The sequence below is a fragment of the Mycolicibacterium houstonense genome, from assembly GCF_900078665.2.
In the GTDB taxonomy this organism is placed as follows: domain Bacteria; phylum Actinomycetota; class Actinomycetes; order Mycobacteriales; family Mycobacteriaceae; genus Mycobacterium; species Mycobacterium houstonense.
Window position 1 is genome coordinate 520,082 of the sequence record NZ_LT546208.1, and the last position, 57,671, is coordinate 577,752.

48 protein-coding genes, 6 pseudogenes and 2 riboswitches (2 of these 56 running past the window's edge) are annotated in these 57,671 nt (G+C 66.9%); of the genes and pseudogenes, 26 read left to right on the forward strand and 28 right to left on the reverse strand.

Annotated elements, in window-relative coordinates:
• Positions 1-5,311 carry the 5' portion of an efflux RND transporter periplasmic adaptor subunit gene (locus BN4332_RS30600; RefSeq protein ID WP_160110965.1) on the reverse strand. Its footprint begins 371 nt before the window's first position, so 5,311 of the gene's 5,682 nt are visible here — the first part of the coding sequence; the start codon lies at positions 5,309-5,311; its stop codon lies off the left edge, out of view.
• Positions 5,312-6,267: 956 nt separating this feature from the next.
• Positions 6,268-8,229 carry a hypothetical protein gene (locus BN4332_RS30605; protein WP_066903735.1) on the reverse strand — a complete coding sequence of 654 codons (1,962 nt, stop codon included), beginning with the start codon at positions 8,227-8,229 and terminating at the stop codon, positions 6,268-6,270.
• Positions 8,230-10,129: 1,900 nt separating this feature from the next.
• Here BN4332_RS30605 and BN4332_RS30615 point away from each other — a divergent pair.
• Positions 10,130-10,399: pseudogene (locus tag BN4332_RS30615) on the forward strand (hypothetical protein); the annotation flags it as partial.
• Here BN4332_RS30615 and upp read toward each other — a convergent pair.
• Complete coding sequence (gene upp / locus BN4332_RS30620; protein WP_066903741.1) at positions 10,381-11,004, reverse strand: uracil phosphoribosyltransferase; 624 nt, start codon at positions 11,002-11,004, stop codon at positions 10,381-10,383. The pseudogene BN4332_RS30615 and the gene upp overlap by 19 nt on opposite strands.
• 172 nt (positions 11,005-11,176) lie before the next feature.
• Here upp and BN4332_RS30625 point away from each other — a divergent pair, with 172 nt between their 5' ends.
• The 7 genes and pseudogenes from BN4332_RS30625 (at position 11,177) to BN4332_RS30650 (ending at position 15,994) form a co-directional block, all read left to right on the forward strand.
• A complete protein-coding gene (locus BN4332_RS30625; protein ID WP_200820463.1) occupies positions 11,177-11,302 on the forward strand; it encodes an NAD-dependent epimerase/dehydratase family protein in 126 nt (41 codons plus the stop codon).
• A complete protein-coding gene (locus tag BN4332_RS30630; RefSeq protein WP_066903743.1) occupies positions 11,299-11,925 on the forward strand; it encodes a sigma-70 family RNA polymerase sigma factor in 627 nt (208 codons plus the stop codon). The genes BN4332_RS30625 and BN4332_RS30630 overlap by 4 nt, the downstream gene beginning before the upstream one ends.
• A 20-nt stretch (positions 11,926-11,945) precedes the next feature.
• Positions 11,946-12,635 (forward strand): annotated as a pseudogene (locus BN4332_RS30635) (SDR family NAD(P)-dependent oxidoreductase); the annotation flags it as partial.
• The gene (locus BN4332_RS30640; RefSeq protein WP_084459465.1) at positions 12,523-13,491 is read left to right on the forward strand and encodes a C40 family peptidase; all 969 of its coding nucleotides are present in this window, start codon (positions 12,523-12,525) and stop codon (positions 13,489-13,491) included. The pseudogene BN4332_RS30635 and the gene BN4332_RS30640, both read left to right, overlap by 113 nt.
• Positions 13,492-13,556: 65 nt before the next feature.
• The gene (gene satS, locus BN4332_RS30645; protein WP_066903749.1) at positions 13,557-14,831 is read left to right on the forward strand and encodes a protein export chaperone SatS; all 1,275 of its coding nucleotides are present in this window, start codon (positions 13,557-13,559) and stop codon (positions 14,829-14,831) included.
• Positions 14,832-14,976: 145 nt separating this feature from the next.
• Positions 14,977-15,378: pseudogene (locus BN4332_RS35240) on the forward strand (alpha/beta fold hydrolase); the annotation flags it as partial.
• On the forward strand, positions 15,326-15,994 hold the full coding sequence (locus BN4332_RS30650; protein WP_235654338.1) for an alpha/beta fold hydrolase: 669 nt from the start codon (positions 15,326-15,328) through the stop codon (positions 15,992-15,994). The pseudogene BN4332_RS35240 and the gene BN4332_RS30650, both read left to right, overlap by 53 nt.
• On the opposite strand, the gene BN4332_RS30655 is transcribed toward BN4332_RS30650, so the two are convergent.
• From BN4332_RS30655 to BN4332_RS30670, 4 genes are all read right to left on the reverse strand, one after another.
• A complete protein-coding gene (locus BN4332_RS30655; RefSeq protein ID WP_066903751.1) occupies positions 15,963-17,051 on the reverse strand; it encodes an adenosine deaminase in 1,089 nt (362 codons plus the stop codon). The two genes, BN4332_RS30650 and BN4332_RS30655, sit on opposite strands and share 32 nt — an antisense overlap.
• A gap of 90 nt (positions 17,052-17,141) precedes the next feature.
• Positions 17,142-17,963, reverse strand: coding sequence for a dienelactone hydrolase family protein (locus BN4332_RS30660; protein WP_066903753.1), 822 nt, complete (start codon positions 17,961-17,963; stop codon positions 17,142-17,144).
• Between the two features lie 55 nt (positions 17,964-18,018).
• Positions 18,019-19,347: a thymidine phosphorylase gene (locus tag BN4332_RS30665; RefSeq protein ID WP_074133247.1), complete on the reverse strand. Its 1,329-nt coding sequence runs from the start codon at positions 19,345-19,347 to the stop codon at positions 18,019-18,021.
• Positions 19,348-19,355: 8 nt separating this feature from the next.
• Positions 19,356-19,913 carry a TetR/AcrR family transcriptional regulator gene (locus BN4332_RS30670; RefSeq protein ID WP_066903757.1) on the reverse strand — a complete coding sequence of 186 codons (558 nt, stop codon included), beginning with the start codon at positions 19,911-19,913 and terminating at the stop codon, positions 19,356-19,358.
• Positions 19,914-20,006: 93 nt separating this feature from the next.
• Between BN4332_RS30670 and BN4332_RS30675 the strand changes: the two genes are divergently transcribed.
• Positions 20,007-21,434 (forward strand): MFS transporter, encoded by a 1,428-nt coding sequence (locus BN4332_RS30675; protein WP_066903759.1) that lies wholly within the window; start codon positions 20,007-20,009, stop codon positions 21,432-21,434.
• An 11-nt stretch (positions 21,435-21,445) separates the two neighbouring features.
• Here the strand turns inward: BN4332_RS30675 and BN4332_RS30680 are convergent, their stop codons facing one another.
• Entirely contained in the window at positions 21,446-21,844 is a 399-nt protein-coding gene (locus tag BN4332_RS30680; protein ID WP_066903762.1) for a cytidine deaminase, read from the reverse strand.
• 214 nt (positions 21,845-22,058) lie between these two features.
• On the opposite strand from BN4332_RS30680, the gene sdhC reads away from it, so the two are divergent.
• From sdhC to BN4332_RS30700, 4 genes are read left to right on the forward strand one after another with little or no spacing between them, the layout of a single operon-like run.
• Positions 22,059-22,475 (forward strand): succinate dehydrogenase, cytochrome b556 subunit, encoded by a 417-nt coding sequence (sdhC, locus tag BN4332_RS30685; protein ID WP_074133248.1) that lies wholly within the window; start codon positions 22,059-22,061, stop codon positions 22,473-22,475.
• Positions 22,476-22,522: 47 nt separating this feature from the next.
• Positions 22,523-22,945: a succinate dehydrogenase hydrophobic membrane anchor subunit gene (locus BN4332_RS30690; protein WP_003882378.1), complete on the forward strand. Its 423-nt coding sequence runs from the start codon at positions 22,523-22,525 to the stop codon at positions 22,943-22,945.
• Between the two features lie 3 nt (positions 22,946-22,948).
• Positions 22,949-24,703, forward strand: a complete 1,755-nt coding sequence (gene sdhA / locus BN4332_RS30695) for a succinate dehydrogenase flavoprotein subunit (RefSeq protein WP_066903765.1) — start codon at positions 22,949-22,951, stop codon at positions 24,701-24,703.
• A 3-nt stretch (positions 24,704-24,706) separates the two neighbouring features.
• Complete coding sequence (locus tag BN4332_RS30700; protein ID WP_066903767.1) at positions 24,707-25,492, forward strand: succinate dehydrogenase iron-sulfur subunit; 786 nt, start codon at positions 24,707-24,709, stop codon at positions 25,490-25,492.
• 57 nt (positions 25,493-25,549) lie between these two features.
• Here BN4332_RS30700 and BN4332_RS30705 read toward each other — a convergent pair whose 3' ends face one another.
• A complete protein-coding gene (locus tag BN4332_RS30705) occupies positions 25,550-26,401 on the reverse strand; it encodes an endonuclease domain-containing protein (protein ID WP_066903769.1) in 852 nt (283 codons plus the stop codon).
• Between the two features lie 164 nt (positions 26,402-26,565).
• Between BN4332_RS30705 and BN4332_RS30710 the strand changes: the two genes are divergently transcribed.
• Positions 26,566-27,540 (forward strand): AurF N-oxygenase family protein, encoded by a 975-nt coding sequence (locus BN4332_RS30710; RefSeq protein ID WP_066903935.1) that lies wholly within the window; start codon positions 26,566-26,568, stop codon positions 27,538-27,540.
• Positions 27,540-28,961, forward strand: coding sequence for an FAD-dependent oxidoreductase (locus tag BN4332_RS30715; RefSeq protein WP_066903771.1), 1,422 nt, complete (start codon positions 27,540-27,542; stop codon positions 28,959-28,961). Before BN4332_RS30710 ends, BN4332_RS30715 begins: the two co-directional genes overlap by 1 nt.
• Here BN4332_RS30715 and BN4332_RS30720 read toward each other — a convergent pair.
• On the reverse strand, positions 28,937-29,644 hold the full coding sequence (locus BN4332_RS30720; protein WP_066903937.1) for a TetR/AcrR family transcriptional regulator: 708 nt from the start codon (positions 29,642-29,644) through the stop codon (positions 28,937-28,939). The two genes, BN4332_RS30715 and BN4332_RS30720, sit on opposite strands and share 25 nt — an antisense overlap.
• Positions 29,645-29,725: 81 nt before the next feature.
• Between BN4332_RS30720 and BN4332_RS30725 the strand changes: the two genes are divergently transcribed.
• A complete protein-coding gene (locus tag BN4332_RS30725) occupies positions 29,726-30,298 on the forward strand; it encodes a carboxymuconolactone decarboxylase family protein (RefSeq protein ID WP_066903773.1) in 573 nt (190 codons plus the stop codon).
• Positions 30,299-30,396: 98 nt separating this feature from the next.
• Positions 30,397-31,188, forward strand: coding sequence for a phosphatidylethanolamine N-methyltransferase family domain-containing protein (locus BN4332_RS30730; protein WP_066903775.1), 792 nt, complete (start codon positions 30,397-30,399; stop codon positions 31,186-31,188).
• Positions 31,189-31,191: 3 nt separating this feature from the next.
• On the opposite strand, the gene BN4332_RS30735 is transcribed toward BN4332_RS30730, so the two are convergent.
• The 12 genes and pseudogenes from BN4332_RS30735 to BN4332_RS30790 form a co-directional block, all read right to left on the reverse strand.
• Positions 31,192-31,686, reverse strand: coding sequence for a PPOX class F420-dependent oxidoreductase (locus tag BN4332_RS30735; RefSeq protein ID WP_066903777.1), 495 nt, complete (start codon positions 31,684-31,686; stop codon positions 31,192-31,194).
• Positions 31,686-32,177, reverse strand: a pseudogene (locus BN4332_RS30740) (nuclear transport factor 2 family protein); the annotation flags it as partial. The gene BN4332_RS30735 and the pseudogene BN4332_RS30740, both read right to left, overlap by 1 nt.
• A pseudogene (gene sigJ / locus BN4332_RS30745) lies at positions 32,176-32,790 on the reverse strand (RNA polymerase sigma factor SigJ); the annotation flags it as partial. The pseudogenes BN4332_RS30740 and sigJ, both read right to left, overlap by 2 nt.
• Positions 32,791-32,816: 26 nt before the next feature.
• Positions 32,817-33,167, reverse strand: a complete 351-nt coding sequence (locus BN4332_RS30750) for a cupin domain-containing protein (protein ID WP_084459472.1) — start codon at positions 33,165-33,167, stop codon at positions 32,817-32,819.
• A 15-nt stretch (positions 33,168-33,182) separates the two neighbouring features.
• On the reverse strand, positions 33,183-34,601 hold the full coding sequence (locus tag BN4332_RS30755) for an NAD(P)/FAD-dependent oxidoreductase (RefSeq protein ID WP_066903781.1): 1,419 nt from the start codon (positions 34,599-34,601) through the stop codon (positions 33,183-33,185).
• A 72-nt stretch (positions 34,602-34,673) separates the two neighbouring features.
• Complete coding sequence (locus BN4332_RS30760) at positions 34,674-35,762, reverse strand: ABC transporter ATP-binding protein (protein ID WP_066903783.1); 1,089 nt, start codon at positions 35,760-35,762, stop codon at positions 34,674-34,676.
• Positions 35,752-36,552, reverse strand: coding sequence for an ABC transporter permease (locus tag BN4332_RS30765; protein ID WP_066903785.1), 801 nt, complete (start codon positions 36,550-36,552; stop codon positions 35,752-35,754). Before BN4332_RS30765 ends, BN4332_RS30760 begins: the two co-directional genes overlap by 11 nt.
• Complete coding sequence (locus BN4332_RS30770; RefSeq protein WP_066903787.1) at positions 36,549-37,433, reverse strand: ABC transporter permease; 885 nt, start codon at positions 37,431-37,433, stop codon at positions 36,549-36,551. Before BN4332_RS30770 ends, BN4332_RS30765 begins: the two co-directional genes overlap by 4 nt.
• Before the next feature lie 12 nt (positions 37,434-37,445).
• Positions 37,446-38,570, reverse strand: a complete 1,125-nt coding sequence (locus tag BN4332_RS30775; protein WP_066903789.1) for an ABC transporter substrate-binding protein — start codon at positions 38,568-38,570, stop codon at positions 37,446-37,448.
• Positions 38,571-38,641: 71 nt separating this feature from the next.
• Positions 38,642-39,223 (reverse strand): type II toxin-antitoxin system RelB family anti-toxin, encoded by a 582-nt coding sequence (locus BN4332_RS30780; RefSeq protein WP_066903791.1) that lies wholly within the window; start codon positions 39,221-39,223, stop codon positions 38,642-38,644.
• 248 nt (positions 39,224-39,471) lie between these two features.
• On the reverse strand, positions 39,472-40,629 hold the full coding sequence (locus BN4332_RS30785; protein ID WP_235654358.1) for an FAD-dependent oxidoreductase: 1,158 nt from the start codon (positions 40,627-40,629) through the stop codon (positions 39,472-39,474).
• Positions 40,630-40,660: 31 nt separating this feature from the next.
• Positions 40,661-42,148, reverse strand: coding sequence for a gamma-aminobutyraldehyde dehydrogenase (locus tag BN4332_RS30790; protein WP_066903795.1), 1,488 nt, complete (start codon positions 42,146-42,148; stop codon positions 40,661-40,663).
• A 123-nt stretch (positions 42,149-42,271) separates the two neighbouring features.
• Here BN4332_RS30790 and BN4332_RS30795 point away from each other — a divergent pair, with 123 nt between their 5' ends.
• From BN4332_RS30795 to BN4332_RS30810, 4 genes are all read left to right on the forward strand, one after another.
• Positions 42,272-42,787 (forward strand): Lrp/AsnC family transcriptional regulator, encoded by a 516-nt coding sequence (locus BN4332_RS30795; protein ID WP_066903797.1) that lies wholly within the window; start codon positions 42,272-42,274, stop codon positions 42,785-42,787.
• The gene (locus tag BN4332_RS30800) at positions 42,784-44,154 is read left to right on the forward strand and encodes an aspartate aminotransferase family protein (protein ID WP_066903799.1); all 1,371 of its coding nucleotides are present in this window, start codon (positions 42,784-42,786) and stop codon (positions 44,152-44,154) included. Before BN4332_RS30795 ends, BN4332_RS30800 begins: the two co-directional genes overlap by 4 nt.
• A gap of 88 nt (positions 44,155-44,242) precedes the next feature.
• Positions 44,243-45,232, forward strand: a complete 990-nt coding sequence (locus BN4332_RS30805; protein WP_235654339.1) for an SMP-30/gluconolactonase/LRE family protein — start codon at positions 44,243-44,245, stop codon at positions 45,230-45,232.
• Between the two features lie 348 nt (positions 45,233-45,580).
• A complete protein-coding gene (locus BN4332_RS30810) occupies positions 45,581-46,816 on the forward strand; it encodes a D-alanyl-D-alanine carboxypeptidase family protein (RefSeq protein WP_435405218.1) in 1,236 nt (411 codons plus the stop codon).
• Positions 46,817-47,099: 283 nt separating this feature from the next.
• Here the strand turns inward: BN4332_RS30810 and BN4332_RS34755 are convergent.
• A pseudogene (locus tag BN4332_RS34755) lies at positions 47,100-47,234 on the reverse strand (nitronate monooxygenase); the annotation flags it as partial.
• Positions 47,235-47,279: 45 nt separating this feature from the next.
• Positions 47,280-47,345: riboswitch (guanidine-III (ykkC-III) riboswitch) on the forward strand.
• Positions 47,346-47,357: 12 nt separating this feature from the next.
• Between BN4332_RS34755 and BN4332_RS30820 the strand changes: the two are divergent.
• Complete coding sequence (locus tag BN4332_RS30820) at positions 47,358-47,675, forward strand: DMT family transporter (RefSeq protein ID WP_066903808.1); 318 nt, start codon at positions 47,358-47,360, stop codon at positions 47,673-47,675.
• Between the two features lie 176 nt (positions 47,676-47,851).
• On the opposite strand, the gene yhjD is transcribed toward BN4332_RS30820, so the two are convergent.
• Genes yhjD through BN4332_RS30835 form a run of 3 tightly spaced genes read right to left on the reverse strand, consistent with a single transcriptional unit; the run spans position 47,852 to position 50,325 of the window.
• A complete protein-coding gene (gene yhjD / locus BN4332_RS30825; protein WP_066903810.1) occupies positions 47,852-48,868 on the reverse strand; it encodes an inner membrane protein YhjD in 1,017 nt (338 codons plus the stop codon).
• Positions 48,869-48,888: 20 nt separating this feature from the next.
• Positions 48,889-49,905, reverse strand: coding sequence for a tryptophan--tRNA ligase (gene trpS, locus BN4332_RS30830; protein ID WP_066903812.1), 1,017 nt, complete (start codon positions 49,903-49,905; stop codon positions 48,889-48,891).
• A 33-nt stretch (positions 49,906-49,938) separates the two neighbouring features.
• Positions 49,939-50,325 (reverse strand): MarR family winged helix-turn-helix transcriptional regulator, encoded by a 387-nt coding sequence (locus BN4332_RS30835; RefSeq protein ID WP_066903941.1) that lies wholly within the window; start codon positions 50,323-50,325, stop codon positions 49,939-49,941.
• A gap of 72 nt (positions 50,326-50,397) precedes the next feature.
• Between BN4332_RS30835 and BN4332_RS30840 the strand changes: the two genes are divergently transcribed.
• Entirely contained in the window at positions 50,398-51,021 is a 624-nt protein-coding gene (locus BN4332_RS30840) for a TIGR03086 family metal-binding protein (RefSeq protein ID WP_096867171.1), read from the forward strand.
• On the opposite strand, the gene BN4332_RS30845 is transcribed toward BN4332_RS30840, so the two are convergent.
• Complete coding sequence (locus BN4332_RS30845) at positions 51,012-51,803, reverse strand: exodeoxyribonuclease III (RefSeq protein ID WP_066903943.1); 792 nt, start codon at positions 51,801-51,803, stop codon at positions 51,012-51,014. The two genes, BN4332_RS30840 and BN4332_RS30845, sit on opposite strands and share 10 nt — an antisense overlap.
• A gap of 88 nt (positions 51,804-51,891) precedes the next feature.
• On the opposite strand from BN4332_RS30845, the gene BN4332_RS30850 reads away from it, so the two are divergent.
• Positions 51,892-52,620 (forward strand): epoxide hydrolase EphH, encoded by a 729-nt coding sequence (locus BN4332_RS30850; protein WP_066903814.1) that lies wholly within the window; start codon positions 51,892-51,894, stop codon positions 52,618-52,620.
• 93 nt (positions 52,621-52,713) lie between these two features.
• Here BN4332_RS30850 and BN4332_RS30855 read toward each other — a convergent pair whose 3' ends face one another.
• Positions 52,714-54,954, reverse strand: coding sequence for an NADP-dependent isocitrate dehydrogenase (locus BN4332_RS30855; protein WP_066903816.1), 2,241 nt, complete (start codon positions 54,952-54,954; stop codon positions 52,714-52,716).
• A 279-nt stretch (positions 54,955-55,233) separates the two neighbouring features.
• A riboswitch (SAM riboswitch) is annotated at positions 55,234-55,353 on the forward strand.
• Positions 55,354-55,521: 168 nt separating this feature from the next.
• On the opposite strand from BN4332_RS30855, the gene BN4332_RS30860 reads away from it, so the two are divergent.
• Both BN4332_RS30860 and metX read left to right on the forward strand, forming a co-directional pair.
• Entirely contained in the window at positions 55,522-56,856 is a 1,335-nt protein-coding gene (locus BN4332_RS30860; RefSeq protein WP_066903818.1) for a bifunctional o-acetylhomoserine/o-acetylserine sulfhydrylase, read from the forward strand.
• A gap of 20 nt (positions 56,857-56,876) precedes the next feature.
• On the forward strand, positions 56,877-57,671 hold the 5' portion of the coding sequence (gene metX / locus BN4332_RS30865; protein WP_066903822.1) for a homoserine O-acetyltransferase MetX. Its footprint extends 336 nt past the window's final position; 795 of the gene's 1,131 nt are visible here — the first part of the coding sequence; the start codon lies at positions 56,877-56,879; the stop codon falls past the right edge of the window.

The window sequence follows — 57,671 nt, forward strand, 5'->3', positions numbered from 1 at the left end:
CAGTGACATCGCGAGCTTCGCCGATCCGGGTGCTGAATGGACTCTTGCTGGCGGTACCAGCAGCTTCAGCCGTGGTCGACTCTGACTGGCTGGTGTCATGGGAGTCGGCAGTGCCAGCTTGAGCACCAGCATCTTCGGCGGACAAGCTGGTCGAGGAGCCGCTTGCCCGTTCACCCTCGAGGTTGTCCTGTCCGGTCGTGGCCGCGTGACTGCTGTCAGCCGTCGCTTGTACGTGCAGGCGGTCACCATCGACATCAGGGTTGGCCGACAGCAGACTGCTGATGCCAGCTGTGAGGTCGGGTAGTCCCGTCGCTCCGTGGCCGAACAGGGGTCCACCAGTCTTCTGCAGCTCGCCAATACGCACGATGAGGTCACGGGGACCGAACACCGGGCGGTGTGGCTGGGCTTGCCAAGTATGGGGTAAACCATGATGGAAGATCAGGTGGACGAGCCCAAGCACGGGATGACGGTGGCGCTGCTTGTAGGCATCCAGCGCTTGCCGTAAGGCCGCCTGGGCGGCCTTGGCGGCCTCGATCGCTGATTGGGCCGCACCGGCAGTTTGGTCAGCTTTGGCCGCGGCCGCGTCGTTGGCCTTTTGGGCATCCTGAATAGCCTTGCCCACATCTGCCAACGCTTGCTCGGCGGCGACCTTGGCGGCCTCGGCATCAGCGGCGGCCTTCTCGGCAGCCGACGCGTTCTCGCTTGCACTGGTGGCGTCTTGAGCTGCGGCCGTCGCGGTGTCTTGGGCATCTGCTAGCGCCTTGTCTGCGGTGTCCTTACTCGCCGCCGCATCCTGGGACGCCTGTTGTGCATCGGAAACAGATTGATCCGCACTGTCTTTCGCTGCATCAGCGTTCTGGGACGCCTGTTGTGCATCGGCCAACGCACTATCGGAAGCCACCTTCGCCAGTTCAGCGTCCGCGGCAGCAGCCTGCGCGGCGGCCGCACTCTGATCGGCGGCGTCCTTGAGCTCGGCGGCCGCTGCAGCGGCTGCGGTAGCTTCTGCGGCCTTGACATCTGCGGCATCCTTCGCCGCGGCCGCCTGCTCGGCGGCCGTGTTGGCGTCGGCGGCCTCCTCAGCCAGCGTCTGCTGTGCCGACAGTGCGTCCTTGGCTGCTTGATCGGCTGCCGCCAGGGCCTGGTCGGCCAAGTTCTTGGCCGCTTCGGCATCGGCAGCGGCCTGTTCCGCAGCGATCACCGTCGCGTTGATCTCCTCCGACGCGGTCGTCGCGTCGCCAGCAGCGCGTTGAGCCTCGGCCAACGCGCTGTCTGCAGCGGCTTTCGAGGCCGCGGCGGCATCGGCGACCGCCTTGGCCTCAACAGCCGCCTGATCCGCGGCAGTCTTGGCAGCCAGTGCATCCTGGGCAGCCTTATCGGCCTCAGCGGCTTTCTGGTCGGCCAGTTCTTTTGCAGCCGATGCGTCAGCCGCCGCCTGCGCAGCACCCTGGGCCTCCGCGGCTGCGGCATCGGAGGCCGAGGCCGCGTCGGTAGCGTGCTGTTGGGCATCGGCCAGCGCACTGTCGGCAGCGTCCTTGGCTGCGGCCGCGGCATCTGCAGCCATCTTTGCCTCGGCGGCGTTTTGGTCCGCAGCCGCCGAGACGGACGCTGCCTCAGAGGCAGCCTGGTTCGCTGCAGCCAATGCCTGCTCGGCATCGGCCTTGACTGCTGCGGCTTGCGCAGCAGCAGCGTCCGCCGCCGCGGCGGCGGCATCAGCCGCGTCCTTGGCGGCCGAAGCGTCGGCAGCCACCTTGGCTGTGTCGGTCACCGCCTGGTCGGCCTCGGCTTTGACCACGCTGGCCGCGTCCGCGGCAACCTGGGCTGCCTGTGCCTTATCGGCGGTATCCTGGGCTGTCGTGGCAGCCTCGGTGGCTTGCCGTTCGGCATCCACCAACGCACTGGCGGCAGCATCCTTGGCCGCGGCCGCGGCGTCAGCGGCGGCCTGGGCATCGATCACCTGTTGGCCGGCGGCGGTCTGGGCCGCAGCAGCATCCTGAGCAGCCTGCTGCGCGTCGGCCAACGCCTGCTCGGCTGCGGCAGTGTTGGTGGTGGCCACATCCAGTGCGGCGGCCGCCTCGGTGACCTTCTGGTCGGCTGCTGCCTTGACAGCGGCAGCGTCCTGGGCTGCCGCCTGGGCATCCACCACCGCCGCATCGGCGGCAGTTTTGACCTGCACGGCTGCATCAGCGGCCACCTGGGCATCAACGACGCTCTGGTCCGCAGCGGTCTTCGCCGCAGCAGCGTCAGCCACATTCTGCAGCGCGTCGGCCACTGCCTGATCGGCGGCCGCCTTCGTCTGCGCGGCCTGCTCGGCCGTGGCTGTCGCCTCGGCAGCGTTCTGGTCGGCAGCGACCGCGGCCGCGTCAGCATCCGCAGCCACCGTCGTCGCCTGTGTTAACGCCGCGTCGGTAACAGCTTTGGCTTCCGTAGCGGTCGTGACGGCGTTCTGGGCATCAATGGCCTTCTGATCCGCGTCGGCCTGGGCGGCCAGCGCCTGCGCAGCAGCCTGATCGGCGTCCACCGCTGCTTGGTCGGCGTCAGTTTTCGCCTGGGCGGCTTGCTCGGCCGCCGCAGTCGCGTCGGCGGCTTGCTGGTCGGCGGCGGCAGCTGCCGCATCGGCGGCTGCCGCGGCCGCAGCAGCGTCCTGCAACTGTTTGTCCGCCAACGCCTTGGCGGCATCCGCATCAGCGATCATCTGCGGCAGCATCGCCGCGCCTTGCGTTGCGGCCGCGAGGTTGGAATCGGCGACCGAAACTTGCAGCTGCGCCGACTTCACCGCCGCATTGGCCGCTGCCTCTTGGCTCACCGCGGTAGCCGCGGCCGCATCTGCAGCGGCCTGGGCAGTCACCGCATCATCAGCGGCCGTTTTCGCCTCAGCCGCTGCAGCCTGATCCACCACTAGCTGTGCCCGCGCCGCGTTGAGCCGGTCTAGGGCTGCTGCCTGCAGGGTGTACCCCGAGGCCCAGTCCTGGGCCTTGCCGATCGGGTCGTAGGCGTAATAGTTGACATCCGCCTGAGCCTGGTCGATCTGGGCCTGGGTGGCCGTTACGGTGGCTTGCGCCTGCTGGTAGTCGGCCTGGGTGCTCTGCACGTTGGCATCGGCGGCCGCCGCATCGGCTTTGGCCTTTTCGATGGCATCGACTGCGGCCTGCGCGTCGCTCAGCGCTTTGTCCGCGTCTGCTTTTGCAGTCTGTGCGTCTTGCAGGGCCGCTTGAACCGGTCCTTCGTAACTGTGTACCTGCGCTGCGGCAGCATCAGCCGCGTCGGCCTTGGCCTGCGCAGCCGCCAGCGAGGCGTCGGCGGCGGTCTTGGCGGCCAACGCATCCGCGGCGGCCGCATCGGCAGTCACCTTCGCCGCATCCTTAGCCGACTTATCGGCATCAGCGGCTTGGACTGCAGCGAGTGCATTGGCGGCGTCCTGGTCAGCGGCCGCCTTGGCCGCGTCCTTAGCCGCCTTGTCGGCGTCAGCGGCCGCCTTATCCGCGAGGGCGCCGGCCACTGTGACGTCGGCAGCTTGTGCTGCGGTCTGCGCGTCGGTCAGTGCGGCATCGGCGGTGTTTTTGGCGGCCAACGCATCGGCAGCGGCCGCATCGGCAGTCACCATCGCCGCCTGCTTCGCCGACATATCAGCCTCGGCAGCCTGTGCTGCGGCCTGCGCATCGGCCAGCGCCGCATCCGCGGCAGCCTTGGCCGCGTCCTTGGCCGTCTTATCAGCCGAGGCCGCATCCAATGCCGCCTTGGCGTCCTGATAGGAAGCATCTTCTGCGGCAGCGCTGTTTTGTGCAGCAGCAAACGCCTGCTGGGCAGCGGTCACCGCCGCCGCCGCATCATCAGCGGCCTGACCGGCGTCAGCGGCGGCCTGCGTGGCCGCATCCTTTGCCACCGCAGCATCAGCAGCCACCCGCTGGGCCTCAGCGAGCGCCGCATCGGCCGCCACTTTGTCGGCATCCTTGACCGACTTGTCGATATCGGCTGCGCTTTTGGCGGCATCCTTGGCGGCTTTGTCCGCAGCCGCGGCGTCTGCGGCCGTCTTGGCCTGCGCGGCCTGCTGATCAGCAACAGTCTTGGCGGCCAACGCATCCGCAGCAGTGCTGTCGGATGCGCTTTGGGTCGCGCTCGCCTGGGCAAACGTCTGGTCGGCGGCAGCAGCCACACCTTGCGCGTCGGTCAGTGCGGCATCGGCGGTGTTTTTGGCGGCCAACGCATCGGCAGCGGCCGCATCGGCAGTCACCATCGCCGCCTGCTTCGCCGACATATCAGCCTCGGCAGCCTGTGCTGCGGTCTGCGCGTCGGTCAGTGCGGCATCGGCGGTGTTTTTGGCGGCCAACGCATCGGCAGCGGCCGCATCGGCAGTCACCATCGCCGCCTGCTTCGCCGACATATCAGCCTCGGCAGCCTGTGCTGCGGCCTGCGCATCGGCCAGCGCCGCATCCGCGGCAGCCTTGGCCGCGTCCTTGGCCGTCTTATCAGCCGAGGCCGCATCCAATGCCGCCTTGGCGTCCTGATAGGAAGCATCTTCTGCGGCAGCGCTGTTTTGTGCAGCAGCAAACGCCTGCTGGGCAGCGGTCACCGCCGCCGCCGCATCATCAGCGGCCTGACCGGCGTCAGCGGCGGCCTGCGTGGCCGCATCCTTTGCCACCGCAGCATCAGCAGCCACCCGCTGGGCCTCAGCGAGCGCCGCATCGGCGGTGGTCTTCGCTGCCAGCGCCTGGGCAGCCAACTCGTCTGCTTGGGCCAAGGCGTTGTTGGCCTCGGCGAGGGCCTTGTCGTTGGCCGCAGCCTTCGCCTGCACGTCAGCAAGTGCGGCATCGGCGTCAACCTTGGCCGCATCGGCCGCCTGCTGCTGGGCAATCGCAGCATCCAAAGCGGCCTTGGCATCCAGGTAGGCCTGCTGCTCCGTGTCCGCATGACTCTGCGCGTCGGCCAGTGCCTGCGCGGCGGCCGCCTTGGCCGCCTCGGAGGCCTGCTGCTGGGCGGCTGCAGCCTCTGCCGCCGCCTTCGCATCCAGGTAGGCCTGGTTGGTGACGGCTGCAGCAGCCTGCGCCTCAGCCTGGGTGGCTGTCATCGCGTCGAGCGCGGCCTGGGCATCCTGCGCCGCCTGCGCCGCAGCATCGGCATCATGGCGGGCTTGCTCGGCAGCCGCCGCAGCAGCCTCAGCCTCCGCCTTCAACTCAGCTACCTCGGGGTGAGCTGAGGCCTGATGGGCTTTCCACTTGGCTAATGCTTCGCAGTGCTCAGCGTGTGAAGCCGCATCCCGAGCCGCTCGCCACATCAAGTCGACCAACGCGCCCGCGTTGACTGGTTTCAGTTCCATCGCAGCACCGGGAAGCGCGTGAGATGGCGAGGTCATCGACGTCAACCTGGTATCGCCGCGGTACACGGTTCTGTGTTTGCCACATACGATTGGTGAAGCTGCGCTACCACCGCCAGCGACCACAATTGCTGCCGCGAACGCTGCGAGTGCATGCTTTGATGAAAACTCCATTGTTTTCGTCCTTTCTGTTTAGACCAAACAGCACCTCCAAAACGGCGCTATGCGCAGAGCGTTAGAGCCGCCAAGGGTACTATTCCCTTTGGTCGATTGATGTTGCTGTAATGATAGAAGAGCGTTCTGAGAACAAGCTTAAAGACCAGTTGAAGATGCAAATAGTTGCAGGGTGCCGAATCTTCTAATTTTAGCTATAGAACACTATCAATTCAAATTAAGCTGCCAAACACCCTTCAACCATGCCGGTCCGATCAAACATGCGTGATCAGCCTCACGATTTATGGAGTCGGTATCTCCTATTTGCCTTTGCAACCAAATGTGAAATACGTCTTTTCGGCACTCGTTCTAGCTGTTCGATGCGCCACCGTGAATGTTAAATGCAAGTTTGCTAATTGATTCTGTTTTCCAGCTCTGGTTGCCCCGGGCAGTGCAGGGGGTGGATGACCTGTAAACCGGCTTGAGTGCAGTGCCCGACACCGCAGCCCGGCAAAGTGGTTGGGGCGGGCCTCCCCGGGCTCGTACGCTGATGGCGCAGATGAACCGTGCAGCCAGACCACGTCCCGAACATTCGCAACGCCATGTCGACCGGCGCCACTGGCGATGGTTTCCGATTGCCCGGGTTTAGCGAAGGAACGTGTGGCCAGCCAGGCTTACATGCAGGGGCTGGCCGCCGAGGCTCGACTGACGAGTGAGAGCCGCACACTGTTGCGCTGCGGCAATGAGCCGAACGGTGCCTGTGGGCCGCTTGGTAGGTGACCCACAGACACCGCGTTGGCTTCCAATCAGTCTGCCGAAGCACCACGTGGCGAGGAAGTCGATCCTGAACTCGTCGACGTGGAAGACGACGACCCGCCCCCAGCCGCGCCCGAGCTCGACTTCTTCCCTGCGGCAGGCTTTTTCATCGGCGCCGACGTGCCCACCTTCTTTTTCAGCTTCTCGGCAGCACCGTTCACCGCCCCGTTCACTGCCGCTTTGATCCCGTCGCGGGGTCCATCGTTTCCACGCACACGCTCCCGATCGGTTTTGACGCCGCCATGAGCAGCAGCCGGCCCCGCCGATCTGTCCAGCTTGCGCGCCGGCCGCGAGTCAGCCTTCGTCGTGGTGGCCTCGGGTGTGGTCGTGGTGTCTTTGGCAGCGACAACCTCGTGGGTAGGCATCTGCTGCGCGTTTGGAGCCGGCGCCACCCTTGTCGATGTGAGCTCAGATGACATCGGTGCCGCTGCCGGTCCAGAGTCACGCGCAACGGACGCCGTCTCGGTTTGCAGCGACTGGGTTGTGGCCGCATTGGTTCCGCCGAGACGGTCAGTCAACTCTTTGAAGCGTTGACTTGCCTGCAGAGTCGCGGATGCCAGGGCATCCACCATCGATCCATACTGCTGTGTCGACAAGTTCGACACCTGTTGCGCAGCAGGACTGATGACCGCGTCGTAGATCGGCGTGAGCCCTTGACCCACAGCTACCGCTGGATCCCTGACACCCAGGACCGCCGATGCCAACCCCGATACGGAGATCAATTGCGTTGGCATGATGTCACCGACCGGGATCAGGTCAGCCGGAATGAAACCCACCGACCCACTGCCGGTCGGGGCGGATCCGACCTGGACAGGCGAGATCAAGCTGACGCCGTACAGCGAGGGCGCGGTGTAGCCAACTCCGCTGGGCCCCAGGGTGAAACCGCCGAGTGAGTACACCACCGGCACCGGCACAGGGCCGGTCAACGGAGTCTGGATCACAAGCATGTTCTGCCCGTTATTCAGATTGATCCCGTCAGCCCCGACGTAGTTGCCCGTAGTCAGGTTCAGGTTGGTGGCCCCAAAACCCAACCCGGGCAACGCCATATTCGAGATGGTCGCCCCCACCGGCACATAGAGTCCATTAGCGCTGGGCAGCACCGCCGACACCCCAAAGACGCCAGCCTGTCCCAGCCCACCAGGCGCTTGCAGACCAACGGCCCCCATGGGCAACGACACCACAAGATCACTCGGACTGGACTGGTCGGAAACGGCCAACGTAGGTGCCGATGCCCACCAACCCGCGGCAGCATCAAGCGGCAACCTGTAGATCCCCTGAGCCACCGGCAGGTTTGCCGTAATCGACGGGGAACCCGGCGTGTGAACATAGGTGTTCGACACCGACGTCGCGCCCCCAATCCCGAGGACGGGCCACTCGAATCCCGAGTGATACGTCCGCTGGGTCGCCTCCAAGCCAGGAATGAGTTCGCTCAGCGGCGGGACGCTACCGACGATCCACTCCACGCCCGGGACGTTGAAGATCGCGTCCAAGCCATCAGCAACGCCGACCAGCATGTCCGCTCCGGGCAGCGACGTCGGCACCGGCAGCGTCGCGAAGCCTTGCCCCGGAATGTTGACCTGCGGAACGACCCCGGGCACCGCCGTGGGCATCGGCATCTGCGCGACCGCCCGCACCACCTCCGGGAACTTCGAGATGTCGGTCATGTCAACTTTCTGGCTGCTGGCACTAAACGAGGGCAGCAAGCCATGTGCATCCGCAGCCAACGGAGCCCAGAAGCTGTTGAACGCCTCTGTGGCCTGGGTAGCGCCAACCACCGCGTTGTCGATGGCATGTGAATACGCCGACACATCCTCGGCGTACTTCGGCGGCGCGGCAACCGCGGTGCCGGCCTGTCCCAACAATCCGACGGTGGCCGTGGCGAACACCCCGATGCCGGTCACCGACCGCCGCATTACGACTTTCCTGTTTTTCTTCTTTTTCCTACTGGCCATAGCCAGCTCCTTTCATGTTGAGGGTTCGCTCGTAACGAACCCGGTTCACAGGCAGGCGGATTCCAGGAAAACCTGAACCGCCGACACCAAAAACTCAGTGCAACAATCGATTTAGACACCATCGGGCGGCGAGCACCTTGCCGTCAGCAGCGAGTGCAGATACACGGCCCAACACCTCGCAAGCCAAACCGACGGCCACGACAGGCTGCGCTATGCCGCTGAGGTGTGGTCCCGGTCCGGTGACACGAGCGCTAACGGCCCCGTGTCGCAACGGCGGTGACCGACTGTCCACTCGACACGAAACTAACCGCCGGAGGCTTCACGGCGGACTCGTCTCGAGCCTGCAATCAGCTAGGTGATAATCGAATACATCTCGGCCGGAACTGATTCCGGATGACCGCCGGGGACCGACTTCACAGCCTCGCCTAACCACGTCACCCTCGGGCGACCGTGCGATGCCTCGACCGTGCCGTTCACCTGATCAACGTCGAGCGTGCGGGCCATCCTGGTCCCACGCACACTCTCGCGTGTCAGCCCGGCCACCCCCANGCCGGGGACCGACTTCACAGCCTCGCCTAACCACGTCACCCTCGGGCGACCGTGCGATGCCTCGACCGTGCCGTTCACCTGATCAACGTCGAGCGTGCGGGCCATCCTGGTCCCACGCACACTCTCGCGTGTCAGCCCGGCCACCCCCCCCCGGGGCAGCCACCGGCGTCCGGGCAGCGGCCTACGTGACGTTCTTCGTGCCCGCCATGACAGTTCCCTTTCGTCATTGAAAGCCCGCTCGTGACGAGCCCTCCCGAAATGCGCGAATACAACGTGAATCTCACGCAATTCGCTGAACAGGAAGATACGGCGCGAACCTACGCGGGGTCTTACGACAAACCACCAGGCGGAGCAACCAATCACAGAGGCAGCCTTTAAAGCTGACCGACACCACCTTCTCGCGCCTCCGTGAACCTTTCCCGGTTCACGCTGATAATAACAGAACGGACCGCCCAATTCCAATAGGAGACGCCATTTATGTAGATACTCTACTCAATCCATGGGGTGACTTCCCCAGCTCCGGCCGATAGGCCGAGAACCGGACGGGCCGTACAACACAGCCCGACCCGGCCGCACCGCCGACAGTGAACGTGAGCTCCGCTAAATGTGCAGCTAGAACCGCTCTTCTCAGTGGGTATCAGGCCGGAGAAGCCGTCATCCGACCGACGAAGAAAACCACCACAGCACCCCGCGCGACGGCGTACCCGGACCCCAAATGCCATCTACGAGCGCAGGCTCGGCAACCAAAGCGACAACCCGCCAGCGAGTGAAATCACGTGCGTTGCAACGCATCACAAACACCGACATAATCCATTCGACGATATCGACATAACTCAAATGCCGACCCATTACGTGAACCCATTGAATTACCGAAATAGGCTAATAAGCTAAACTAACACCAGTCCATTTACTATTCCACTTTCCGCCTGTAAATCGAAAATTTGCTACAACAGCCACCCAATCGTGACCACATCCCGGACGGAACCTCTGACGTCTCCCAAGTTGGAATCCCCGCAGGTGAAAACGAATCAATGAAGCGAAATCCACTGACACGCAACCAGTTACATAGGCCGAGCACTCAGCACACTTGCGCAATGCCGCGCAGCTCGCTTGGTATGAGTTTGAGTAGTCGTCCACCGACTCCTGCGCGGTGTCAGGAAGGGATTGTCAATGAACCCTCTCGAGGGACCTGAGTGTTGAAGCGCTCTGGTACTTCTGACACGTCCCAGAGGTGTTGTTGTGTTTGTGCGTTATGGCGGACCCGTGGCGCTCAGCGCCGCTGCTGCACATAACACGTTGCTGTATTGTCAGTAATCTGAACACCTTTCGAGTGCCACTGTGCTCCGCGGTAGGATTCGGCGGCGCACTGATCGGCTCCGGGCTGGCGGTGGCGCTGATCGCGATGTGGGGTTTCCGCCGTGGCGAGCGCTGGGTGTGGTGGACGTTGTTGACCGGGTTCGTCGCCGGCACGCTTCCGGCCCTGGCCGTGCACTACGCGATCGGCTACACCACCTTCATCCACCTGCTGCCGGTGTATGTGCTGATGATGGCCACCGTGGCCGCGCTGGTACTGTCCCGGCCCTACCTGACGGCTGCCCCGCCTCAGCGCGGGCCGAACTGACGATCGCCCGCGTCACCGAGACCCGGGACGATGTAGGCGATCTCGTTGAGTCCTTCGTCGATGGTCGCGGTGATCAACCGCATCTCGGGAGCGACCTCCTCCAACGCCGCGATCCCCTGCGGCGCACACACCACGCAGACCGCGGTGATGTCGAGGGCCTTGCGATCCTTCAGCAGGCCGATGGTGTGCGCCATCGATCCGCCCGTCGCCAGCATGGGGTCGAGCACGAACACCGACCGCGTGCTCAGGTCGTCGGGCAGCGACGCCAGATACGGCGTCGGCTGAAACGTCGCCTCGTCGCGGGCCATTCCGACGAAACCGACCTGCGCCTCGGGGATCAGGGCGTGCGCCTGGTCCACCATGCCGAGCCCCGCCCGTAGCACCGGGACCAGCAGCGGCGGGTTCGCCAGCCGCGACCCGATGGTGTCGGTCACCGGTGTGCGCACCGCGATCTTCTCGCACGCCGCGTCCCGGGTGGCCTCGTACACCAGCATCATCGTCAGATCGCGCAGCGCCGCACGGAACCCCGCGTTGTCGGTGCGCTCGTCGCGCAGCGTGGTCAGCCGCGCGGCGGCCAGAGGGTGGTCGACGACGCGTACATCCATGCGCCGACCTTATCGGTCGACGACGCTGCGGTGCACCTGACCGGGGGTTGTGCCGGCTCGTGGCCACCTGAAACCACGGACTACGAACCACGGGTTTTCAAGGGTCCGCGATCAGGGATCGAGAGCGAGTCTGAAATGGCGTCACCCTGCCCCCCACTCTGGAGATCTGATCATGACGAAGGTCGTAGTCATCGGCGGTTCCGGGCTCATCGGCTCGAAACTCGTGCACAAACTCGGACAGCACGGCCATCGGGCCGTCTCAGCAGCCGGGTCGACCGTCGTCGACGCCGTCCGATGACGCTCCTCACCGACACCGAGGACGCGTTGATCGAGTCCGACGCGCAGCTGGCGGCCCGGTTCGCCCGCGATGCCATGCCCTTCCAGATCGTCCTGTTGCGCGCAGCCCGCCGGCTGACACACAGCCAGGCCGACGCCGAAGACCTGGTGCAGGACACCCTGATGAACGCCTATGCCGGCTTTCGACGCTTCGAGCCGGGCAGCAACCTGCGCGCCTGGTTATTCCGGATCCTGCACAACCGGTGGATCAGCACGCACCGGATGAAGCAGCGGCGACCGGATGCCTTTCCCGTCGCCGAGCTCACCGACAGTGACATGTTGGGCAACGCACGTCACTCCCCGACCGCCGAGCGATCCGCCGAGGACCGTGCGCTCGACCTGTTCTGCGACGACCGTATCCGGGATGCCGTGTCGACGCTGCCGGAGGGATTCCGAACGGTGTTGTACTACGCCGATATTCAAGGACTCACCTACGCCGAGACCGCGACCCTGATGGAAATCCCGGTGGGAACTGTGATGTCGCGAATCTCCCGTAGCCGCGAACGGCTTCGAGACGCCTTGGCCGATGTCGCCGACGACCGCCGGCCTACACGCGAAGACGCCGACACCCCATGTGTCGCGTGACCAACCCACGGAAGGAAACCATGGAACTCGACGGATACCACGCGCTGGTCACCGGTGGGACGGCCGGTATCGGGCTGGCCTGCGCCGACCTGCTGGCCCGGGCCGGCGCGACGGTGACGATCACCGGCCGTGACGAGCAGCGCGGGAGTGCGGCCGCGGCCTCACTCGGCGCACAGGTGCGATTCGTCGCCGCCGACCTGGCCGATCTGGATTCGGTGAATTCCCTTGCCCGGCAGTGCGATCACCTCGACATCCTGGTCAACAACGCCGCCGCGTTCCCCGGTGCGCTCACCGTCGAACAGGACGTCACGTCCTTCGAGCAGACCTTCGACACCAATGTGCGGGGCACCTACTTCCTGGTGGCCCAACTGGTCGGCGGCATGCTCGAGCGGGGCCGGGGCAGCATCGTCAACGTCACATCGATGGTCGCGTCCAAGGGCGTGCCCGGCGCGTCGGCGTACAGTGCCTCCAAGGCCGCGGTGGAATCGCTGACCCGTACTTGGGCAGCCGAATTCGGTTCCGGCGGCGTGCGGGTCAACAGTGTGGCACCGGGCCCGACGCGCACCGAGGGCGTCGCGGCCCAGTGGGGCGACACCAATGAGGAACTGGGCCGCGCGCTGCCACTGGGCCGCACCGCCACTCCCGAGGAGATCGCGCACGCGGTGTTGTTCCTGTGCTCTCCGCGGGCGGCATTCATCACCGGTTCGACGCNCCGCGGGTGCCGCGGCCGAGGCGGCCGCCCTGGCCGACCGTGCGCAGGCACTGAGTCTGGCGGCCAGAGATGCGGGCTCGGCCGTCGCGGAGGCGGCGGCCCGGCTGCAGGCCATCATCGACCGCTTCGAGGCGCGCATCGCGGCTCTGGCGCCGCAGCTCGACGAGCCGGGGGTGGCGCAGCAGCTGAGGGCCGAGGCAGAGGCCGCGGTCAGCGAGGCCTCGGCCGTCGTCGACGAGCTCCGCGCCGAGCTGGACCACCAGGCCGGTGCCGTCACCACAGGCTCGGGTGGCTTCCCGGCGGCCTCCGGAGTTTCGCCGGCCGGCCCGGGATTCTCCGGCGGCGCACCCTCCGCCGCACCGGTCAGCGGCTGGGGCAGGACGGCCGATCTGCCGGCCGGGTCGGGGACCTATCGCTCGGAAGCGGTCGTCGGGCTGCGCGATCCGGGCATGTTCGGTGACGGGGTCGCGGTGCGGTTGCCCGACGGCAGCACCGCCACCGCACCCAACGCCGTTGCGGCCAGCGCCGTCCGGCATGCGCTGACCCAACTTGGCGTGCCCTACCGTTGGGGTGGCACCACGCCGGGCGTCGGTCTGGACTGCAGCGGGCTGACCCAGTGGGCGTATCACGAAGCCGGACTGGACATTCCGCGATTGGCCCAGGAACAGGACATCGGCAAGGCCGTCTCGGCGGCAACCCTGCGCCCCGGTGATCTGGCGGTCTGGGACGGCCACGTGGCGATGATCGTCGGCGAAAACACCATGATCGAGGCCGGCGATCCGGTGAAGCTCTCCCCCGTCCGCACGACGAATGCCGGCCAGGGATTTCAGGGGTTCTGGCGGCCCACCGTCTGAGCCCCTGCCGCCGAACCGGAGACAACCTGACCGGGCGCCCAGGGCACCCCACTAGGCTGTGCCGCATGGCTGCTGACATCGTGCCGATCCGGCTCGGGTTGACCAAGGGCGACCTCTACACATTGTGGGCTCCGCGCTGGCGGGATGCCGGCGACGAGTGGGAGGCCTTCCTGGGCGAAGGTGACGCGCTCTATGCCTTCGAATCGGTCGCTGACCTGACGGCGTTCGTCCGCACCAACACCGACAACGACCTGGCCGACCACCCGACGTGGGACAAGCTGACGGCGGCCAATGCGCACCGCCTGCAGCCGGCCGAGGACCGTGAGTACGACATCGTCGGGGTGCCCGATGTGGTCGCCGAGAAGCCGACCGAGGAGTCCATCGAGTCCCTGCACCGCACCCTGGTGGTGGTGTCCTCGATCGGCTCGGTGTGCGAGCTCGCGGCCATCAGCAAGTTCTTCAACGGCAACCCGGTGCTCGGCACGCTCGGCGGCGGGATCGACAGCTTCACCGGCCGGTCGGGGCGCAAGCGCTGGGGCGAGATCGAGGCGGTGATCGCCCGCGGTTGGGACGGCGTGCTCGACGCCATCGACGAGATCGTCACCATCCCCGAGGACATCGACGACGACGCGGTCAAGAAGGCCGAGGCCGAACTCGAGGCGGACGCACCCGAAGAGGACGAGGACGACCTCACGGCCGACAGCGACGACGCCGAGGCCTCCGAGGACGAGGACGACGACGCGGCCGCCGAGCCGGTGCGCAGCGCCGCGGATTCCGCCGTCCTGGGTGATGACGTCGACTTCTGGCTGAAGGTCGGCATCGATCCGGTCCGCATCATGACCGGGTCGGGCACCGTCTACACGCTGCGCTGCTACCTCGATGACGAGCCGGTGTTCCTCGGCCGCAACGGGCGCATCAGCGTGTTCAGCTCCGAGCGTGCCCTGGCCCGCTACCTGGCCGACGAGCACGATCACGACCTGTCGGATCTGGCCACCTACGACGACATCCGGACCGCGGCCACCGACGGCTCGCTGCGCGTCGACGTCTCCGAGGAGAACGTCTACGTCCTGTCCGGCATCGCCGATGACATCGCCGACGGGCCCGATGCGGTCGACCATGACCAGCTGGAACTGGCCGTCGAATTGCTGCGCGACGTCAGCGACTACTCCGAGGACAAGACCGTCGACGAGACGCTGGCCGACACCAAGGCCCTCGGCAAGTTCGTCAACTACGTGCTGGGTGACGACAAGGCCCGGGCGCCCGAGACCCCGTACGCCGAGGCCGTCGAGCAGTGGGAGGCGCTGGAGCGCTTCGTGGAGTCGCGCCTGCGCGCGGAGTAGCCGATGAGTTCTGGCCGCTCGGGCGGTCAGAACACTCATGACCGCATCGACCGGCCTTTCCACCCACACCGTCACGGTGGCGGGCGCCCGCTTGCACTACGACGTGCGCGGAGACGGCCCGCTGTTGCTGATCCTCGGCGCGCCGATGGCCGCCGCCGAATTCGCGCCGCTGGCGCACGCGCTGGCCGGCGACCACACCGTGGTGACGGCCGACCCGCGCGGCATCGCCCGCAGTACTGTCGACGATCCGACGGAGAACTCCATCCCCGAACGCCGGGCCGACGACGTCGCCGCGATCCTCGACGATCTGGGCGCCGACTCAGCGGATGTGTTCGGTTCGTCCGGCGGGGCGGTGACGGGTCTGTCGTTGGTGGCCCGCCACCCGGACCGGGTGCGCACCCTCGTCGCGCACGAGCCGCCGTTGCTCGAGTTGCTACCCGACGCCGCCGAGCAGCGCGCCGCCACCGAAGACATCATCGCCACCTTCNCCAGCCGTGGTGACGGCCGACCCGCGCGGCATCGCCCGCAGTACTGTCGACGATCCGACGGAGAACTCCATCCCCGAACGCCGGGCCGACGACGTCGCCGCGATCCTCGACGATCTGGGCGCCGACTCAGCGGATGTGTTCGGTTCGTCCGGCGGGGCGGTGACGGGTCTGTCGTTGGTGGCCCGCCACCCGGACCGGGTGCGCACCCTCGTCGCGCACGAGCCGCCGTTGCTCGAGTTGCTACCCGACGCCGCCGAGCAGCGCGCCGCCACCGAAGACATCATCGCCACCTTCAACCGGGACGGGATGTTCGCGGCGTGGGGCAAGTTCATGGCCAACGCGGGCTTCGACATCCCCTCCGCCTCACCGGAGATGCCCGAGCCCGGCGATCAGGATCTGCGTGACGCGGCGCATTTCTTCAACCACGAGCTGCGGGCCACCACTCGCTACCTGCCCGACGTCGAGGCGCTCGAGAACGGGCGGGTGGTGCTCGGCCTCGGCGAGGAGTCCGGTCGCCTGCTGACTCGTCGGACCACCATCGCGCTGGCCGATCTGTTGGGTGCGCGTCCGGTGATGTTCCCCGGCGACCATGGCGGATTCATCGACGCCCCAGGGGCTTTCGCGGACACCCTGCGAGCGGTGCTCAACCGACCAGGACGGCGTACCGGGGCTTGATCACCTCGTCGATGATGGCAAGCCGTTCGTCGAAGGGGATGAACGCCGACTTCATCGCGTTGATGGTGAACCGCTCCAGATCACTCCAGCCGTAGCCGAAGGCCTCGACCAGGCGCAGCATCTCCTGGCTCATGGTGGTGTCGCTCATCAGCCGGTTGTCGGTGTTGACGGTGACGCGGAACCGCAGCCGCGCCAGCCGGTCGAACGGGTGCTCGGCGATGCTCGGCGCCGCCCCGGTCTGCACATTGCTGCTGGGGCACATCTCGAGCGGAATGCGCTTGTCGCGCAAGATCGCCGCCAACCGGCCGAGCTGCTGAGTCCCGTCCTCGAGTTCGGTGATGTCGTCGACGATGCGCACCCCATGCCCGAGGCGGTCGGCCCCGCAGAACGCGATGGCCTCGTGGATCGACGGGAGGCCGAACGCCTCACCGGCGTGAATCGTGAAGCGCGCGTTGTTGCCTCGCATGTACTCGAACGCATCGAGGTGACGGGTGGGTGGGTAGCCCGCTTCGGCCCCGGCGATGTCGAATCCGACAACGCCCTTGTCCCGGAACCGGATTGCCAGCTCGGCGATCTCCCGTGAGCGGGCCGCGTGACGCATCGCGGTGACCAGGCAGCGCACGGTGATGGTGCGTCCCTCGGCCGCGGCCGCCTTCTCGCCGTCGGCGAAGCCGGCCAGCACCGCGTCGACCACGTCGTCGAGGGAGAGCCCGCGGTCGATGTGCAGTTCCGGTGCGAACCGGATCTCGGCATAGACCACGTTATCCGCGGCCAGGTCCTCGACGCACTCATGGGCGACGCGATGCAATGCCTCCGAAGTCTGCATGACCCCGACCGTGTGGGCGAACGGCTCCAGGTAGCGCTCCAGCGACCCACTGTGCGCGGCGGTGCGGAAGAACGTGGCCAGCTCACCGACCTCGGTGGCGGGCAGGTCGTCGTATCCGAGCTCACCGGCCAGGTCGAGCACGGTGGCCGGTCGCAGGCCACCGTCGAGGTGATCGTGCAGCAGGGCCTTGGGAGCGTGCTGGATCTTGTCCAGACTCAGCGGCGTACTCATATCCCCATCATCCCCACGTTCGGCCCGATCGGTCCCCAGATCGGTGGGTGTTCAGCCACCGTTCTTCCGGCCGGGCGGCGACGCCGGACCCTAGACCTCGACCAACAGCCGGGTGCGGAACAGGTCGAGCACCTGATCGAGGGCGGCCCGGGTGGGCTGCCCGGGTTCGTCGATCAGGTGCTCGGTGAGCACCGAGTGCGGGGGCATGGTGCCGGCCGGATTGGCGTCGGCGTCGTCGAGATCGACCGCGACGAATGCCTCGCCGAGCTGTTCGCGCAGGTACTCGAAGCGTTCCGCGGGCACCAAGCGGTCGCCGGTGAACCGCAGCCCCAGCACCGAAAGGCCTCGGGCGCAGCGCTGCTTGACGACGGCCAGATCTTCCGGGGAGATGTCGATCGACCGGCGGTGGGCGGCGGTCACGCCGAACGGCAACGACGGCTGCGACAGCACCGGGGCGAGCAGCACGTCGTCGGTGGCCATCGCCAATGCGTAGCCGCCGGTGAAGCACATCCCGACCGCGCCGACCCCGGGCCCGCCGCATCGCTCGTGCTCGTGGCGGGCCAGCGCCCGCAACCAGTCGATGACCGGAGAGGTGCGGCCGGTGGCCATGGTGACGAATTCCCTGCTGACGCACAGCGGCACCAGCGTGGTGACAGCGCTGACCGCCGTCCCGATCAGACCGTGCGCATCGGGGTTCGGATCGCGCCCGGGAACACCGAACAGGTGGGGAAGAACTGCGGTGCAACCGATTTCGCTGACGCGACGGGCGAAGTCGAGGACCTTGGGCGTGATGCCGGGCACTTCGGCCATGATGATCACGGCCGGACCGTCGCCGCGCCGGTACACCGTGCGGGTCTTGGCTTGGTGGGTGAACTCGGATCGCTCGAAGTCGGCGAGATCGTCGTCAGGCACCCTGACGTGTCTAGCAGTTCGATGCGCCACGGTCCAGAGCGGCGATCCCGGCAGGCTAGAGCCGGTCGATGATCAGCGGCCGCGGCGCGGCAGCGGCATCGTCGACGGTCCAGGCACCGTCGAGCTCGGCGAGTGCGCCGGGCAGCCGATCGGCCGTCTCCGTGTAGAGGGTGAACAGGGTTTCCCCCGAGGCCACCGGCTCACCGGGCTTGCGATGGATCCGCACCCCCGCACCCAGTTGCACGGGTTCGCCCGGCTGGGCCCGCCCGGCGCCCAGGCGCCAGGCCGCCATCGCCACTCCCATGGCGTCGAGATCGCCCATGACACCGCCATGAGAGGCGGTCACCGTCTCGGTGGCCGACCCGAGGGGCAGTGGCCGGCTCAGGTCGCCGCCCTGGGCGGCGATCAGGGCGCGGAACCGGTCCATCGCGCTCCCGTCACGCAGGGTCTCGGCCGGGTCGGTGCCGTCGACTCCGGCGACCTCGAGCATCTCCCTGGCCAGCGCCAGCGTCAGCTCGACCACGTCGGCCGGGCCGCCGCCGGCCAATATCTCCAGTGATTCGGTGATCTCGACGGAATTGCCGACGGTCAGCCCAAGCGGGCAGTTCATGTCGGTGAGGAGCGCCCGAGTCGGCACGCCGTAGGAATTGCCGAGGCCGATCATGATCCGGGCCAGTTCGCGGGCGTCGGCCTCGGTCTTGAGAAATGCGCCGCGCCCCACTTTCACGTCGAGCACCAACGCACGTGCCCCCTCGGCGAGCTTCTTGCTCATCACCGAGCTGGCGATCAGCGGCGTCGAGTCGACGGTGGCGGTGATGTCGCGCAAGGCGTAGATCTTGCGATCGGCGGGAGCGAGTTCGCCGGCGGCGAAGATCGCGCCGCCGACCTCGGAAAGTTGCCTGCGGATACGGTCTTTGGATAGTTCGCCGGTGAAGCCGGGGATCGATTCCAGTTTGTCCAGAGTGCCGCCGGTGTGCCCGAGCCCGCGGCCCGAGGCCTGCGGAACGGTGGCGCCACAGGCCGTCACGACCGGCAGCAGCGGGATGGTGATCTTGTCCCCCACCCCGCCGGTGGAGTGTTTGTCCACCAGCGCCGCGGGTCGGTCCGAGGAACCCGGGCGATGCAGATCGGTGAAGTCGAACCGCTCCCCCGATGCCACCATGGCGGCGGTCCAGCGGGTGGTCTCGGCCACCGTCATGCCGTTGAGGAAGATCGCCATCAGCAGGGCCGACATCTGTTCGTCGGCGACTCGTCCGTGGGTGTAACCGTCGATCACCCAGTCGATGGCGTCGTCGGACAACACACCGCCGTCACGTTTGACCCGGATGACCGACGGGGCGTCGAGATTCGTTACGGCACTTGAGCCCTCGCGCGATGTTTGAATGGCGATTCCTACCTTCCTGAGTCGATCACTAGACCTGTCAGCAGAGCCCGCATGGCCCACTCGAAATCGTCGTCCTGCGGCGGTGCACCCTGCAGGTGCCCGAACGGGTGCCGGCTCAGCAGGTGTCCGATGAGCAGGCGCCACAACGCACGATAGACCCGGCGTGCGGTCGGCTCATCGAGCCCGATCTCGTCGAACAACCGCATGCAGCGGTCGACGATCGGCTGCGCGGAGGACACCGCGTACTCGCCCTCGGCGATGATGTGCGCGCCCCACGGATGGGCCGTCAGGTAGTCCCGCATGGCCAGCCATTGCGCCACCAGCCGGTCCATCGCCGTGCCATCGGCATCCACCAGGGGGTAGCCGCCGGCCAGATCCTCGGCCAGCAGAGTGAGCAACTGCCCGCGGTCGGTGATGTGGCGATACAGCGAGGCGGCGCCGGTCCCGAGTTCTCGCGCGATCCGCCGGCAGGTCACCTCGGCCAGCCCTTCTTCGTCGGCGATTCGCCACGCGACGGCGGTGATCGAGGCCCTGTTCAGCGCCGGACGGCCGGCCCCGCCGGTCACGTAGGCCCCATTGCGAACGGCGTTCGCGTTAGGCTGCCACCGGTTGCGAACACCGTTCGCAACCGCCCGCCAGCAGCACCGACAAGGAGATCCATGGACGACGTCATCGCCTGCCAGCATGCCCGATCGAGCAGCACGCGTCAGCAGTCGACGCGGGTGCTGACAGCGGTGGCCGCGGTGGTGGTCTCCTACGGGCTCATGCAGACCATGCTGGTGCCGACGATCGGCGTCTTGCAGCGCGATCTGAACACCAGCACGGGCGCCGCGTCGTGGGCGGTGCTGTCGGCCATGTTGCTGGCGAGTGCGGTCATCACGCCGCTGGCGGGGCGGCTGGGCGACCGATACGGCACCCGCAGGGTGCTGCTGTGGATGCTGTCGGCGTATCTCGTGGGCACGGTGGGCGCGATCGCCGCGCCGAACATCGGCACGCTCATCGCCTGCCGGGCAGTGCAAGGTGTCGGCCTCACACTGCTGCCGTTGTCCTTCGCGATCCTGCGGTACGCACTGCCCGCCGAGCGCGTGCATCTGGGGCTCGCGCTGACCTCGGGCTTGATCACCGGCACCGCTGGGCTCGGGTTGCTCATCGGCGGCGTGGTGGTGGATCACGCCTCGTGGCGCTGGTTGTTCGCGATCGGGGCGGCGCTGGTGCTCGTCGCGTTGGCGACCAGCATGCGCTGGATCCCCGAGAACCCCGAACGCCATCCCGGCCGACTCGATCTGCCGGGCACCGCTTTGATGGCAGCCGGCCTCATCGCCGGGCTCATCGCGATCACCCAGGGACCGGCATGGGGCTGGGCATCGCCGTGGACGCTGGGCCACCTGGGCGCCGCCCTGCTGTGCCTGCTCGCCTTCGCCGTGGTCGAGCTTCGCGTCACCGACCCCGTGGTGGATCCGGCACTGATCACCGAGCGACCGCTGGCCGCAGCACATCTGGGCGCGCTGCTGCTCGGCGTCAATCAGTTCGCCGTCTATGTGCTCGTGCCCAAGTTGGCGGTGTTGCCCGCCGATCCCGGCTTCGGTTTGTCAGTCACCGGGGCCGCCCTGGTGCTGTTGCCCGGCACCCTGCTGACGGTGCCGGCGAGCTGGGCGACGCCATGGCTCGAACGCCGCACCGGAACGGGCGGCCCGCTGGTGGCCGGGCTGGGGATCGCCGGCACCGGCACCGCCGCGCTCGCACTCGCTCATGCCGAGGTCTGGCAGACGGTGTTGAACTACGGGATCGCCAGTGTCGGATGGGGACTGGCGATGGCGTCGCTGCCGCGGATGGTCAACGCCGCGTGCCCGCCGGCCCAGAGCGGCAGCGCCAACGGCATCAACACGGTCGCGCGCACGGTGGGCGGCGCGGTCGGCGGCCAGCTCGCCGCAGCGCTACTGGCGAGTAACACCGCCGGCGCTTCCGAGGCTCCGACGAGTCAGGGCTTCGCGCTTGCTTTCATGATCGCCGCCACGGCCGCGGCAGCAGGCGTCGTGGCGGTGTTGCTGCCGACCTTCCGCGACCGCCACAGCCGCCGGAGTCGTTGAACCGCTTGGCGTTACCGCCGGTCCAGGTCATCGGGACCGAACGCATCCGGAAGCAGTTCACGCAGCGGTCGGGGCCCGGACGGATGGTCGATGAGAAGCTCCGGGCCACCGTGCTCCAGCAACACCTGCCGGCACCGTCCGCACGGCATCAGCGGGCCGCCGTCGGGGCCCACGCACGACAGTGCGAGCAGCCTCCCCCCGCCTCCGGAATGGAGGGCGCAAGCCACAGCGCACTCGGCACAGAGACCTAGGCCATATGAGACATTCTCCACATTGCATCCGGTGACGACGCGACCGTCGTCGACGAGAGCGGCCGCCCCCACCGAAAAGCCGGAATAGGGCGCATATGCGTGCCGAGAAACATCACTTGCCTTGTCGCGCAACATGTTCCAGTCGATTTCCACAGTCATGCGCCACCCGCGACCATCGGCTCTGAATGCATTCCGAAACCCCAATTCCCGGCCGCTGCATTAAGATAGGTAAGCCTAACTTACCCTTGTTTGGCGGCCTGAATACCTCAACCGTAATTCGTTCGCCACTACAAATGGGTTTAGAGTCGCCCCGAGGTTTGGGGCTAATTCGACAGGCCGCCCCAGACGTCCACCGATGGCGTTGGAGGGACCGATGAGTACTCAGACGGAGGTACCGGCTCCGCAACCCAGGAAAACACGACGGCGCACCCTCTATCGCGGTGATCCGGGAATGTGGTCCTGGGTGCTGCACCGTATTACCGGTGCCACGATTTTCTTCTTCCTATTCGTGCACGTCCTCGACACCGCGTTGGTGCGGGTGAGCCCGCAGGCCTACAACGCGGTCATCGAGACGTACAAGACCCCGATCGTCGGATTGATGGAGATCGGCCTGGTCGCCGCGGTGCTGTTCCACGCACTGAACGGCATCCGCGTCATCCTCATCGACTTCTGGCAGCAGGGTCCCCGCTACCAGCGGCAGATGCTCGCCGTCGCCGCAGGCGTCTTTGCCGTGGTTCTCATCGCAGCACTAGGAGTTATGGGCATGCACATGGTGGAGCGGTTCCTGTGAGCGCGCCAGGAGCAGGCGAATCCCGCCTGGGACGCCCGGCACCGGTGATGGAACGCGAGCACGACCGGCCGGCGGCGCTGGATCACCCCCGCGCGCCCCGTCGTCCCCGCGGCATTCCGTACTTCGAGAAGTACGCCTGGCTGTTCATGCGGTTCTCGGGCCTGGCGCTCGTGTTCCTCGCCCTCGGCCACCTGTTCATCATGCTGATGTGGCAGGACGGCGTGTACCGCATCGACTTCAACTACGTCGCGCAGCGCTGGGCCTCGCCATTCTGGCAGATCTGGGACATGGCACTGCTGTGGCTGGCGATGATCCACGGCGCCAACGGCCTGCGCACCATCATCGGTGACTACGCCCGCAAGAACGTCACGAAGTTCTACCTGAACTCGCTGCTGCTGCTGGCGACAGGGTTCACGCTGGTGCTGGGCACCTACGTCCTGGTCACCTTCGACCCGAATATTGGGGGTTAAGCCATGATTCAGGAACATCGCTACGACGTCGTCATCGTCGGCGCCGGTGGCGCGGGCATGCGCGCCGCCGTCGAGGCCGGACCGCGGGTCCGCACGGCCGTGCTGACCAAGCTGTACCCGACGCGTTCGCACACCGGTGCGGCCCAGGGCGGCATGTGCGCCGCGCTGGCCAACGTCGAGGAAGACAACTGGGAGTGGCACACCTTCGACACCGTCAAGGGCGGCGACTACCTCGCCGACCAGGACGCCGTCGAGATCATGTGCAAGGAAGCCATCGACGCGGTGCTCGACCTCGAGAAGATGGGGATGCCGTTCAACCGCACCCCTGAGGGCCGCATCGACCAGCGCCGCTTCGGCGGCCACACCCGCGATCACGGCAAGGCCCCGGTGCGCCGGGCCTGCTACGCCGCCGACCGCACCGGCCACATGATCCTGCAGACGCTGTACCAAAACTGCGTCAAGCACGACGTGGAGTTCTTCAACGAGTTCTACGCGCTCGACATCGCGCTCACCGACACCCCGGCCGGCCCGGTGGCCACCGGCGTCATCGCGTATGAGTTGGCGACCGGGGATATCCACATCTTCCACGCCAAGGCGATCGTGTTCGCCACCGGCGGTTCGGGCCGGATGTACAAGACCACCTCCAACGCCCACACCCTGACCGGTGACGGCCTGGGCATCATCTTCCGCAAGGGACTTCCCTTGGAGGACATGGAGTTCCACCAGTTCCATCCGACCGGCCTGGCCGGCCTGGGCATCCTGATCTCCGAGGCCGTGCGCGGCGAGGGTGGCCGGTTGCTCAACGGCGAGGGCGAGCGGTTCATGGAGCGCTACGCGCCGACGATCGTCGACCTCGCACCGCGTGACATCGTGGCCCGGTCGATGGTGCTCGAGGTGCTCGAAGGACGCGGCGCCGGACCGAACAAGGACTACGTCTACATCGACGTGCGCCACCTCGGCGAGGACGTGCTGGAGGCCAAGCTTCCCGACATCACCGAGTTCGCCCGCACCTACCTGGGTGTGGACCCGGTCAAGGAACTGGTGCCGGTCTACCCGACCTGTCACTACGTCATGGGCGGCATCCCCACCACGGTCAACGGCCAGGTGCTGCGCGACAACACCAACGTCATCCCCGGCCTGTACGCCGCGGGTGAGTGCGCGTGTGTGTCGGTGCACGGCGCCAACCGGCTGGGCACCAACTCGCTGCTGGACATCAACGTGTTCGGCCGTCGCGCCGGCATCGCCGCCGCCGAGTACGCCGCCAACCACAACCACGTCGACCTGCCGGAGAACCCGGCCGACATGGTGGTCAGCTGGGTCGGGGACATCCTCTCCGAGCACGGCAACGAGCGCGTCGCCGACATCCGCACCGCCCTGCAGCAGTCGATGGACAACAACGCCGCGGTGTTCCGCACCGAGGAGACGCTGAAGCAGGCGCTGACCGACATTCACGCGCTCAAGGAGCGCTACGCCCGAATCACCGTGCACGACAAGGGCAAGCGCTACAACAGCGACCTCCTAGAGGCCATCGAGCTCGGCTTCCTGCTGGAGCTGGCCGAGGTCACCGTGGTCGGTGCGCTCAACCGCAAGGAATCCCGCGGCGGGCACGCGCGCGAGGATTACCCGAACCGCGACGACACCAACTACATGCGCCACACCATGGCTTACAAGGAAGGCACCGATCTGCTTTCCGACATCCGGCTGGACTACAAGCCCGTGGTCCAGACCCGGTACGAACCGATGGAACGGAAGTACTGACCCATGAGTGCCCCAGTCCTCGACAAGCCCGAAGCCGGCGATCCCGAACTGCCGCCCGTGCCCGACGGCGCGGTCATGGTCACGCTCAAGATCGCCCGGTTCGACCCGGAGAATCCCGACGCCGCAGGCTGGCAGAGTTTCCGCGTGCCCTGCCTGCCGTCGGACCGGCTGCTGAACCTGCTGCACTACGCCAAGTGGTACCTGGACGGCACGCTGACCTTCCGCCGCTCCTGCGCCCACGGGGTGTGCGGATCGGACGCCATGCGCATCAACGGCGTGAACCGGCTGGCCTGCAAGGTGCTGATGCGCGACCTGCTGCCGAAGAACCCCAAGAAGCAGCTGACCATCACCATCGAGCCGATCCGCGGCCTGCCCGTGGAGAAGGACCTGGTGGTGGACATGGAGCCGTTCTTCGACGCCTACCGCGCCGTGAAGCCGTTCCTGATCACCAGCGGCAACCCGCCCACCAAGGAGCGCATCCAGAGCGCCACCGACCGGGCCCGCTACGACGACACCACCAAGTGCATCCTGTGTGCCTGCTGCACCACCAGCTGCCCGGTGTACTGGAGCGAGGGGTCGTACTTCGGCCCCGCCGCGATCGTCAACGCGCACCGGTTCATCTTCGATTCGCGTGACGAGGCGGCCGCCGAGCGGCTGGACATCCTCAACGAGGTCGACGGCGTGTGGCGCTGCCGCACCACGTTCAACTGCACCGAGGCCTGCCCGCGTGGCATCCAGGTGACCCAGGCGATCCAGGAGGTCAAGCGCGCGTTGATGTTTGCGCGCTAGTCTCTCTGCCGAACGTGAAGAAGATCGCGAGATTTCCGGGAAATCTCGCGATCTTCTTCACGTTGGGGCCCCGGCCGCGTCCAGAGCCGCGCGGGTGCGGGCGATGATCATGCGTGGGCGACGACTCAACAGGTCATTGCCGACGCGGATGATGTTCCAGCCGAGCTCCCGATACTCCGCATCCTGATCGATGTCCCTGGTGCGTTGTCTCGGATCGGTCCAGTGCTGAATGCCGTCGTACTGAACGCCGACTTGCCATTCGGGCCAACCCATGTCGATGCGGCCCACCAGCTCACCCCAATGCCCGAACACCTCGATCTGCGTTTGCGTCGGCCGCATCCCCGCCTCGGTGAACAGCAACCGGAGTCTCGTCTCCTGCGGTGATTCGGCGCCGTAGTCCGCCAGGTTGAGCACCTGCCGCAGCTGCACCAGCCCACGCGCGCCTCGGTGGACATCGATGAGGGCTTGTACGTCAACAAGTTTCAGGTCGCAGGCCTGCAACAGGGCGTCCACCCGGACGACGGCGGTGGTCAATCCTGGCCTGCGGCCGAGGTCGAAAGCAGTCCTCGCAGGCGTCGTCGCCCGGATTCGCCGAACCACGCGGACTTCGTCGTCGGTCAATCGGTCGCTGTGCAGGACGATGCCTGCGGTCTTGTGCCGGCTTGAGTGGTTCAGCTCAGCGGGATGCTTGGCGTCGATCCATTTCGAACCAAGGAGCGCGGCCGCCGACAACCCGGCCACGGTTGCACGTCGCCCCGACCACAGCCAGGCCGCGACGGCCTTGTCGACCGGCGTCAGGACAGTGCCACACGGCACGTACACGTCCCGGTGCACCATGTCGTAGCGGGTGGTCAGCTGATATCGATTGAGCTTGCCCGCCGCGAGAACTTCAGAACCCAGAAACGGCATACGACTAGGACGCGGCGCAGCTCAGCGCGGTTCCAAGCTTCGCGAACGTGAACAAGATGGCGAGATTTGGCCGGGATCTGACGATCTTCTTCACGTTCGACCCAGACATCGCCGCAGACAATTGGGTATTTACCGAGACCCTGATTCCCAGTAAATTGTGGGGCATGCAGCCCACCCACCCGACCTACGAGAACCTGCTGGACGTGCTGTCCGAGGGCTCGGTACGGCGCCGCTTCGATCCCTACCTGGACATCGCGTGGGATTCAGCCGACATGGCCATGGACCCGAACGACCCGCGCTGGGCGCTCTCCCCGAACCTCGACCCGCTGGGCGCCACCGAGTGGTACCAGAGCCAGCCGCTGGAGCGGCAGATCGAGATCGGCCGCTGGCGCACGTTGAACACCGTCAAGGTCGGCGCCGCGTTCGAGAGCATCCTGATCCGCGGGCTGATGGCCTTCATCATGAAGCTGCCCAACAACTCCCCCGAGTTCCGGTATGCGCTGCACGAGATGACCGAGGAGTGCAACCACATCCAGATGTTCCAGGAGCTGGTCAACCGCTCGGGCACGGACGTGCCGGGCATGCGGCCGCTGTTCAACCGGCTCTCGCCGTACATCGGGCTGGTCGGCCAGTACTCCCCGACGGCCTTCATGGCCGGGATCCTGGCCGGTGAGGAGCCGATCGACCACTTCCAGAAGGGCATGATCCGCGAGGGCGCCCACCTGCCGCCGGCGGTGCTGCGCACCATGCAGATCCACATCGCCGAGGAGGCCCGGCACATCTCGTGGGCCAACGAATTCCTCAAGGTGCACATGCCCGAACGGTCGCGACGGATGAAAGCGTTCGCCACGGTGGCGTTCCCGCTGACCCTGCGCTGGCTCGCCCACGAGATCATGGCGTCGCCCAAATCGTTCCGCGAACAGTTCGACATCCCCAAAGAGGTGATGCGGCAGGCCTTCTGGCGCAGCCCGCACTCGCGCAAGATCATGGCCGGATACTTCGCCGAGACCCGCGCCCTCGCCGAGGAGCTCGGGTTGATGAACCGGGTCGGCCGCTGGATGTGGAAGCGCTGCGGCATCGCCGGCGAGACGGCGCGCTACCGCGGTGTGCCCGACCGTGAAGCATTGCTGATCCGCTGATGCCACACGTCATCACCCAATCCTGTTGCAGCGACGCATCGTGCGTGTACGCCTGCCCGGTCAACTGCATCCACCCCACGCCCGACGAGCCCGACTTCCACACCGCCGAGATGCTGTACATCGATCCGGTGGAGTGCGTCGACTGCGGCGCGTGCGTGACGGCATGTCCGGTGTCCGCGATCAAACACGACGGCTCCCTGAGCCCCGGCGAGACGATCTTCGCCGAGCTCAACGCCGACTTCTATGCCGAAACCCGACCCCGGCCCCTGCTGGCGCCGGTGGTTCCACCGCTGCAGGTGCGGGCTCCGGCCGCGCCGCGGGTGGCCATCGTCGGCTCGGGACCGGCCGCCATCTACGCCGCCGACGAGATCCTGACCATCCCCGGTGCCCGGGTCCGCATCTATGAACGGCTGGACCGGCCCTATGGGCTCGCGCGTTTCGGCGTGGCACCCGACCATCGGCGCACGCGGGCGGTCACCCGGCAGTTCGACGCCATCTGCGCGGACCCGCGCCTGGATTTGGTGACCGGCGTCGAGATCGGCACCGACGTCACCCACGAGCAACTGCTCGCCGAGCACGACGCCGTCATCTACGCCGTCGGCGCATCCGCCGACCGCGCGCTGGACATACCCGGTGCCGAGTCGACGGCCTCGGCCACCGCATTCGTCGGCTGGTACAACGGCCATCCCGATTACGCCGAGCGGTCCTTCGACCTGTCACACCCGCGGGCGGTGATCGTCGGCAACGGCAACGTCGCACTCGACGTCGCCCGGATCCTGACCATCGACCCCGCGCAGCTCGATGACACCGACATCGCACCACACGCACTGGAGGCGTTGCGCCACAGCGCGATCGAAGAGGTTCTCGTGGTCGGCCGGCGCGGACCGGCCGAGTCCGCGTTCACCGTGCCCGAGCTCGTCGGGCTCTGCGGCACCCCGGGCGTCGACGTCGTGGTGGCCGAGCACGATCTGGAGTCGCTGCCCGCCACCGACCCGCGGGCCCGCGTGTTGCGCAACCGGACCCGCCGGACCGGCAACCGCCGGATCGTCCTGGAGTACCTGCAGTCGCCCACGGCGATCCTGACCGACGGCGCCGCGGTGCGCGCCGTGGAGTTCGGCCGCAACGAACTGATCGCCGGCGACGACGGCTCGCCGCGGGTGAAGCCGACCGGAGAGCTGCACACCGTCGAGGCGGGGCTGGTGCTGACGTCGATCGGTTACCGGGGTCTGCCGGTCGCCGGGCTGCCGTTCGACGACGGCGTCGTCCCCAACGACGCCGGCCGGGTCACCGGAGTGCCCGCCACGTACGTGACGGGCTGGATCAAGCGCGGGCCCACCGGGTTCATCGGTACCAACAAGTCATGCGCCCAGGAAACCGTCCGCAGCCTGATCGCCGACTACAACTCCGGACGATTGGCCTGACCGTTCACCAGACCCGCGATCACCTCGGTGAGGGGTTCCTCGCGGCTGATCTCGAACCCGGTGGCCCGGGCGGCCCCGTCCAGCACATACCAGGCGAAGTCGGCCAGGTGCACGATCATCTCGTCACGGGTGTGCGTCGGGGCCGGGCTCCGCGCCCAGGCGAACAGCGTCTCCTCGACCATCGTCACGATCGCCAGCGGCACGAGCTTGAAGGCGCTGTCGTCCACGTCGAGCGCATCGGTGATCGCGGAGATGATGCCGTCGGCCCGCTCGATCATGCGCAGTTTGAGCTCGCCGACCGCATCGAGCGACGGGTCTCCCTCGAACGTCGGCCCACTGCGGGCGAATTCGTTGAGCCGAGGGTGATCGATCATCCAATCGGCCACCGCTTCAATGGTTCTGGTCAGAACGTCCCGTAGCGAGCCGTCGGTGATGTCGAGTTTCGTGGTCAGCACACCGCCGAAATCGTCGATCAGATAGGACCGGACCCGACGCTCGAGTTCGTCCTTGCCCGAGATTTGGCGATAGATCACCGACTTGGCCACACCCGCGCGCTTGGCGATCGCGGCAACCGGGATGTCGGCGCCCGCGGGGTTCTCCTCCAGCAGCTCGATCATGGCGAGCAGCATCTGGGAGCGCCGCTCGGCGTTGTGCTGCTCCCAGCGCGCCTCGTAGCCACTCACCGACGCAGAGTAGCGCGGATCCGTCACGATCTTGCTCGCGACGGCCTGTCACACATTCGAGGGCTGTCTCGTCTGACAGGTATGACCACACGAATTGCCCCCGTGACCCCCAAACAAGCCGGCCTGCTGACCCGCGCGATGTACTGGTACGCCAAGCGCCAGTTCGGTGAGGTGCCCGAGCCGTTCACCGTGGCCGCGCACCACCCGCGGCTGATGGTCGCCAACGGCGTGCACGAGATGCTGCTGCAGGGTGGCTCCAAGAAGCTGCCCGCCAGCGTCCGTGAACTCGCGGTGTTCTGGACCGCGCGGACCGTCGGATGCTCGTGGTGCGTGGACTTCGGCTCCATGCTGATGCGGCTGGACAACCTGGACGTGGAGCGACTGAAATCGATCGACGACTACGCCACCTCACCGTTGTTCAACGACGACGAGCGCGCCGCGATCACCTACGCCAACGCCATGACCACCGACCCGCACAGTGTCACCGACGAACAGGTCGACGACCTGCGCCGGCGCTTCGGTGACGACGGCGTGATCGAGCTGACGTACCAGATCGGCGTGGAGAACATGCGGGCCCGGATGTACTCGGCCTTGGGCATCACCGAGCAGGGCTTCAACTCCGGGGATGCGTGCCGGGTTCCCTGGGCTCAGTGACCTCGCGTCGCTGGCATCACGACGCGGCGGGGTGGTAGAACACGTTACAAAACTAGCGGCACCCCGCCGCTGACCTGCCTGTTCAGCGAGGAACCACCATGCATTGGTACACCGGCGACACGTTCTACGACACGGTGCTCACCGCGGCGTTCGCGTTCGCGGCGTTCGTGATCATCGGCGGGTTTTTCGCGCAGAGTTCCTATGGGCGCTTCTCGACGACGAAACTCGGCCTGAACCTCAACCCGAAGCTCGGCTGGTGGCTGATGGAGATCCCCGCGACGGTGGTGTTCTTGATCAGCTACCTGGCCGGGCCGCAGCGGTTCGAGCCGACGTCCCTGGTGCTCGCCGGGATCTGGATGCTGCACTATGCCAATCGGGGCTGGTTCTTCCCGCTCGCGATCCGCCAGGTTCCCGGCAAGCGCGGCACCTTCAACATCTCGGTGATCGTGATGGGCATGCTCGTCACGTCCATGCACGGCTATCTCAACGGAACGCTGTTCAGCCACGACTTCTTCGGGCAGTACACCACTGCCTGGCTCACCGACCCGCGCTTCCTGGTGGGGCTGGTGATCTATCTGTGTGGATTCGCGTTGCTGGTCAACTCCGAATCGATCGTCCGGAATCTGCGCGACAAGAGCAATCCGGGCGGGGCCGAGTACCGGATTCCGTTCGGTGGCGGCTTCCGCTTCGTCACCAGCCCGGCCTATCTGGGCGAGATCATCGCCTGGTCCGGCTTCGCCGTGCTCACCTGGGCGTTGCCCGGAGTCGCCATTCTGCTGATCACAGCGGGCAACCTGATCCCGCGGGCCCTGGGAACCCACACCTGGTATCGGGACAAGTTTCCCGAGTACCCCACCGACCGCAAGGCGCTGATCCCGTACGTCTTGTGACGGTCAGGCGGGTGCGGGTGTGATCTCGATGAAAGCCATTGGCACGCCCAGGGTCTGGCTGCCGTAGTCGAGGCCGCGTTCGAGCACCTTCATGGGTGCGCTCCAATTGGCGGCGATCACCGCGTCGGCGTGCGCGTGTTCTGCCTCGGGCAGGATGCGCGCCACGGCGGCCACCACGGGCCCGGTGGGCTTGCCGCGCAGATTGCTCGCCACCACAAGAACATTCGGGTTGTTGCGAATGCGCTTGACCTTCCCGGTCGACGCATCGGTACGCACGTAGAGCTTGCCGTCGGCGATACCGTGATTGATCGGGCTCGGTACCGCTTCTCCCGATTTCTTGAAGGTCACCAAAACGATCTGCCGATGGTTCTCGAACCCGGCGAAGTCCGAACCGGTGGCGGGGCCGATGTCGAAGGCATCGCGGTGGCGCATCTTGTCCATGCCGCGGAACATCATTCGGCTGAACGTGTGAGCCAGCGTTCCTGGCTCGTTCGGCATCACCGCGCACCTCGTCGCAGCGGCGATCCGGTGAACTTGTCGGGATTGGCGATATCCCAGACCGCAGAGACCAAGCCGTCCTGGACGGTGAAGATCGTGACCCGGGGCATCATCTCGGGGTAGCCGTCGCCGGCAGGCGCACCGGTCGTATAGACGCCCAGCTGCCCGTTGACGAGCGCGAACTGACTGCCCGCCAACCAGTTCGGCCCGTACTTCTTGGACAGCCCGAGGATGAACCGGGCCACCTTGTCCGGACCGTGGATGACGCGGGCGGCGGTGGGGGCGCGACGGTTCGAATCGCCGGTGAAGGTGACGTCGGGGTGCAGCAGCCGCACGACGGCGTCGAGTTCTCCCGATGCCAGCGCGGCCATCAGCTCGCCCGCGACCTGATTGTGCAGTTCGTCGGGCGTCGACGCCGGCGGGTTGTCCGCGACCGCCTTGCGGGCCCGCGACGCCAACTGCCGGGCCGAGGCATCACTGACCCCGAGNATCGCCGGTGAAGGTGACGTCGGGGTGCAGCAGCCGCACGACGGCGTCGAGTTCTCCCGATGCCAGCGCGGCCATCAGCTCGCCCGCGACCTGATTGTGCAGTTCGTCGGGCGTCGACGCCGGCGGGTTGTCCGCGACCGCCTTGCGGGCCCGCGACGCCAACTGCCGGGCCGAGGCATCACTGACCCCGAGCACCTCGGCGATCTCGGTGAACGGCACGCCGAACCCGTCGTGCAACACGAAGGCCACCCGCTGATCGGGGGTGAGACGTTCCAGCACCACCATCGCCGCGAACCGGGCGTCCTCCCCGGCCACCACCGCGTTCAGTGGATCGTCGGCGTCGAATCCGGTGACCACGGGTTCGGGCAGCCATTCCCCGCAATACGCCTCGCGCCGATGCGCGGCCGAGCGCAGCCGGTCCAGGCCGAGCCGGCTCACCACCGTGGTCAACCAGGCCCGTAGATCGGCGATCTGAGTGCGATTGGCATCCCAGCGGATCCACGCATCCTGGACGATGTCCTCGGCGTCGGCGAAGGTCCCGGTGAGCCGATAAGCCACGGCCAGCAGATGCGGCCGCAGCTCCTCGAACTCACCGATCCGAGCGCTCGCGGTCATAGGCCCAGTTTAGGGCGGCTGTGCGGTCACACCGGAGCGCCCTCAGCCACCATCACGTAGGTCTTGCGAATCGTCTCCTTGACGAACCACGTTCCCCGCCAGCCGCGGGGCAGCACTAGCAGCGTGCCGGGCCCGATGTCGGCGCTGACCCCGTCCTCGCCGACCACCCTGCCGGAGCCGGAGATGATGTGACACACCTCGGTCGCACCGGACCGGTCGGCGGTGAACTCCCCCGGATCGCATTCCCAAACCCCGGTGTCGGTCACCGCATCGGCCCAGACCGAGATCGATGACTCCAGCTGACCGGTGACGCTCGTCGGTTTGGGTTGCGGTTGAGGCATGTCGACCGTGCTCGCGTCAACAGAAAGCAGCTTCACACTCGTCTCCATCGGTCAGCGCCCCGTGATCTTGTTGGCCACCCGCGCCAGTCCGCTGGTGCCGGCAAGGCCGCGGGTCGACTCGCGCCGGTCAGCGGTCCGGTAGAGCGCATACATCGCCTGCACCCCGAGCCACCGCAGTGGCTCCGGCTCCCACTTGCGGACGCGTCGCCCCACCCAAGGCAGCCGGGTGAGCGCGGTGTCGCGCCCGAGCACCAGGTCGGCCAGGGTGTGCCCGGCCAGGTTGGTGGTGGTCAAACCGCTTCCGACATAACCGCCCGCGGTGCCCAGCCCGCTGGCGCGGTTGAAGTCCACCGTGGCAGTCCAATCGCGCGGCACCCCGAGCACACCACACCACGCGTGTTCGATCGGGACGTCGCGGGTGGCCGGGAACATGTCGCGGACCAGCGCACCGAGAGCCTCGATGGTCCACTGCTGGGTGGCTCCGCGGTGATCGAGCGCCGATCCGAAGCGGTAAGGAATGCCACGGCCGCCCAGTGCGATTCGATTGTCGGCGGTGCGCTGGGCGTACATGTAGCCGTGCGCGTAATCGCCGAGCAGTTCGGCACCCTTCCAGCCCACCTGGTCCAGCACCGAGTCGGGCAACGGCTCGGTCACCACCATCGAGGAGTTCATCGGCAGCCACGCCCGGCGCTGACCGGGCATGGTCGCGGTGAAGCCCTCGAGGCAGCGCAGCACGACGGGTGCCCGCACGTCACCGCGGACCGTGATGGCCCGGCCCGGTTTGATGTCGGTCACCTCGGTCTGCTCGTAGATCGCCACGCCCATGCCCTCGACCACGCGGGCCAGGCCGACGACCAGCTTGGCCGGCTGCACACGCGCGCAGTGCGGGGTGAACAGGGCACCCATGGCGCCCTCGACCCGGATGCGGGCATTGGACTCGTCTCCGCTGAGCACCACGAAGTCGTCCTCGGTGGCTCCCCAGCTCCGCTCGAAGTCGAGCGATTCGCGCAGCCGGCCCATCTGCGCCTGGTTACGCGCCACGTGCAGCACGCCGTCCTTGACGATGTCGGCATCGATGTCTTCGGATTTCGCCACGCCGATGACCTCGTCGACGGCACCGCGCATCGCGCGCATGAGCTCGACGACTCCGTTGTGTCCGTGGGTCGAGGCATAGGCGTCGCGGGACCCCGCGAGTTCGGCGGACAGCCATCCGCCGTTGCGTCCGGACGCCCCGAACCCGGCGAACTCCTTCTCCAGCATGACGATTCGAAGGTCCGGCTGTTCGCGCTTGAGGTAGTACGCCGCCCACAAGCCGGTCAGTCCGGCGCCGACGATGCAGACGTCGGCTTCGAGCGAGCCGGGCAGCGGGGCTCGCGATTCGGGAAAACCCGCCGCGCGATACCAGAACGACACGCTGCCGTTCACGAAGTCATTGGCGAGACCGCTGGTCGTACGACCGTCGGGGGACATCTTGGTTCTCCTGTATTCGTGGCTTTTATCGGTGAGTTGGAGTCGACGCGCGGGTGGGCACGGCGACGGGTGTCAGGCCTCGGCGGGCAGGATCGTCGCGACGTCAGGATCGAACGTCAGCCAAACCTGTTGTCCCGCACGGGCAGAGGTGATGCTGTCCGCACTTTCCCGGACCAGGGCGATGGTGCCGTCGGGCAGGCTCACCTCGACCTTCCGTGAGTTGCCCAAGTAGATCTCCTGGATCACGGTGCCCGGGACCGCGTTGACGACATCGGGCTCCGCGTCTCCGACGACGATGCGCAGACGTTCCGGCCGGACCACCACGGCCACGGCGTCACCGCCTGCCGCGTCACCCCGGCCGGCCTCGATGCGACGGCCATAGGCATTCACCGCGCGGCCATCCTCGAGCTTTCCGTAGAACAGCGACGACTCGCCGAGGAAGCGGGCCACGAAGATGCTCTTCGGGTGCTCGTAAAGGTCGGTCGGTGAACCGATCTGCTCGATCCGTGCCTTGTTGAACACCGCGATGCGGTCCGACAGCACCAACGCCTCATCCTGGTCGTGAGTGACGTAGACGAACGTGGTGCCGAGTTCGCCGTGGATGCGCTTGATCTCCAGTTGCAGTGAGTCCCGCAGCTTCTTGTCCAGCGCGCCCAGCGGCTCATCCATGAGCAGCACCCGCGGCTCGTAGACCATGGCCCGGGCGAAGGCGACCCGCTGCTGCTGGCCACCGGACAGTTCCTTGGGCATCCGCTTGCCGTAGCCGTCGAGGCCCACGGTCTGCAGGGCGGAGGCCACCTTCTCGCGGCGTTGCGCCTTGGGCATCTTGCGCTGTCGCAGTGGGTATTCCACGTTGTCGAACACCGTCATGTGCGGGAACAGCGCGTAGTGCTGGAACACCATGCCGATGTCGCGACGGTACGGCGGGAGATCCGCGACCGGCCGGCCGTCGATCAGCAACTCGCCCGACGTGACATCGGCGAAGCCGGCGATCATATTCAGCGTGGTCGTCTTGCCCGATCCGCTGGGCCCGAGCAGGGTGAGGAACTCACCCGGGCGGGCATCGAGGTCGATGGCGTCGACGGCCTTCTCCGAGCCGTAGGTCTTGGTCAAGCGCCGCAAGGTGATCGACGCACCGTGCGGAGTGTTGTCAGTGGACACGATTCCTCCTGCGCGAGTAGATGCCCGCAACGATGGTCAGACATGTGGTGAGGACGAGAATGAGGGTGGCGGCCGCGGCGATGGTGGGATCGGTGTCACGAGTGACCGAGGCGTACATCTTGACCGGCAGCGTCTGCAGGTACGGGCTCTGGATGAACAGCGAGAGGACCACCTCGTCGAAGCTCGTCGCGAACGCGAACAGTGCGCCCGACAGCACGCCCGGGGCCACCAGCGGCAGGGTGACGGTCCGGAAGGTGGTCCAGCGGCCCGCGCCGCAGATCGCGGCCGCATCCTCCAGTCGCCGGTCGAAGCCCTGCAGGCTGGCCATCACCGGGACGATGACGAAGGGCAGCGCCAACATGGTGTGCGCGACGACGAAGCCGAACAGGGTGCCGAGCAGGTTCAGCCTCAGGAACAACGCATAGAGGCCGACCGCCACGACGATCACCGGAACGACCATGGGAGCCAACAGGAACGCGCGGATCCCCTGCCGGCCGGCCAGCCCGGTGCGGCTGAGCGCCACTGCCGCGGCGGTACCCAACACCGTGGCGAAGATCGCCACCAGGACACCGACCTCCAGGCTTGCCCGCAGGGCCGCGATCCACGCCGGATCCTGGAAGAAGGCCTGATACCACCGGGTCGACCAGCCACTGGGTGGGAAGGCGAACGAGGGCCGGTCGGTGAAACTCAGCGGGATGACGACCAATGACGGTGCGATGAGCCATAATCCGACTCCGGCACAGAAGAGTCCGAGCAGGACGTTCCAGCAGGTTCTTGCGTAGCGGGTCATGCCGCGCGCTCCTTCCGGCTCCGGCGCAACAGGTACATCAGGGCGGCCAGCACTCCGAAGGTGACCAGAAGCAGCACCACGCCCATCGCCCCGCCCTTGCCCCAGGCCAGCAGGCTGGTGACCTGCACGTAGATCTGTTGGCTGATCAGCGCGTCGTCCGGGGCGCCGAGCAGCGCGGGGGTGACGTAGAAGCCCAGGCTGCTGATGAACACCATCAGGCAGCCGGCCCCGACGCCGGGCAGCGACAGCGGTGCCCAGATCCGCACGAACGAGATGACCGGGCGGGCACCGAGACTCGACGATGCGAGCACGAGCCGGCGGTCGATCCCCGACATCACCGCGTACAGCGGCAACACCATGAACGGCAGCAGGATCTGGCTCATGCCGATGACCACGCCGAGATTGGTACGAAGCAGCGGCACACTGCCGAGTCCGACGAACGACAGCAAGGTCTGGATCGGCCCGCCGTCCTCGAGCAGGATCACCCAGGCGAAGGTGCGCACCATCAGGCTGGTCCAGAACGGCACCAGCACGATCAGCGTCAGCGCGATGCGCACCGCCGGCCCGAACGCGACCATGGCGTAGGCGTACGGGTAACCGAGGATCAGGCAGATCACCGTGACCTCGAGGCCGGTGGTGAAGGTCCGCACCAACACGCTGCGCTGCACGGAATCACCCAGGTACCAGGCGAAGTTGCCGAACCCGAGTTCCGGATCACTGAACGCCTGCCAGAACATGATCACCAGCGGCAGGCCGAAGACCCCGACCACGAGCAGGATCGACGGCAGCAACAGGCCGATCTCGCTCAGCCTCCGACCGGTGGTCGCGGGCGCCGCTTCGGGTTTGGGCGGCGCGCCCGCGAGAACATCGACCATCGACATGCGACGAACCTCCTACCCGGCGAGCCAGGCCGTGTACTTGGACGCGATCTCTTCCTGGTGTTCGGCCCAGTAGTCGAGATTCAGCGGGAAGCGGTCCTTCTCCCGCTCCGGCGTGGTGGTCAGGTAAGACCGGGCCAGATCGTCGAGTTGCGGCTTGGCGTCCACATTGATCGGGCTGTAGGACGTCAGCTCGGCCAGCTTGGCCTGCTGCTCGGCGCCCAGGTAGAAGTTGATCAACGCCATGGACGCCTTGGGATTCCGCGCGCCGATGGGCACGGCGATCGTGTCGGCTTCGGGCATCCACTGGTCCCACATCGGAGCGAACGGGGCACCGTTCTTGACGGCCGAGTACGCCCGACCGCTCCACACCAACGCCATGTCGACCTGGCCGGACTCGATGAGCTGTTGTGACTGTGCGCCGGTGGTCCAGAAGATGGTGTCGTTGCGGATGCTGTTCATCTTCGCCAGGGCCCGGTCCATGTCGATCGGGTACATCGCGTCCGCGGCGACACCGTCGGCGAGCAGCGCGCCCTCGAGGACGCCGGGGTCGAGTTCACCGGGCACGCCTTCGATGGCCCGCTTACCGGGGAACTTGGTCGTGTCGTAGAAGTCGGCCCAGGTCTTCGGCGGGTTCGCCCCGTACTTCTGGGTGTTGTAAACCACGATCAGGCCGTAACCCATTGCGGGGACCGAACAGTCGTCGGTCTTGGTACCCGGCGGCAGCTTGCTGATGTCGACGATGCTGGTGTCCAGCGGCATGAACAACGTGCCGCAGTTCTTGGCGGTGAACACGTTGGTGCTGTCCACCACGTCCCAGGTCACATTCTTGGAGTCGACCTGGGCCTTGATCTTCGAGTTCTCGGTAGGCCCGTCCTGCAACACTTTTGCGCCGGACTGCGCGGCGAACGGTTCGATGGCCGCCTTCGTCTGCCCGTCCTGGAAGATGCCGCCGTACGACACGAACGTCAGGGTCATGCCCTTGAGCGCGCCTTCCTTGACGGTGCCGGCCTGCGGCGGCCCGCTCCCCAGATCCACGTCGGTGGCCTGGCCCGGGCCTGCCGGCGTGCACGCGGTGGCCAGCAGCACGCCGGCGGCGCCGATGGCGGTCACACTGCGGGTGACACGTGACTTGTTCATGGGTCTCCTTTGAATCTGGGCGGAAAGGTGTGCGCGGATGTGGGCACATCCGCAACGGGACGAGCGGCCCGTCAAGTCGGCCAGTCGGTCGGGGGGCTGACAATCCAGATGAGTTCGACTGGTGCGTCACTCAGGTTGTGCACGGTGTGTGGCATGGACGTGCGGTACTCCGCGCTGTCGCCCGGCTCGAGCACGAAACGCTCGCCATCGAGCTCCAGGGTGGGGGTGCCGGCGATGACGATCAGGATCTCTTGTGCGTCGCCGTGCACGTAGGCCTCACCCGCGCTGGACCCGGGCGACAGTTCGCCCGCGTACACCTCAAGGTTTCGCAGCGGCTTTTGCGACAGCAGGTATTTCGAGCTCAGCTCGGACACCTCGATCGTCGGTCGAGCCGCCTTGCGCAGGATGCGGACATCGGTGACCTCGTCGTCGGTGAACAGGTCGGGCAGCACGATGCCGAGCGACTGCGCCAACCGGCGCAACGTGCCGACGCTCGCGTTGACCTGCCCACGTTCGACCTGGCTGAGAAAGCCCGGAGAGATGCCCGCGCGATCGGCCAACTGGCGAAGCGACATCTTCCGCGCGGCCCGGAACTGGCGGATCCGGGCACCTACCACGGTGTCCACCGTCTCGGCGGGATCGGTTGCCGTCATGTCGAACTCATATCGAAAAGTCCGTTCGTCACCTAAGAGCAAGAGAGTTGACTTCAACGAACACTTTGTTCGCTGGTGCCGAACTCTATGTCTGCTCCACAGGCCGGCGCAAGGTGTGCATCACACTTCCAACACTTTGTGGGATGAATCACATAACCCTGATATCGGCAGAGCAAACCTGATTTGGCGACGTTTTACGTTGCCGAAGACGCCATCGGCGACTGATTCCGATCGCCCGCGGGAAGGCTCTAGTGCCTGCCGAGCACGTTCGGCCCGGTGCGCACCGGCAGGCCCTCGGCGAACCGCGTCAGCGACCACGCGGCCACATCGGCGTCCGGTGTGTGCCCCTCGGCCAGATCGGCGAGCACTTCGCCCATCAGCGCCGAGTATTTGAAGCCCTCCCCCGAGTCGCCACAGGCGATGACGATCCCGCCGTCGAGCCGATCGACGACGAAGCTGCCGTCGGGAGAGTCGGTCCAACTGCAGACCTGGGCGCCCAGCACCGTCGGAACGATCGCAGGCAGGTCGCTCCGCACCCGTTCGCGTAGCACGGCCGTACGACCCTCATCGGGTGTCCGGTCGAGATCGCCTTTGCGGTAATCCCGCAGCGGGGCATCCAACCCGATCTTGTAGCCGGCGCCGGGTGAAGGCATCGCATAGATGCCGGGCCGGTCGCCGGCCGGCCCGTCGAACAGACACGGAAAGTCGTCGGCGGCACCGGCATTGGCCGGATCGCCGAAATACACCACCTGCTCCAGGTACGGATGCAGCGGAAGGTCGATGCCGAGAGGCTCCAACAGCGGCCCCGCCCCCGGGCCGGCCGCGATCACCGCGACATCGGCATCGATCGTGTCGTCGCCGGAGTCGTCGGACAGCACCACGCGGACGCCGCCGGCGGCGTTCTCGACGCGCACCACATCGCGTTCGAGAATCCTTGCGCCGGAAGTACTCTGGAAGATCTTCAGTTGGGCCTTGAGCGATTCCGCGGCCAGCACGACGCCGGCCACCGGTTGCCAGAGCGCGCCGCGTCCGTCGCCGCGCAGACCGGGAAAGAACCGGTCCACATCATCGTGGTCCACGCTGGTGTATCCGACACCGAGCCCGTCCAGCGTCGACGCCACGGCCGGCAGTGACACGTCGTCGCGCCACAGCAGGCCCCGGGTGAGGAACACCGGGGTTCCCGCGCGCTCGGCGAGGCGGCGCATCGCGTCGATGCCACGCTGGGCCATCCGCACCCGGAGTGTGTCCGGGTCGGCGAGTCGCCACAGTCGCGTCGTTCCCGCCGACGACGACAGGCCGTTGAGCGGCCCGTAACGATCGATCAGCGTCACCCGGTGACCGCGGCGGGCGAGTTCTGCCGCGGTGGGCAGACCCCAGGCGCCCGCGCCGACCACCACACACGTCATGGTCACGGCAGTATGCCTCCCGTCGCGAATGTCAGCGCTTGCTGAAAATCGTGCGGTGCCACTCCTTTTCGGCGACGCCGGTGATGTCGCTCATCACGTGCTTGATGGTGAGGTACTCCTCGAACGAGTAGTCGCTCATGTCCTTACCGAAGCCGGAGGCACCGACACCGCCGTGCGGCATCTCGCTGATGATCGGGATGTGGTCGTTGACCCACACACAACCCGCGTTGATCTCGCGGGACGCCCGCTGCGCCCGGTAGACATCGCGGGTCCAGGCCGATGCGGCCAGGCCATAGGCGGTGTCGTTGGCCTGGCGGATCGCGTCGTCATCGTCGGTGAACGCCCGCACCGTCAGCACGGGGCCGAAGATCTCGTCGCGGTACACCTCGGAGGTTTCGGCGACATCGGCGATCAGCGTGGGCCGGTAGAACGCGCCGGGCAGGTCGGGTGCCGCGCCGCCGGTGACCACACGGCCGCCCTGCTGCGGGGCCCGGGCCACCATGCCCGCCACCTTGTCGCGATGCGCGAACGAGATCAGCGGGCCCAGGTCGGTGTCGGGATCGTGGGGGTCGCCGACGACGATCTTGCTCATCACCTCGGCGACCCCGGCGACGAAGTCGTCGTACAGGTCGCGGGACACGATCGCCCGGGTGGCCGCGGTGCAGTCCTGTCCGGTGTTGATCAGCGACCCGGCCACCGCGCCCTGGATCGCGGCGTCCAGGTCCGCATCGTCGAACACCACGAACGGAGCCTTGCCGCCCAGTTCAAGCTGGGTGCGGTGACCGTGCACCGCGGCGGCGGCCATCACCTTGCGGCCGACCGGAGTGGAGCCGGTGAACGTCACGACGTCGACGTCACGGTGCCCGGCCAGGGCGGTGCCGACGTCGGCGCCACCGCCGGTGACCACGTTGAACACCCCGTCGGGCAGGCCGGCCTCGGTGGCCAGCCGGGCCAGGGTCAGAGTGGTCAGCGGGGTGATCTCGGCCGGTTTGATGACGACGGAACAGCCGGCCGCCAGCGCCGGGATGACCTTCCACACCGCCATCTGCAGCGGATAGTTCCAGGGAGTGATGGTGGCGACGACGCCGACGGCCTCGCGGCGAATGCTGGAGGTGTGGTCGCCGGAGTATTCGGCGGTGGCCTTGCCTTCCAGGTGGCGGGCGGCACCGGCGAAGAAGTCGATGTTGTCGACGCTGCCGGGCACGTCGAACTCGGTGGCCAGCCGCATGGGCTTGCCGGTCTGGCTCACCTCCTCGGCCGCCAGTTGTTCGGCGTGCTCATCGGCCAGCTTGGCGAGCTTGGCCAGTACGGCCGAGCGCTCCGCGGGCGTCGCCTTCGACCAGCTCGGGAATGCCTTGCGCGCCGCTTCGACGGCGTTGTCCACATCGGCCGGGGTGGCCAGGGCGTAGTCGGCGACGGCCTGGCCGGTGGCCGGGTCGATGATCTGGTGGGTCGGCCCCGTGGTCGCCACCGGTGCACCGTTGATCCAACTGCTTGTCACATTCACTGCCACGCTCATGGGGCCCCACGGTAACCCACGCCACATTTAATCTCTACGCATTCCCGCGCCAGAGCCGGGTTTGAACGAAGGATTTCATCGATTCGGTTGCCCTAAACGACGGATTCCGTGCACAATCGGTGCATGACCAACCCTGAGGGTGACGACCTTCAGCCAGTGCCGCTGCGGGTGAACCACAATTCTCGCACCGCCTTTCAGCTCGACGAACTGTCGAAGGCGATCATCGAGAAGTTGCAGGCCGACGGCCGCCGCTCGTATGCCGGAATCGGCAAGGCCGTGGGCCTGTCCGAGGCCGCGGTACGCCAGCGTGTACAGCGCATGGTCGACGCCGGGGTCATGCAGATCGTCGCGGTGACCGATCCGCTGCAGCTCGGGTTCGCCCGCCAGGCGATGATCGGCATCCGCTGCACCGGCGACACCCTCAAGTTGGCGGAGAAACTGTCGGCCATCGAGGCCGTGGACTACGTCGTGCTGACCGCCGGGTCCTTCGACGCCATCTGCGAGGTGGTCTGCGAGGACGACGACAGCCTGCTCGAGCTTCTCAACACCCAGATCCGATCCTTGCCGGGAGTGATAACCACCGAAACCCTCGTCTACTTGAAACTCGTTAAACAGCAATACAATTGGGGAACTCGATGAGTGTCACTGAAAAATCCGATCTAGCAAGCAAAGCCAACCGCCACCTGTGGGGCCATTTCGCCCGGCACGGCGAGGGCATCACCCCGCCGATCATCACCCACGGCGAGGGTGCCCGCATCTTCGACGACAAGGGCAAGAGCTACATCGACGGCCTGTCCGGTCTCTTCGTGGTCCAGGTCGGCCACGGCCGCAAGGAACTTGCCGAGGCCGCCGCCAAGCAGGCCGAGAAGCTGTCCTTCTTCCCGCTGTGGTCCTATGCCACGCCGCCGGCCATCGAACTGGCCGAGCGCATCGCCAACTACGCACCGGGCGATCTCAACCGGGTCTTCTTCACCACCGGCGGCGGTGAGGCCGTCGAGAGCGCCTGGAAGCTGGCCAAGCAGTACTTCAAGCTGACCGGCAAACCCGGTAAGCACAAGGTGGTTTCGCGTTCGATCGCCTACCACGGCACCCCGCAGGGCGCGCTGGCGATCACCGGCATCCCGGCGTTCAAGGCACCGTTCGAGCCGCTGACCCCCGGCGGTTTCCGGGCGCCGAACACCAACTTCTACCGCGCACCCGCCGAATACGCACACGACGAAAAGGTTTTCGGCCGCTACTGCGCCGACCGCATCGCCGAGGCCATCGAGTTCGAGGGTCCCGAGACCGTGGCCGCGGTGTTCCTGGAGCCGGTGCAGAACGCCGGTGGCTGCTTCCCGCCGCCGCCGGGATACTTCGAGCGGGTCCGCGAGATCTGCGACGAGTACGACGTGCTGCTGGTGTCCGACGAGGTGATCTGCGCCTACGGCCGGATCGGCTCGATGTTCGCCTGCGACGACTTCGGTTACGTTCCCGACATCATCACCAGCGCCAAGGGCCTGACGTCGGGCTACTCACCGCTGGGCGCGATGATCGCCAGCGACCGGCTGTTCGAGCCGTTCAACGACGGCAAGACGGTGTTCGGCCATGGCTATACCTTTGGCGGGCATCCGGTTTCGTCGGCGGTGGCGATGGCCAACCTCGACATCTTCGAGCGCGAGGGCATCAACGACCACGTCAAGGAAGCGGCCCCGGCGTTCCGGGCCACCCTGGAGAAGCTCTACGACCTGCCGATCGTCGGCGACGTCCGCGGTGAGGGCTTCTTCTACGGCATCGAGCTGGTCAAGGACAAGGCCACCAAGGAAACGTTCAACGACGAAGAGTCGGAGCGGCTGCTGCGCGGGTTCCTGACCCCGGCGCTGTGGGAGGCCGGCTTGTACTGCCGCGCCGACGACCGTGGTGACCCAGTGATCCAGCTGGCCCCGCCGCTGATCAGCGGGCAGGCCGAGTTCGACGCGATCTACGAGATCCTGCACGGCGTGCTGACCGAGGCAGGCAAGCTGCTGTAGTCCGAGCACCTTGCGCGAAACGGCATTCCGGCAGAACAAGTTCGAGTAACCCTCTGCCGGAATGCCGTTTCGGCGGCAGACTGGCAGCGTGCCGCGCAAGCCACCCATCGATCCGGTCCGCTGGACTCCGCCACCCATCGACCCACTGCGGGATTTCGGCCCGGCCGAGTTGACCCTGGTGCCGATGCCCGGCGACGGGCCGGAAGACGTCGTCGTCGATACCGCCGGGCAGCTGTGGACCGGACTGGTCGACGGACGGATCGTGCGGGTGTCCCCCGGCGGGGGCACCTCCGTCGTCGCCGATACCGGCGGGCGTCCACTCGGGATGCACGTCGCCCGCGACGGCCGGATCCTGATCTGCGACAGCCACCGCGGACTCCTGGCGCTGGATCCCGGCTCGGGCGCGCTGGACGTGCTGGTGCGCGATGTCGACGGACGACCGTTACGGTTCTGTTCGAATGTCACCGAGACAGCCGACGGGACAATCTATTTCACCGAGTCGACGAGCCAGTTCCACTTCGAACACTTCGCCGGTGCGGTCATGGAGGCCCGCGGCCGGGGCAGTTTGTTCCGGCTGGATACCGACGGCTCCGTCACCACACTGGTGAAAGGCCTGTACTTCGCCAACGGCGTCACCGTCACCGCCGATGAAGCGGCGTTGGTATTCGCCGAAACGCAGGGCCGGCGGCTGTCGAAGTATTGGTTGACCGGTCCGCAGGCCGGGACGGTGACACCACTGGCGGCGCATCTGCCGGGGTATCCGGACAACATCTCCACCGGTGCCGACGGCCGGATCTGGGTGGCGATGGTATCCGCGCCGAACGCCGCCGCCGAGGCGCTCGCGCCGCGCGCTCCGGTGATCCGAAAACTGCTGTGGCGGTTGCCCGAACGCCTCCAACCCAAGATCCGGCCGCAAGTCTGGGTACTGGCATTCGACGCCGAGACCGGCGAAGCCGTCGCGGGTGTCCGCACCACACGTCCGGACTTCGGCACCGTCACCGGTGTCGTCGAATCCGCGGGCCGGCTCTGGATGTCGACGATCGGTTTCCCTGCACTGGCCTACACCGACCTGGGTTGACGCTGCGGTCACGTGTCCGCCCGCATCGTTGACACCTGGTTTATCGTTGGTTTCAGGGGGACGGCCCCTTCGGTGGTGTGATCTTGGACAATTGCGCTCATTGACTTGGTCCGTCCCCCTCCCCCTTTCTCGGCCTCGGCGCGCGAAAGTCCTCGTCGCGTAGCAACGGCCGACAGCCGTTCCCCGTCGAAGCGATCCACGACCCACCGCGGTCGACGCCATGCGCCTGTCGCCGCCCGTTTCGCCACTACCGAAACCAGAACGTGATTGTCAATTTTAACTTCTGTCACATTCGTAACAGCGTGCCTCCGTGGAATCGGGCCGTGGCTCGCCTAGTCTTCGCAAACGATGGCGACCCGGCGTATGACCCAACGACGCGTATCGGCGCGCGGTTTTTCCGTACTCGCCGCCGCGGCGATGCTGCTCGCCCCGGCCCTGATCGTGGCGCCGGTGGCCGCCGCCGATCCACCCCCGGCCGCGGAATGCCCGTACCGGGTGACCACTCCTCCTGCCGTGGATGCCTCTGAGGTCCCGAAGCCCGGCGAGGTGGCTCCCGGACCGCTGCCCGTACCCACCAAGACGATTGGCGGCGAAGCCCTTTCGGGTTGCGGCGTGGTCACCGCCGCCAACACCCCGCCGGTGCCAAACGACGTCTCGGCCGAAGCCTGGGTGGTGGCCGACCTCGACACCGGCGATGTCATCGCCGCCAAGGATCCGCACGGACGCCACCGCCCGGCCAGCATCATCAAGGTGCTGACCGCGACGGCCGCGCTCAACGAACTCAACCTCAACAAGTTGGTGGCGGGCACGCAGGAGGACGCAAACTCCGAGGGCACCCGCGTGGGCGTCGGCCCCGGCGGGCAGTACACGATCACCGACCTGCTGCACGGGCTGCTCATGCACTCCGGCAACGACGCCGCGCACGCCCTGGCCATGCAACTCGGCGGGTGGGACCCCGCCCTGCAGAAGCTGAACATCCTGGCCGGCAAGCTCGGCGGCCGTGACACTCGGGCCGCCACCCCGTCCGGTCTCGACGGCCCCGGTATGAGCACGTCGGCCTACGACATGGCGCTGTTCTACCGATATGCCTGGCAGAACCCGGTCTTCGCCGACATCGTGGCCACCCAGAACTACGACTTCCCGGGTCGCGACGGCAACCCGTCCTACCCGATCGAGAACGACAACAGGCTGCTCTACAACTACCCCGGCGCCATGGGCGGCAAGACCGGCTACACCGACGATGCGGGCCAGACCTTCGTCGGCGCCGCCAATCGCGACGGCCGGCGCCTGGTGGCCGTGCTGATGAAGGGCACCCGGGTGCCGATCGCGCCGTGGGAACAGGCCGCGCGCCTGCTCGATTACGGGTTCGCGACTCCGCCGGGCACCAAGGTCGGCACCCTAGTCGACCCCGACCCGTCGCTGATCGCCCCCAAGCGCGACGAGCCCACCGCGGCCCAGGCGGCGTCGCTGCTGCCGCCGGCGGACGCACTGCCGGTGCGGGTGGGTGTCGCGGTCGTCGGGGCGCTCATCGTCTTCATGCTGATGATGGGCGCGCGGTCACTGAACCGCCGCACCATTCGCTGACAGCAACCGATCATGAATTTGCCGATTCGGCTGACATGTAATTTCCGCAAGAGTTAAATACTCCTCGAGCCTGCCGAACCGCCGCCGCTCTCGACGGTTTGGCAGGCTCATCAATGCCAGCGTCCGAGCAGTTCAGCCGCGCCTTCTGACAGCGATTTCACGATCTCGGCCGCGGTGGCCGGGCGGGTCACCGCTCCCACCCCCTGTCCGGCATTGACGGGCGACCCCCGCAGCACGCGCTCGGGAATGTTCGCCGGCCACCGATAGCCTGCGGCCACNCGGCCGTCGCCGAACTGCCCATCCCGATCATGCCCAGGCCGCCCGCGGCCGAGACGGCGGCGGCCAGCCTGCCGCCGGCCGCACCACCCATCGGCGCGTTGACGATGGGGACCTCGATGCCCACGGATCGAGACCACATGGTTGCCAAGCTCACAGCCTGCGATGTTACGTCGTTGTTACAATGGGTGCTGCCAGCAGATGGCACCGGACGAGGCACACCCGTACCCGGCCAGCGACAAGACGGGGTGTTTGGAGGTGTGCCATGGCTTGGTTGATTCTCACCATCTCAGGCGTTCTGGAAGCGGTGTGGGCGACGGCCCTGAGCAAGACCGAAGGTTTCACCCGGCTGTGGCCGTCGGTCATCTTCGGTGTGGCGCTGGTGTTGTCGATGATCGGATTGGCCATCGCGATGCGCAGCCTGCCCCCTGGCACCAGCTACGCGGTGTGGGTCGGCATCGGCGCGGTGCTCACCGTCGCCTTCGCGATGATCACCGGCGCCGAATCCGCGTCGCTGATCAAGGTGCTGCTCATGCTCGGTGTCGTCGGCTGCATCGTGGGCCTGAAGGTCGTCAGCCACTGACGCCCGAGGAGCCGTCCTACAGCGGCCGGTAATCCGCGGGCCCGCGTTTGTCACGCTGGAGTGGCGCTCGGACGCCGGAGCCACTCCAGCGTGACAGCGTGCGCCGGGTATGCACGCCAGCGTGACGCTCGACGTCGGGCGTCACCCTGGCGTGACAACAGCCGGCGAACCCGCCACTAACGCCGAAGGAATCGCGAAAGGCCCAGGGCACCAATGGCTCCCATGGCGGCTGCGGCCAGCGCGCCGGACACTCCGATCCCCTCGCGGACCTGCACCCTGGTGACGATCTGCGCGGGGTCGGGCGGCAACACCGGCGCCTCGGCCAGGCTCTCCGTGGACGTGGCCGCCCAGGCCGTCGCGAACAGGATGAGCCGGGCGGTGACGTAGGCGAACACCATCAGACCCAGCACCGGACCGAACGTCGCACCGGCCGGGCCGTTCAACACGGTCTGCAAGTAGATCGAGGCCACCTGTTTGAAGATCTCGAAACCGACGGCCGCCAGCAGGCCGGCCCGGATCGATCGGCGGAACGGCACGGGTTCACGGGGCAATCGGGAGATGATCCAGGTGAACAGCAGCCACGAGATCGAGACCGATACGGCGATCGAGATCAGCCGCAACCCGCTTCCGAGCAACACGCCGTCGTGGAGACCGATCCAGCGCAACACCTTCCGCATCAATGCGGGGTCACCGAGCGCGGTCAGCGCGATGGTGATCACCATCGCCAGGAACGCCGACACCAGCGCGAGCAGATCCGAGAGCTTGTTGCCGACGAAGTTGGACTCGGCGTGTTGTTCCCACATCTGGCTCAGCGCCTCGCGCAGGTTCGCCATCCAGCCCAGGCCGGCCCAGATCGCGGTCGCCAGCCCGATCACACCGACGGTGCCGCGTGAGGCAATCGCGGAGTCCATCAGGGTGACGAGTTGCTGGCCGAGATCACCGGACACCGCCTGGCGGATCCGTTGCTCGATCTCCTCCAGCAGATCCGGCCGCCGCGACAGCAGGAACCCGCCTGCGGCGAAGCCGACCATCAGCAGCGGGAACAGCGCGAAGATCGTGAAATAGGTGATGCCGGCGGCATAGAAGTTGCCGCTGCAGTCGTTGTAGCGCTCCTGCGCCCGCATCACGTGGTCGAACCAGGGAAAGCGGGCACGTATCCGGGCCAGTAATCCCGGCTTCTCCGGCTCGTCCACCGCCAACCCCTCCCCGGCGCTTATGGCGTTTGCTGGAGAAACCCTATCCTGTCGTAAACCCGAGCGAGCGTCTTCCCAGCCACCTCGCGGGCGTGTTCGGCACCGGCGGCCAGGATCGACTGGAGTTCGGCCGGGTCAGCCAGCAATTCGTCCACCCGGGTCTTGATCGGGGTGACGAACTCCACCACCGCCTCGGCGGTCTCCTTCTTGAGATCGCCGTAGCCGCGGCCGGCATATCCCTCGACCAGTTTGTCGACGGTGGCGCCGGTCACCGCGGACTGTATGGTCAGCAGGTTCGAGATGCCCGGCTTGGCCTCCGGGTCGAACCGGATCTCCCGCTCGCTGTCGGTCACCGCGGAGCGGATCTTCTTGGCCGTGGCCTTCGGATCGTCCAGCAGGCTGATCAGGCCCGCGTCGGTGGCTGCCGATTTGCTCATCTTGGCCGACGGGTCCTGCAGGTCGTAGATCTTGGCGGTCGCCTTGGGGATCATCGCCTCGGGCACCACGAACGTGTCCGCGAAGCGTGCGTTCAACCGCTGCGCGAGGTCGCGGGCCAACTCCAGATGCTGCCGCTGGTCCTCACCGACCGGCACCAGGTCGGTGTCGTAGAGCAGCACGTCGGCGGCCATCAGCACCGGATAGGTGAACAGGCCGACGGTCGTGGCGTCCGTGCCCTGCTTCTGCGACTTGTCCTTGAACTGCGTCATCCGGGAGGCCTGGCCGAATCCGGTGAAACAGCCGAGCACCCAAGCCAATTGGCTGTGCTCGGGCACGTGGCTCTGAACGAACACGGTGCTGCGGGTAGGGTCGATGCCCAGCGCCAGATACTGCGCGGCGGTCACCAGCGTGCGCCGGCGCAACGTCTCGGGATCCTGCGCGACGGTGATGGCGTGCTGGTCGACGACGCAGAAGAACGCCTCGTAACCGTCCTGCAGCTGCGCCCAGTGCGTGACGGCACCCAGCGCATTGCCGAGGTGCAGCGAGTCAGAGGTGGGCTGGGCGCCCGAGAATACGACCTGTTTGCTTCCGCTACTCATGATCTTCTGATTTTCGCACTGGCGTCATCCGAGTTATTCGGGGGTCAGGCGCTTGAGCGCCCGAAGGAAGACCGCGCGCTCCTCTGCGGTCAGCTCACTCAGCCAGCGTTCCTCGCCCCGCTGAATCTCGCGCTGGGCCGCGTCCTTGACCGCGCGGCCCGCCTCGGTGATCGCCAGCAACCGCACCCGCCGGTCATCGGGGTCCGGTTCCCGCTCGATGAAGCCCTGCCGCTGCAGGTCGTCGAGGGTGCGGATGATGCGGGTTTTGTCGGCCCCGATCGCCTCGGCCAGCGCCGCCTGCGTGCGCACCGCGGACCGGTCGAGCGCGCTGAGCACGACGTAACCCCACATGGTCAGGCCGTGAGCGTCCAGCACCGGCTGCTCGGCGGCCATCAGCTCCCGCAGCAACGGCGCGAGCATGGCCGCCAGGTCCGGACGCTTCGACACCGGCTCACTGTAGGCGTTGCATGATGATATGCATGCGCTTATCGTATGTGTGTGCATACTATTGAGACCGATCTTCGCCCCTTCCACCGCGTGGCCGTGCTGCGCTCCATCGCAGCCGTCGACGCCGTCCGCATCGCCGACCTCGACCGGCCCACTCCGTGCGCGCAGTGGACGCTCGCCGATCTCCTGGCCCACATGACCGCGCAGCACCGCGGATTCGCCGCGGCCGCCCGCGGGCGCGGAGACGACAAGTCGGTGTGGGACGTGGCCACCGTGGCCGACGCCGTGCGCGCGGACCCGGCGCAGGCGTACGCCGCCGCCGCACACGACGTGCTCGCGGCCTTCGCGGCCGACGGCATCGCCGAGGCCACCTTCGCGCTGCCCGAGTTCGGACCGAACGCCACGTTCCCAGGCGCACAGGCGATCGGCTTCCATTTCGTGGACTACGCCGTGCACGGTTGGGACGTCGCGGCCAGCCTCGGGGCACCCTACGACCTACCGGCCGACGTGGTCGCCGCCGCACTCCCACTGGTACTGGCGATCCCTGACGGCGATTTCCGCGACAGCTCGCCCTCGCCGTTCGCGCGGGCCGTCAATGCCTCGCCGGCAACGGATTTCGAGAAGATCCTGGCCCATCTGGGCCGTCGCCCGGACTGGCGTCAGCCGTAGGTAACCGTCACCGGTGAGTGATCGGACCACCGCAACGCGTACAGCTCGGCCCGGTCGACACGTGCCGAACTGGCCCGCACGGCCAGCGTCGGGCTGGCCAGGTGATAGTCGATGCGCCAGCCGGCGTCGTTGTCGAAAGCCTTGCCGCGCCACGACCACCAGCTGTAGGGCCCGGCCACATCCGGATGCAGCACCCGCACCACGTCCACCCAGCCGGTGCCCAACAGCTCGGTGAGCCAGGCCCTTTCGCTGGGCAGGAAGCCGGCCTTCTTGACGTTGCCCTTCCAGTTCTTGATGTCGTTCTCGGTGTGCGCGATGTTCCAGTCACCGCACAGCACCGCATCATGGGCCAGCAGCTCGGCCATTCGGGCAGCGACGGTGGCCATGAACCGTTCCTTTTCCAGCTGACGGTCGGTCTCGGCCTCGCCGGTGGGGACATAGATGCTGGCGACCGTGACACCCGCGGTGTCCACTTCCAGGTAGCGCCCGTGCGTCTCGAACTCCTCGGACATCAGCAGCCGCGTGGCATCGATGGGATGCCGGGACAACACGGCAACGCCGTTGCGGCCCTTCACATGCGGAACCGCCGAGGCGAGGTTCCACCCGTCGGCCAGGGCCGGCGCCAAGGCGTCGCTGAGCTGCTCGTCGTCGGCCCGGGTCTCCTGCAGGCACACCACGTCGGCCTCGGTCTCCTTGAGCCACGGCAGCAGGCCGAGATTGTCGGTGGACCGCTGTTTGACCGCGGCGCGAATGCCGTTGACGTTGATGGTGCTGACGGTCAGAGGTGCCGGATATGCCACGCCCAGACCCTACCGAGCCATACCGACAAGGCCCTTGCGGTACCGGCGGTATCACCTTAATGTCTGGCGAATGGCTGAACGCGCTCCCATCCACCTGGGGTCGGGCGAACCGATCCTACTGCTGCACCCCTTCCTGCTGTCGCAGAGCGTGTGGAAGTACGTCGCACCGCAACTCGCCCAGACCGGCCGCTACGAGGTGTTCGCCCCGACCATGGCCGGCCACCACGGCGGCGCGCATGCGCCNCACATCCCCTTCGAACTCGAACGCCGCGGCCGGGCCCGCACGCTGACCGGCATCGCCCCGGCGGGCGGCTGGTCACGGTTCACGCCGGCGAAGTACGAGATCATCGCCAAGTTCATGGCGGCGCTGCCCCTGGTGCTGGCCACCGCCGCATTCCGGCAGCAACTGCTGAAACTCCCGCTGACCAAGCAGATCTCATATCTGGCCGTGAGCGCGACCCCTGAGGTGCTCAACGACAGTGACCGACACGACCTGATCGAGGACCTGGCGCATTGCCCCGCCTACTTCAAGCTCATGGTGAAGGCGCTGACCACCGCGGGCCTGATGGAGATCAAGAACTCCCGCACCCCGACGCAACTGGTGATCTGCGAGAAGGACCGGGTGCTGCCGGCACCGCGGTTCACGCGGCACTTCACCGCCAGTCTGGCCCCGGATGCCGTGGTGAAGACCCTCAAGGGCGTTGGTCACGTCCCGATGTTCGAGGCACCCGACACCATCACGCAGGTGATCACCGAATTCGTCGACCGGCACATCGATCCGGCCCGCGCGACCGGATAATCGACCACGCGCCTAGCGCATCCGGCCTGCGCCCAGATCGACAAAACGCGGGTTTCGACGATCTGAGCGCAGACTCGGACAGCTGAGCGCAGACTAGGCCTTTTCGGAGGCCGCCAGTGCCTCGTTGAGCGTCTTGCTCGGCCGCATCACCGCGGCGGTCTTCTCCGGGTCCGGGTAGTAGTAGCCGCCGATGTCGGCCGGCTTGCCCTGGGCCGCATTGAGTTCGGAGACGATGGCCTGCTCCTGCTCGGCGAGGGTCTTGGCCAGCGGGGCGAAGTGCTCGGCCAGTGCCTTGTCCTCGGTCTGCTCGGCCAGTGCCTGCGCCCAGTACAGCGCCAGGTAGAACTGGCTGCCGCGGTTGTCCAGCTCGCCGGTCTTACGCGACGGGGACTTGTTCTCGTCCAACAACTTTCCGGTCGCGGTGTCCAGCGCGGTGGCCAGCACCTTGGCCTTGGCGTTGTCGGTCTTGTTGCCGAGGTCGTCCAGGCTGGCGCCCAGGGCCAGGAACTCGCCGAGCGAATCCCAGCGCAGGTGGTTCTCCTCCACCAGCTGGTGCACGTGCTTGGGCGCCGAACCACCGGCACCGGTCTCGTACAGACCGCCGCCGGCCATCAGCGGCACGATGGACAGCATCTTGGCGCTGGTGCCCAGCTCCAGGATCGGGAACAGGTCGGTCAGGTAGTCGCGCAGGATGTTGCCGGTCGCGGCGATGGTGTCCTGACCGCGGATGACGCGCTCGATGGTGTACCGCATGGCCCACACCTGCGGCATGACCTGGATCGTCAGCCCCTCGGTGTCGTGGTCCTTGAGGTAGGTCTTGACCTTCTTGCGCAGCTCGACCTCGTGGGGCCGCTCGGTGTCCAGCCAGAACACCACCGGCATGCCGGACAGCCGGGCTCGGTTGACGGCCAGCTTGACCCAGTCCCGGATCGGGGCGTCCTTGACGACGGGCATGCGCCAGATGTCGCCCTCTTCGACCTCCTGGGACAGCAGCACCTCACCGCTGTCGATGTCGACGATCTTGGCGACACCGGCCTCGGCAATCTCGAAGGTCTTGTCGTGGCTGCCGTACTCCTCGGCCTTCTGCGCCATCAGGCCGACGTTGGGCACCGTGCCCATCGTGGTGGGGTCGAACTGCCCGTGGGTCTTACAGAAGTTGATCATCTCCTGGTAGATCCGCGAGAACGTCGACTCCGGGTTGACGGCCTTGGTGTCCTTGGTACGGCCGTCGGCGCCGTACATCTTGCCGCCGAGGCGGATCATGGCCGGCATCGACGCGTCGACGATGACATCGCTGGGCGAGTGGAAGTTCGAGATGCCCTTGGCCGAATCCACCATGGCCAGCTCGGGGCGGTGCTCATGGCAGCGGTGCAGGTCCTCGATGATCTCCTCACGCTGCGAGGCGGGCAGCGCCTCGATCTTGCTGTAGAGATCCGACAGACCGTTGTTGACGTTGACGCCGAGCTCGTCGAACAGCTTCTCGTGCTTGGCGAAGGCGTCCTTGTAGAAGACCTTGACGGCGTGGCCGAACACGATCGGGTGGCTGACCTTCATCATCGTCGCCTTGACGTGCAGCGAGAACATGACGCCGGTCTTGTAGGCGTCCTCGATCTGCTCCTCGTAGAACTCGATCAGCGCCTTCTTGCTCATGTACATCGAGTCGATGACGTCGCCCTCGTCGAGCTTCACCTCGGGCTTGAGCACGACGGTCTCGCCGGCCTTGGTTTCCAGCTCCATGCGCACGTTGCGCGCCTTGTCCAGCGTCATCGACTTCTCGCCGTGGTAGAAGTCGCCGGTCTTCATGGTGGCGACGTGGGTGCGGGAGGCCTGCGACCACTCACCCATGCTGTGCGGATGCTTCTTGGCGTACTCCTTGACCGCCTTGGGGGCGCGGCGGTCCGAGTTGCCCTCGCGCAGAACGGGGTTCACCGCACTGCCGAGGATCTTGGCGTAACGCTCCTTGAGGGCCTTCTCTTCGTCGGTCTTGGGATCGCCCGGGTAGTCCGGGATGGCGTAGCCCTTCTGCTGCAACTCCTTGATCGCGGCGGTGAGCTGCGGCACGGAGGCGCTGATGTTGGGCAGCTTGATGATGTTGGTCTCGGGCAGCTGGGTGAGACGGCCCAGCTCACCCAGATTGTCGGGAACCCGCTGCTCCTCGGTCAGATAGTCACCGAACTCGGCCAGGATGCGGGCCGCAACTGAGATGTCACTGGTCTGGATATCGATCCCGGCCGGCTCCGCAAAGGCGCGGACGATCGGCAGGAAGGAGTACGTCGCTAGCAGCGGCGCCTCGTCGGTCAGCGTGTAGATGATGGTCGGCTGCTGGGCAGTCATGGTTGCTCTCCCGGCGTCAGTCTGGGATCGACGAGGATCACTCGTTGTCACCCGCGGTTATTCGCTGCTCTCTGTATCGCGGGCCAGACTACAAGGGCGCGGGCCACAGCGAAGGAGCAGCTTTCATTACTGACCAGTAACTTTTGGTGACGCCCGGCCGTCCGCCGCCCCCGCGAGCCGCGCCGAACTGAACGTGTTCCAGTCCCGGCCACGCGACACCGGCAAACACCCGGGCCACCGACTGGCACGGGCTCAGCGCGTTGCGATAAGCTGCAGGCCGGTCATGAGCGCCAGCATCAAGCCCCGGCTTGCTGGCCGGCAACCCTCCAACCGCGGTGGGGTGCCCCGGGTGATGACCAGGTTGAGTAGCCGTAACCGGCTGCAAGGCAAGCGCGGGTCCGAAGGTACGGGCCCCCAGACAGACAGGGAAACCTGATGGAGGCCAGCCATGTGTATGTGTCGATGAACTGTCGATGTTCGCCTGTCGTCCTAGACGACGAGCCGGACGTCCGGTAACCGACCGCACCCCTACCTTCTTCTTCCCCTCACAGAGGAGACACCCCAGCCATGACAAACCCCGAAATCGTCGCCACCTGGTCCTTCGAAACCAAGCAGGTCCACGCCGGCCAGACGCCGGACAGCGCCACGAACGCCCGCGCGCTGCCGATCTACCAGACCACCTCTTACACCTTCGACAGCACAGACCATGCCGCCGCGCTGTTCGGGCTGGCCGAACCGGGCAACATTTACACCCGCATCGGCAACCCCACGACCGACGTGGTCGAGCAGCGCATCGCCGCCCTGGAAGGCGGCGTCGCCGCGTTGCTGCTGGCCTCGGGCCAGGCCGCCGAGACCTTCGCGATCCTCAACCTGGCCGGTGCCGGTGACCACATCGTGTCCAGCCCGCGGCTGTACGGCGGCACCTACAACCTGTTCCACTACACGCTGCCCAAGCTCGGCATCGAGGTCAGCTTCGTGGACAACCCCGACGATCTGGACTCGTGGCGGGCCGCGGTGCGGCCGAACACCAAGGCGTTCTTCGCCGAGTCCATCTCCAACCCCCAGATCGACATCCTCGACATCCCGAACGTGTCCGCCGTGGCGCACGAGAACGGGGTCCCGCTGATCGTCGACAACACCATCGCGACGCCCTATCTGATCCAGCCGATCGCGCTGGGCGCCGACATCGTGGTGCACTCCGCGACCAAGTACCTGGGCGGCCACGGTTCGGCCATCGCGGGTGTCATCGTCGACGGCGGCACGTTCGACTGGGCGGCAAGCGGACGGTTCCCCGGATTCACTCAGCCCGACCCCAGCTACCACGGGGTGGTGTTCGCCGAGCTCGGTGCGCCGGCATTTGCGTTGAAGGCACGCGTGCAGCTGCTGCGCGATTTGGGCAGCGCGGTCTCGCCCTTCAACGCCTTCCTCATCGCGCAGGGATTAGAAACGCTGTCGCTGCGGGTTGAACGGCACGTGGAGAACGCGCAGCGCGTCGCCGAGTTCCTGGCCGGGCACGACGGCGTGACGTCGGTGAACTACGCCGGACTTCCCACCTCGCCCTGGTACGAGCTGGGCCGCACCATCGCCCCGAAGGGCACCGGCGCGGTGCTGGCATTCGAACTGGCCGGCGGCATCGAGGCCGGCAAGGCCTTCGTCAACGCGCTGACGCTGCACAGCCACGTCGCCAACATCGGCGATGTGCGCTCGCTCGTCATCCACCCGGCCTCGACCACGCACCAGCAGCTGTCTCCCGAAGAGCAGCTGTCCACCGGCGTCACCCCCGGGCTGGTGCGGCTGGCCGTCGGTATCGAGGGCATCGATGACATCCTGGCCGACCTGGAGCAGGGGTTCGCCGCTGCCCGACCGCTGCGCGACGTGCCGCAGACTGCGGCGACGGTGTAGGACAGCGAGAGAAGTCCGGCATGACGATCACCGAAGAACCAGCCGTGTCCACCCTCCCGTTGCCTGCCGAAGGCGAAATCAGCGTGGTGCACATCGGTGCACTCACGCTGGAGAACGGCACCGTCCTTCCTGACGTGTCGATCGCCGTGCAGCGCTGGGGCGAGCTGTCCCCCGCGCGCGACAACGTGGTGATGGTGCTGCACGCGCTCACCGGCGACTCCCACGTCACGGGTCCGGCCGGAGACGGCCATCCGACGCCGGGCTGGTGGGACGGAGTGGCCGGGCCCGGCGCCCCGATCGACACCGATCAGTGGTGCGCGATCTCGACGAACGTGCTCGGCGGCTGCCGCGGCTCCACCGGCCCCGGCTCGCCGGCACCCGACGGAAAGCCTTGGGGCTCACGCTTTCCCCAGATCACGATCCGGGACCAGGTCGAGGCCGACCGGGCCGCCCTGGCCGCCTTCGGCATCACCGAGGTGGCCGCGGTGGTCGGCGGTTCGATGGGCGGCGCCCGCGCACTGGAATGGCTGGTCGGGCATCCCGACGAGGTGCGGGCCGGTCTCGTCCTCGCCGTCGGCGCCCGGGCCACCGCCGATCAGATCGGTACCCAGAGCACGCAGGTGGCCGCCATCAAGGCGGATCCGGACTGGCAGGGCGGCGACTACTACGACACCGACCGGGCGCCGCTGGCCGGCATGGAGATCGCCCGGCGCTTCGCGCACCTGACCTACCGCGGCGAGGAAGAACTCGACGACCGGTTCGCCAACGATGCCCAGGGCGACGAGGATCCCACCGCCGGCGGCCGGTACGGCGTG

Bases quoted from the DNA above. Each gene is read 5' to 3' on its own strand.
- BN4332_RS30605 (WP_066903735.1), bottom strand. From the start codon at position 8,229: ATGGCCAGTAGGAAAAAGAAGAAAAACAGGAAAGTCGTAATGCGGCGG.
- upp (WP_066903741.1), bottom strand. From the start codon at position 11,004: ATGGATGTACGCGTCGTCGACCACCCTCTGGCCGCCGCGCGGCTGACC.
- BN4332_RS30625 (WP_200820463.1), top strand. From the start codon at position 11,177: ATGACGAAGGTCGTAGTCATCGGCGGTTCCGGGCTCATCGGCTCGAAA.
- BN4332_RS30630 (WP_066903743.1), top strand. From the start codon at position 11,299: ATGACGCTCCTCACCGACACCGAGGACGCGTTGATCGAGTCCGACGCG.
- satS (WP_066903749.1), top strand. From the start codon at position 13,557: ATGGCTGCTGACATCGTGCCGATCCGGCTCGGGTTGACCAAGGGCGAC.
- BN4332_RS30655 (WP_066903751.1), bottom strand. From the start codon at position 17,051: ATGAGTACGCCGCTGAGTCTGGACAAGATCCAGCACGCTCCCAAGGCC.
- BN4332_RS30675 (WP_066903759.1), top strand. From the start codon at position 20,007: ATGGACGACGTCATCGCCTGCCAGCATGCCCGATCGAGCAGCACGCGT.
- BN4332_RS30680 (WP_066903762.1), bottom strand. From the start codon at position 21,844: ATGACTGTGGAAATCGACTGGAACATGTTGCGCGACAAGGCAAGTGAT.
- sdhC (WP_074133248.1), top strand. From the start codon at position 22,059: ATGAGTACTCAGACGGAGGTACCGGCTCCGCAACCCAGGAAAACACGA.
- BN4332_RS30690 (WP_003882378.1), top strand. From the start codon at position 22,523: ATGGAACGCGAGCACGACCGGCCGGCGGCGCTGGATCACCCCCGCGCG.
- sdhA (WP_066903765.1), top strand. From the start codon at position 22,949: ATGATTCAGGAACATCGCTACGACGTCGTCATCGTCGGCGCCGGTGGC.
- BN4332_RS30700 (WP_066903767.1), top strand. From the start codon at position 24,707: ATGAGTGCCCCAGTCCTCGACAAGCCCGAAGCCGGCGATCCCGAACTG.
- BN4332_RS30705 (WP_066903769.1), bottom strand. From the start codon at position 26,401: ATGCCGTTTCTGGGTTCTGAAGTTCTCGCGGCGGGCAAGCTCAATCGA.
- BN4332_RS30710 (WP_066903935.1), top strand. From the start codon at position 26,566: ATGCAGCCCACCCACCCGACCTACGAGAACCTGCTGGACGTGCTGTCC.
- BN4332_RS30715 (WP_066903771.1), top strand. From the start codon at position 27,540: ATGCCACACGTCATCACCCAATCCTGTTGCAGCGACGCATCGTGCGTG.
- BN4332_RS30725 (WP_066903773.1), top strand. From the start codon at position 29,726: ATGACCACACGAATTGCCCCCGTGACCCCCAAACAAGCCGGCCTGCTG.
- BN4332_RS30730 (WP_066903775.1), top strand. From the start codon at position 30,397: ATGCATTGGTACACCGGCGACACGTTCTACGACACGGTGCTCACCGCG.
- BN4332_RS30735 (WP_066903777.1), bottom strand. From the start codon at position 31,686: ATGCCGAACGAGCCAGGAACGCTGGCTCACACGTTCAGCCGAATGATG.
- BN4332_RS30755 (WP_066903781.1), bottom strand. From the start codon at position 34,601: ATGTCCCCCGACGGTCGTACGACCAGCGGTCTCGCCAATGACTTCGTG.
- BN4332_RS30765 (WP_066903785.1), bottom strand. From the start codon at position 36,552: ATGACCCGCTACGCAAGAACCTGCTGGAACGTCCTGCTCGGACTCTTC.
- BN4332_RS30770 (WP_066903787.1), bottom strand. From the start codon at position 37,433: ATGTCGATGGTCGATGTTCTCGCGGGCGCGCCGCCCAAACCCGAAGCG.
- BN4332_RS30775 (WP_066903789.1), bottom strand. From the start codon at position 38,570: ATGAACAAGTCACGTGTCACCCGCAGTGTGACCGCCATCGGCGCCGCC.
- BN4332_RS30780 (WP_066903791.1), bottom strand. From the start codon at position 39,223: ATGACGGCAACCGATCCCGCCGAGACGGTGGACACCGTGGTAGGTGCC.
- BN4332_RS30785 (WP_235654358.1), bottom strand. From the start codon at position 40,629: ATGACGTGTGTGGTGGTCGGCGCGGGCGCCTGGGGTCTGCCCACCGCG.
- BN4332_RS30790 (WP_066903795.1), bottom strand. From the start codon at position 42,148: ATGAGCGTGGCAGTGAATGTGACAAGCAGTTGGATCAACGGTGCACCG.
- BN4332_RS30795 (WP_066903797.1), top strand. From the start codon at position 42,272: ATGACCAACCCTGAGGGTGACGACCTTCAGCCAGTGCCGCTGCGGGTG.
- BN4332_RS30800 (WP_066903799.1), top strand. From the start codon at position 42,784: ATGAGTGTCACTGAAAAATCCGATCTAGCAAGCAAAGCCAACCGCCAC.
- BN4332_RS30810 (WP_435405218.1), top strand. From the start codon at position 45,581: ATGGCGACCCGGCGTATGACCCAACGACGCGTATCGGCGCGCGGTTTT.
- BN4332_RS30820 (WP_066903808.1), top strand. From the start codon at position 47,358: ATGGCTTGGTTGATTCTCACCATCTCAGGCGTTCTGGAAGCGGTGTGG.
- trpS (WP_066903812.1), bottom strand. From the start codon at position 49,905: ATGAGTAGCGGAAGCAAACAGGTCGTATTCTCGGGCGCCCAGCCCACC.
- BN4332_RS30835 (WP_066903941.1), bottom strand. From the start codon at position 50,325: ATGCTCGCGCCGTTGCTGCGGGAGCTGATGGCCGCCGAGCAGCCGGTG.
- BN4332_RS30840 (WP_096867171.1), top strand. From the start codon at position 50,398: ATGTGTGTGCATACTATTGAGACCGATCTTCGCCCCTTCCACCGCGTG.
- BN4332_RS30855 (WP_066903816.1), bottom strand. From the start codon at position 54,954: ATGACTGCCCAGCAGCCGACCATCATCTACACGCTGACCGACGAGGCG.
- BN4332_RS30860 (WP_066903818.1), top strand. From the start codon at position 55,522: ATGACAAACCCCGAAATCGTCGCCACCTGGTCCTTCGAAACCAAGCAG.